The organism is Pseudomonas sp. Eth.TT006, assembly GCF_054456575.1.
Window position 1 is genome coordinate 562152 of sequence record NZ_JBTJEN010000001.1, and the last position, 56302, is coordinate 618453.

Below are 56302 nucleotides of genomic sequence, written 5' to 3' on the forward strand. Positions count from 1 at the left end.
CCCTTGGCTTCAAAGGTGGTCAGGCGTTCGTCATGGGTATAGAAGGGCACATTGAAGCGACCGTTGAGGCGGCGGGCGAATTTCTCTGCGCGCAGGCACATTTCGCTCGGCGTGCCGTCCATGTTCAGCGGCAGGCCGACCACCACAGCGTCGGGTTTCCATTCCTTGAACAGCGCATCGACCTGGTTCCAGTCCGGAACCCCGTTCTGCGCTTTCAGCGTGCACAGCTCGCGGGCCTGGCCGGTAATCACCTGGCCGACTGCAACGCCGATCTGTTTGGTGCCGTAGTCGAAGCCGAGAATCAGGCGCAGGGCCATCAGGCGTGCCCCGCCTGGCTGGTCAGCAGATTAAGGTTGATCCCCAGGTGCTTGGCCGCTGCTTCCAGACGCAGTTCGCTGCTGGTGTTGAACAGAATGTCAGCGTCGTACGGGCAGGTCAGCCAGGCATTGTCGGCCAGTTCGGCCTCCAGTTGCCCGGCTTCCCAGCCAGCGTAGCCGAGGGTGATCAGGCTTTTTGCCGGACCGACACCGTCGGCGATGGCGAACAGCACGTCCTGCGAGGTGGACAGCGCCAGCTCACCGTCGAGTTCGACGGTGGCCTGAAAGGTTTTGCCCGCCGGATGCAAGACGAAACCGCGATCGGTCTGCACCGGCCCGCCAATGAAGATCGGCACATGCTGGCACAGCGCTGGCGGATCGATGTCCGGGCGCAGTTGCTCAAGTATGTCAGCCAGATTCAGCTCCTGCGGTCGATTGACCACCAGTCCCATGGCGCCATTGGCCGAGTGCTCGACGATGTAGGTCAAGGTGTGGGCAAAGTTCGGGTCGGCCATGTGCGGCATGGCGATCAGGAAATGATGCTTGAGGTAGCTGGGGCTGAGGTTTTTCATGAGCGATAGTGTGGCGTTCAAGGGGCGAACTGACAAGCTGAGGCTTTAAAAGATCGCAGCCTTCGGCAGCTCCTACAGGGTGTAAGCAGGCCCAATGTAGGAGCTGCCGAAGGCTGCGATCTTTTGATCTGGCCCTTAATTACTGGACAGTTTGTCGCCCCGGGCGAATTTCCAGGTGCGGATGATTTCCAGTCGGTCGATATCCGACAGATCGCCGGTAAACGGTGCAAACGGTGCCGCCAGCCGCACAATGCGCTGCGCGGCCTGATCCAGCAGCGGCTGGCCGGAGGATTCGAGCACCAGCACTTCATACAGCGAGCCGTCGCGGTTGATCGAGACCATCAGCCGCAGGTTGCCGTAGATCTGCTTGCGCCGGGCTTCTTCCGGGTAATTGAGGTTGCCGATCCGTTCGACCTTCTTGCGCCACTCATCCTTGTACCAGGCGCCCTTGTCGCGCATGGTCGAGGCGGCGCTCAGGCGGTGAATACGCGGGCGCTTGGCGTACAGCTGTTGTTCGTTGGCCAGTTCCGCTTCGAGGCTGGCGATGTCGCTGGACAGCTGCGAGCTGTCGAACGTTGGCGCGTCGACGGCGGGTTTGGTCTCGGTCTTGGTTTCTTCTTTCCTGGTCGGCGCCTTTTGCTGTTTCGGCGCCACCGTGGTCACCGCAGCCTTGGGCGCGGCCTCGCGCACTTCCGGCTTGGCGGCCGGTGGCGGGGTGACCTTCTTCACCTGGTTGTCCTGGAACGGCGCGACCTCGGTGGTCTTGGGGATCGCTTTCTTATCCAGGGTGCCGCTGCCTTGCTGGTTTTCCTGAGCGAGGAAGTCAGCCTTTTTCGGCTTGGTTTCGCTCTTGAAGGTGGCGAGGGTGATTTCCAGGGTTTTGCTGATCTGCTTGGGCTCGACCATGCTGAAGCCGACGCCGAGCAGCAGCGCCAAATGAATCAGCGCCGCGAGAAACAGGGTAAATCCGAGGCGATCGGCCGGGCGCACGCCACGATGGGCGAGTTCTGCGGGCAGATCGGACGGGAGGGTCATGACAGAAAAACCAACATCGCGTTTTTAAAGGCTCGGCATGATAACGCAATGTTGGTTTTTAGCTGCAAGCGATAGAGGAGCAGCTGCAAGTTTCAAGCGACAAGCGGCAAGTTAAAAGCGCGTGGCTCAAAGTCTGTGGCTTGCAGCTTGCAGCTTGCAGCTTGCAGCTTGCAGCTTGCTGCGTGCCGTCAGGCTTGCAGCTTGCGGCTCGAAGCTTGCAGCTTGCTTTCGATCGCATCCATCAGCATTCCGCCGATATCGGTGCCGAACGCATTGTCGATTTCGCGAATGCAGGTCGGGCTGGTGACGTTGATTTCGGTGAGGTTTTCGCCGATCACGTCCAGACCCACGAACAGCAGGCCTTTCTCGCGCAGGGTCGGGCCGACCTGGGCGGCGATCCAGCGATCCTTTTCAGTCAGCGGACGCGCTTCACCACGACCACCGGCCGCGAGGTTGCCACGGGTTTCGCCCTGCGCCGGAATCCGCGCCAGGCAGTAATCCACCGGCTCGCCGTCGATCATCAGGATGCGTTTGTCGCCATCCTTGATCGCTGGCAGGTAGGCCTGGCCCATGATCTGCTGGCCACCGAGGGCGGTCAGGGTTTCCAGAATCACCGACAGGTTCGGATCGCCCGCACGGTGACGGAAGATCGAAGTGCCGCCCATGCCGTCCAGCGGCTTGAGGATCACGTCGCCATGTTTGGCGGCAAACTCACGCAGCACATCGGCGCGGCGGCTGACGATGGTCGGCGGCGTGCACTGCGGGAACAGCGTGGCGAACAGTTTTTCATTGCAGTCGCGTAGGCTCTGCGGTTTGTTGACCACCAGCACACCCGCGGTTTCAGCCTGTTCCAGCAGGTAGGTTGAGTAGACGAACTCCATGTCGAACGGCGGATCCTTGCGCATCAGGATCACGTCCAGATCGCTCAGCAGGTTGTCCTGCTCGGCGTCCAGTTCGAACCATTTTTCCGGGTTGGCGAAGACTTTCAGCGGCTTCATCCGCGCCCGGGCCTGACCTTCGGCCTGATACAGGTCGCGCTGTTCCATGTAGAACAGTTCCCAGCCCCGTTTCTGCGCGGCCAGCAGCATGGCCAGCGAGCTATCCTTTTTATAGGAAATGCTGGCGATAGGGTCCATGACAATCCCGACGCGAACGCTCATTGGGTTTTCCTCGAAAATTGGCTACCGGATCGGTATTGAAAAAGTGCCGCCAGAGTGGCGCTGGCAGGGTTTTCGGTCAAGGAAAAACCCGTCGATAGATTGCATCTGGAGACTGTGCTAAAAAGGCTGGCATAGCGCGCTGACCCTTGAGCATCAAGGGTTTGGCGCCATTACTCATCGCAAAACGGACAATTTGATTCGCAAAGGCGACGGTAGAACCCTCTTATGGAACAGCAGTCCAGCGCCTTGAAGGTCATGGTGATCGATGACTCGAAAACGATTCGTCGCACCGCCGAAACGCTGTTGAAGAATGTCGGCTGCGAAGTCATCACCGCCATCGACGGTTTCGACGCCCTGGCGAAGATCGCCGACCACCACCCCGGGATCATTTTTGTCGACATCATGATGCCGCGTCTGGATGGTTATCAGACCTGCGCTTTAATCAAGAACAACAGTGCGTTCAAGGCCACGCCGGTGATCATGCTGTCGTCGCGCGACGGGCTGTTCGACAAGGCCAAGGGACGGATTGTCGGTTCTGATCAATTTTTGACCAAGCCTTTCAGCAAGGAAGAACTGCTCAACGCGATTCAGGCCCACGTTCCGGGCTTCGCCGCCGTATTGCCGCAGTAATACACGTACAGTGACGCTCGGCCAGCGGGCCGGGATGTCGACAAGAAAATGGGGAAAACCATGGCACGTATCCTGATCGTCGATGATTCGCCGACTGAAATGTACAAACTCACCGGCATGCTGGAAAAGCATGGCCATGAAGTGCTCAAGGCCGAGAACGGCGCCGACGGCGTAGCCTTGGCCCGTCTGGAAAAACCCGACGCGGTGCTGATGGACATCGTCATGCCCGGCCTCAACGGCTTCCAGGCCACCCGTCAGTTGACCAAAGACCCGGAAACCGGCCACATCCCGGTGATCATCATCACCACCAAGGATCAGGAAACCGACAAGGTCTGGGGCACCCGTCAGGGCGCCAAGGATTACCTGACCAAACCGGTGGAAGAAGACATGCTGATCAAGACCCTGAACAACGTGCTCAAAGGCTGATCGCGCAATCATGAGCGAATCGCTGACCGCGTTCGAACTGCTGTGGCAGATCGACCAGCGCTGTCGCCTGCTGGCGGCGGACCTGCCGTCGCAGCCCGGGCGTCAGGATCGCTGGAGCGGCATCGGATTTCGCCTCGGCGAGCACTGGTACGTGGCGCCGATGGGCGAAGTCAGCGAAGTGCTGCACGAGCCACGCTTCACCCAGTTGCCCGGGGTCAAGCCGTGGGTCAAAGGCGTGGCTAACCTGCGCGGGCGTTTGCTGCCGATCATGGACCTGTGCGGGTTCTTCGGCCACGAACTGTCGCCGCTGCGCAAACAGCGGCGGGTGTTGGTGGTGGAACATCAGGAGGTGTTCGCCGGGCTGCTGGTGGATGAGGTGTTCGGTTTGCAGCATTTCGAGCAGGACAGTTTCGAGCCGATCTCGATCAGCAAACGCCAGGGCTCCAAGGCCGAGTTCGTCAAAGGCTATTTTCGGCGCGAGCAGAACTGGCGGGTGTTCAGCCTGTTTGCGCTGGCCAGATCGCCGGTGTTCATGAGCGTCGCGATATAGTCGAAACACCATAAACCCCATGTGGGGATGGGTCATGTGATGGTGAGATTGTGTGGTAAGGGAAACCTGTGGCGAGGGGATTTATCCCCGATGGGGCGCGCAGCGGCCCCAGGATTCGAGCTGTATCAAATACATTTCGAATGCAGGTTTTGGGTCGGCTTCGCCAACCATCGGGGATAAATCCCCTCGCCACAACATCTTCATCGCAAGGCGAGTTTTCACAGGTGCTTCGGTGAGCATCCAAACAGGCGAGGACCGATGACAAAAGCAAAAACAGGCAAGTCGGCCGAAGGGTCGCGCAGTCGCTCGCAGATCGTCGTGCTGTTCATCGCACTGATCGTGTTCATCATGCTGCTGTTCGCCAACTTCGCCTACCTCAACACCCAGGCCAACTACGACAAGCAGTACATCGGCCACGCCGGTGAGCTGCGCGTGCTGTCGCAACGCATCGCCAAGAACGCCACCGAAGCCGCTGCCGGCAAGGCCGCCGCGTTCAAGTTGCTGAGCGATGCGCGCAACGATTTTGCCCAGCGCTGGGGTTACCTGAAGAAGGGCGACCCGGCAACCGGTCTGCCCCCCGCGCCGGCCACCGTGCGCCCGGAAATGCGCGCCGTGCAGCTGGACTGGGAGCGCCTGCTGAAAAACACCGATGCAATTCTCTCCAGCGAACAGACCGTGCTGTCGCTGCATCAGGTTGCCGCAACCCTCGCCGAAACCGTGCCGCAGTTGCAGATCGAATACGAAAAAGTCGTCGAGATCCTCCTGCAACGCGGCGCGCCGGCGGCGCAAGTGGCCATGGCCCAGCGCCAATCGTTGCTCGCCGAACGTATCCTCGGCGCGGTCAACACCGTGCTCGCCGGCGACGAAAACTCGCAGCAGGCCGCCGACGCCTTTGGGCGCGACGCCACCCGTTTCGGCCAGGTGCTCAATGGCATGCTGCAAGGCAACCCGAGCCTGAGAATCAGCCAGGTCGAAGACCGCGACGCCCGCGCGCGGCTCAGTGAAATTTCCGAGCTGTTCCAGTTCGTCTCCGGCTCTGTCGACGAAATCCTCGAAACCTCACCGGAGCTGTTCAAGGTCCGGGAGTCGGCGAGCAATATCTTCAGCCTGTCGCAGACCCTGCTCGATGAAGCCTCGCACCTCGCCACCGGTTTCGAAAACCTTGCCGGCGGGCGCAGCACCGACACCATCGGTGGCTATGTGCTCGGTTTGCTGGCGCTGGCCTCGATCATCCTGATCGGCCTGGTCATGGTCCGCGAGACCAACCGCCAGTTGCGCGAGACCGCCGAGAAGAACGAGCGCAACCAGAATGCGATCATGCGCCTGCTCGACGAAATCGAAGACCTTGCCGACGGCGACCTCACCGTGACCGCCTCGGTCACCGAAGACTTCACCGGGACCATCGCCGATTCGATCAACTATTCGGTCGACCAACTGCGCGATCTGGTCGCCACCATCAACCTCACCGCCGGCCAGGTCGCCGCTGCCGTGCAGGAAACTCAGGCCACCGCGATGCATCTGGCCCAGGCCTCGGAACATCAGGCGCAGCAGATTTCCGAAGCCTCGACGGCGATCAGCGACATGGCCCAGTCCATCGACCAAGTGTCGGCCAACGCCGCTGAATCCTCGGCGGTGGCCGAGCGTTCGGTGGAAATCGCCAACAAGGGCAACGAGGTGGTGCACAACACCATCCACGGCATGGACAACATCCGTGAACAGATTCAGGACACCGCCAAGCGCATCAAACGCCTTGGTGAGTCGTCGCAGGAGATTGGCGACATCGTCAGCCTGATCGACGACATTGCCGACCAGACCAACATCCTCGCCCTCAACGCAGCGATTCAGGCATCGATGGCCGGGGATGCCGGGCGCGGTTTCGCGGTGGTTGCCGACGAAGTGCAGCGTCTGGCCGAGCGCTCGTCCGCCGCCACCCGGCAGATCGAAACCCTGGTGCGGGCGATCCAGACCGACACCAACGAAGCGGTGATTTCCATGGAGCAGACCACCACCGAGGTGGTGCGCGGCGCGCGACTGGCGCAGGATGCCGGTGTGGCTCTGGAAGAAATCGAAGGCGTGTCGAAAACTCTGGCGGCGCTGATTCAAAGCATTTCCAACGCGGCGCAGCAGCAGACGTCGTCGGCCGGGCAGATTTCCCTGACGATGAACGTGATCCAGCAGATCACCTCGCAGACCTCGTCCGGCTCCACTGCCACCGCCGAAAGCATCGGCAACCTGGCGAAAATGGCCAGTCAGCTGCGCCGTTCGGTGTCCGGGTTCACCTTGCCGTCGGCGTCCGCGACGGATAAGGCGTGAGTGGAGTGGTTATGGGTGACCGGCACGACTACGTGGCCCTTGAGTGGGTCAAGGGCGAAATTGCCGAAACGCTGAAGCTGGCGCATCAGGCGATCGAAGCCGTGCTCGATGACCCGCAGGCGTTTCCCGGGCTGGACCAGTGCCACGACTACATTCATCAGGTCCACGGCAGCCTGCAGATGGTCGAGTTCTACGGCGCGGCGTTGCTCGCCGAAGAAATGGAACATCTGGTCGAAGCGCTGCAGCATGAACGTGTCAGCCATCGCGATGAAGCCCTGCACCTGTTGCTGCAAGCCCTCGGCCAACTGCCGATCTACCTCGACCGGGTGCAGAGCGCGCGCCGCGACTTGCCGCTGGTGGTGCTGCCGCTGATCAACGACCTGCGCAGCGCCCGTGGCGAAAGCCTGCTTTCGGAAACCAGCCTGTTCAGCCCGCAACTGCCGGAGCTGCCGCCACTCGGCGAGCAAACGCTGGCGCAGCTGGAGCCGGCGGAACTGCCGAACGTGCTGCGCAAACTGCGGCAGATGCTGCAAATGGCCTTGGTCGGTTTGCTGCGCGAGCAGGATGATCAGACGCACCTGGAGTATCTGGCAAAAGTCTTCACGCGCCTTGAAGCGCTGAGCGCTGATGCGCCGCTGGGCCCGTTGTGGCAAGTCGCCTCGGCGCTGGTCGAAGGCATGCGCGAAGGCGTCATCGCCAACAGTCCGGCGCTGCGCAGCCTGTTCAAGGATGCTGACAAGGAGCTCAAGCGCCTGCTCGAACAGGGCATGGCCGGCCTCAATCAGCCGCCACCGCCAGAGCTGCTGAAAAGCCTGCTGTTCTATATTGCCAAAGCCGAACATCCCACCGGGCAGATGCTGACCATGAAAGATCGCTACTCGCTGGACGACGCGTTGCCCGACAGCGCGATGGTCGACGAAGAACGCACGCGCCTGGCCGGTCCTGACCGCGATGCGATGCGCTCGGTGCTGGCGGCGCTCTGCGAAGAACTGGTGCGGGTCAAGGAACGCCTTGACCTGTTCGTGCGCAGCGACCGCCAGCACACCGCCGATCTGGAAAGCCTGCTGGCGCCGCTGCGGCAAATCGCCGACACCCTCGCGGTGCTCGGTTTCGGCCAGCCGCGCAAGGTGATCATCGATCAACTGGCGGTGGTGCTCAGCCTCGTTCAGGGCCAACGTGAACCGAACGACGCCACGCTGATGGACGTCGCCGGCGCCTTGCTCTACGTCGAAGCGAATCTGGCCGGGATGGTCGGCACGGTCGAGCCGGAAAGCCCGGAAGACGCGCGTCTGCCGACCACCGACCTGACGCAGATTCATCAGATCGTGATCAAGGAAGCGCGCATCTGCCTGCAACAGGCCAAGGACATGATCGTCGACTACATCGACGCCGATTGGGATCGCCAGCAACTGCAAGCGTTGCCGGAGCTGCTGAACCAGGTGCGCGGCGCGCTGGCGATGATTCCACTGAGCCGCGCGGCGAGTCTGGTCGAAGCCTGCAAGCGCTTTATTCGCGAACACCTGCTGCTCGATCCGCACGAGCCGGGCTGGCAGCAACTGGATCATCTGGCCGATGTCATCAGCAGCCTCGAGTATTACCTCGAGCGCCTGAGTGACGATCCGCAAGTGCCGAATGAACACCTGCTCGACGTCGCGCAAAAAGGCCTCGCCAGCCTCGGCTTCTTTCCCGCCGAGCAGGCCGGCGAGCAGCCTGTGCCGCTGCTCGACGACGTGCTCAGCCCCGGCGAAGCGCAGGTGATGCAGGACCTGCAAGCGCTGGATGACCCCGAGACCGTGCAGTCGCTGGCCGCCGTGCTGGCCAGCCCGGTGTCGGCGCTCAACCCGCCGGCGCTGATCACGCCCGGCAGCCTGCTGCCGCCGCCCGCCGACGAAGAACCGGTGGACGATGAACTGCGCGAAGTGTTCCTCGAAGAGACCGACGAGGTCCTCGACGTCCTCCACGAATACCTGCCGCGCTGGACCGCCCATCCGCAGGACCGCGCCGCCCTGACCGAACTACGTCGAGCCTTCCATACGCTCAAGGGCAGCGGGCGCATGGTGCGCGCGTTGATCCTCGGCGAACTGGCCTGGGCCGTGGAAAACCTGCTCAATCGGGTGCTTGAGCAAAGCGTCGAACCGGGTTCGGCGGTGCCACAACTGCTCAGCGACACACTGCTGTTGCTGCCGGAGCTGATCAACGAATTCGCCACTCAACGCCAGCGTCAGCGCCGTGATGTCGATCAACTCGCGGCCCGCGCGCATGCCCTGGCCAAAGGCGCTGCGACACCGGCCGAGGAAGACCTCGCCGACGTGGCCGCGCTGGATCCGCTGCTGCTGGAGATCTTCCGCAACGAGGCCGAAACCCACCTCGCCAGCCTCAACCGTTTTCTCGATCAGGCCGCCGAGCATGTGCCGCTGCAGGCCAGCGACGAGTTGCAACGCGCCTTGCACACGCTCAAGGGCAGTGCGTCGATGGCCGGCGTGCTGCCGATTGCCGAACTGGCGGCGCCGCTGGATCAACTGGCCCGCGAGTTCAAGGCGCACCAGTTGCCACTCGACCTGGACGAAGTGGAATTGCTGCTCGAAGCCGAAGGCCTGTTCCGGGTCGGCCTGCGTCAGCTCAAGCACGATCCGCTGGCGCCGATTGTCGGTGCGCAGTCACTGATCAAACGCAGCGGCGAACTGCTCGCCGCACGGCTTGAAGCGATTCTCAGTGCGCCGAATACCGGGCTGCGGATCAAGCGCGATCCGCAACTGATCAACAACTTCCTCGCTCAGGGCATGGACATCCTGCTCGACGCCGAAAGCCTGTTGCAGCGTTGGCAGCAGCACCCCGGCGAGCGCCAGGAACTCAGTGCGCTGCTGGATGAACTGACCACCCTCGGCGAAGGCGCGCACCTCGCTGATCTGCTGCCAGTAGACGTGTTGTGCGAAGCCTTGCTCGATCTGTACGGCGCGGTAGAAGAAAGCAGTCTGGCGGTCAGTGAGCGGTTTTTCCAGGAAGCACAGAAGGCCCACGAAGCGCTGATCAACATGCTCGACGAACTGGCCGCGGGCCAGGAAGTCACCCCGCAACCGCAGCGCATTCGTGCCCTGCACGACTTGCTCGAAGAAAGCCTCGACCCGACATCCATGGGGCTGATCCGCAGCGATGGCAGCCGCACCCTGAGCATCCATGAACTGGGCGCCGCGACCGCCGAACTTGCCCAGACCAAGGCCGAGACTGCACCGGACGACGAGATCGTCGAGATCTTTATCGAAGAGGCGGTGGACATTCTCGACAGCGCCGGCCAGGCCTTGCAGCGCTGGCTGAATGATCCGGATAACGCTGCGCCGCTGTCGTCGCTGCAACGCGATCTGCACACGCTCAAGGGCGGCGCGCGAATGGCCGAAGTCGAGGCGATTGGCGATCTGGCCCACGAACTGGAAGTGCTTTACGCCGGGCTGGTGGATCGGCGCTACAGCCACAGCGAATCCCTGGGCCGCTTGCTGCAGCAGAGCCATGAGCGCCTGGCCTTGTTGCTGGAGCAGTTGCAGGCGCATCAACCGCTGCGCCCGGCGCAGGATCTGATCGAGACGATTCGCCAGTTCCGCCACAGCGGCGCATCCGGCACCGCGGAAACCGCGCCGCCGAGCGCCGATCACGACAGCGCCGCGCATGATCCGGAGTTGCTAGAGATCTTCCTCGAAGAAGGTTTCGACATCATCGAAAGCTCCGGCGCGGCCTTGCTGCGCTGGCAGGCCGAGCCGGGCAATCGCCAGGAAGTGGAAACCCTGCTGCGCGACCTGCACACCCTCAAGGGCGGCGCGCGGATGGTCGAAATCGGCCCGATCGGCGACCTCGCTCATGAGCTGGAATTTCTCTACGAAAGCCTCGCCGCTGGCGTGTTGCAACCGTCTACCGAACTGTTCGCGCTGGTGCAGCGCGGGCATGACCGCCTGGCGCAAATGCTCGATGGCGTACGCGCCGGGCAACCGTGCCCGCCGGCGGATCGGCTGATCAATGCGATTCAGAATTTCAGTCATCCGGTGACGGTAGAAACGCCGCCAGTGCTACCTGCCCCGGTCAAGACTGACGCGGCGCCACCGGCTGCCGATGCTGGTGCGGACATGGTCAAGGTCTCCGCCGAACTGCTCGATGAACTGGTCAATCTGGCCGGTGAAACCTCGATTTTCCGTGGCCGTATCGAACAGCAAGTCAACGATGCGCAAGTTGCCCTGAACGAGATGGAAACCACCATCGAGCGCATGCGCGATCAGTTGCGCCGGCTCGACACCGAAACCCAGGGGCGGATTCTCAGCCGTCAGCAGGCCGATGGCGAACGCCTCGGCTACGAAGAATTCGATCCGCTGGAAATGGACCGCCATTCGCAGTTGCAGCAACTGTCGCGGGCGCTGTTCGAATCCGCGTCCGACCTGCTCGACCTCAAAGAAACCCTCGACCGCCGCAACCACGACGCCGAGAACCTGTTGCAGCAGCAGGGACGGATCAACACCGAGCTGCAGGAAGGCTTGATGCGCACGCGCATGGTGCCGTTCGAACGCATGCTGCCACGGCTCAAACGCATCGTGCGGCAGGTTGCCGAGGAGCTGCACAAGGACGTCGCGTTCATCATCGACAACGCCGAAGGCGAGATGGATCGCAACGTGCTGGAGCGCATGGCCGCGCCGCTGGAACACATGCTGCGCAACGCCGTCGATCATGGTCTGGAATCTGCCGAAGTGCGGCTGGCGGCGGGCAAGCCGGCGCAAGGCACGATCAGCCTCGACCTGTCCCGTGAGGGCGGCGACATCGTGTTCGATATCCGCGACGATGGCGCCGGGGTGCCGCTGGAGGCAGTGCGGCGCAAGGCGATCAAGCGTGGCTTGCTCGCGCCAGACGCGGAGATCAGCGACCGCGACGTGCTGCAATTCATCCTGCAGCCGGGGTTCTCCACCGCCGAAAAAATCACCCAGATTTCCGGGCGCGGCGTTGGCATGGACGTGGTCCACGAAGAAGTACGCCAGCTCGGCGGCACCATGAGCATCGATTCGGTGCCGGGGCAGGGCGTGCATTTCCGCATTCGCCTGCCGTTCACCGTGTCGGTCAACCGCGCGCTGATGGTGCAGTGCGGCGAGGATCAGTACGCGATTCCGCTGAACACCATCGAAGGCATCGTCCGCGTGCTGCCGAATGATCTGGAAGGACACTTCCGCAACGATCCGCCGAGCTACCATTACGCCGGCCAGCGCTATGAGCTGTGCTACCTGGGCGAGCTGCTGAAAACTGCGCCACGTCCCAAATTGCTCGGACAGAGTCTGCCGTTGCCGGTGCTGCTGGTGCAGTGCAACGACCGGCACATCGCGGTGCAAGTGGACGCCATGGCCGGTACCCGCGAGATCGTGGTCAAGAGCCTCGGCCCGCAGTTCGCGTCAGTGCAGGGCGTTTCCGGGGCGACGATTCTCGGCGATGGCCGGGTGGTGCTGATTCTCGACCTGCTGGCGCCGATCCGCGCGATGCAGGCGCGGGTTGCGCAGCCTGCGGCGCATGCCGACATCGACAGCGAACCGCAAAAGCCACTGCTGGTGCTGGTGGTCGACGACTCGGTGACTGTGCGCAAGGTCACCAGCCGTTTGCTCGAACGCCACGGCATGAACGTGCTGACCGCCAAGGACGGGGTCGATGCGATGCTGCTGCTCGAAGAACATATGCCCGACCTGATGCTGCTCGACATCGAAATGCCGCGCATGGACGGCTTCGAAGTCGCCACTCAAGTGCGCCACGACGAACGTCTGCAACACCTGCCGATCATCATGATCACCTCGCGCACCGGGCAGAAACACCGCGACCGCGCGATGGCCATCGGCGTCAACGACTACCTCGGCAAGCCGTATCAGGAGTCGGTGTTGCTCGAAAGCATCGCCCACTGGAGCAAGAAACATGCATGAGCGCCGAAACAACGCGCGCACCAGCCTCACCGGTCTGCTGCTGCCGCTGGCCGACCGCAACCTGATCCTGCCCAACGTCGCCGTGGCCGAGCTGATCGACTACCAGGCCAGCACCTTCGACCTCGACACCCCGCCGTGGTACCTGGGGCGAGTGAGCTGGCGCGAACGGCAGATTCCGCTGCTGAGTTTCGAGTCGGCTTGCGGGCAGAAAATCGTCATCGGCGAACGCGCCCGCATCGTCATCCTCAACGCCCTCGGCGGCTTGCCGCAGCTCAAGTTCATTGCCCTGCTGGTGCAGGGGATACCGCGCTCGTACAAGCTCGACAGTCAGTTGAGTTATGTCGACGTGCCTTTATGTGCGCTGGAGCAGGCGGCGGTGCAGGTCGGGGAACAGGTGGCGAAGGTGCCGGATTTGTTGGGGTTGGAGCAGTTGTTGGTGGAGGCGGGGCTGTTGCACTGATCCAGGTTTTGTGTTGGTCAAAATGGCCCCATCGCTGGCAAGCCAGCTCCCACAGGATTTTGTGTGGTTCACAGAATTTGAATACAACTCCGGCACTGTGGGAGCTGGCTTGCCAGCGATGGGGCCAGTTGCATCACCAAATTCCGACAGGTGAATCCTCAACTCCCGCAGCCCAATAAACACCTTTCAGCCCAGCTGTTTAAAGACACTCAGTGTTACGCCTCTCTAGCCTACAAATCCTTGCGCCGCTGCCTACGCATGCACCAGAATCCGCCGGCTTGTGCGCCCTCGGCAGGCTGCGTAACTTAATCCCGTCACTGATTTCCAGTGATCGGGTTTAGCAGCCCATGGTTAATCTAAGGGTGCACATGCATCATCGTCAGGCTCAGTGCCTGCATTCGATGGCGGCTGTGCGCAGGGCGCTTCGGCGCGCCGGCTTCCTTAGGTTCCCCGGTCTGCTAACCTGCGTTCAGCTGCCACCCCTTCTTTTAGCAGAGAAGCGGTTCCAGCTTTATTTTGGAACCTGAGAATGATCAAAGAAACGCCAAACCCGCCGCCCACCGACGCGGCATCTCCCTACGAATCCCCCGATTCAAAGAAATTCCACGAAGCCGCCGAACGCGCCCTCGACCATTACCTCGGCCCGCCGTCCCCCGACCTGATGGCCGCGCCGTACACCCCCAACACCCTGTACATGGCCAACCCCGAAGCCAATTGTGAATCCCTGCTGGCCGACGCTGTTGAATCGCTCGGCTCGGCCACGGTCATGCTCAACAACCATGCGGCGCTGGTGCAAGGCACGCACCGCAAGACCCTGCAGGGGATTGCGCAGGTGGTGATGGTGGCGGAGATGGCGGTGAATCGGGTGTTGGATAAGTGGGTGCCCACAGACTGATCCAATCTTTGCGGTGTCTTGACTGGCCCTATCGCTGGCAAGCCAGCTCCCACAGTGTCCGATTTGTTTTCGAATTTTGTGAATCACTACAAATCCTGTGGGAGCTGGCTTGCCAGCGATGAGGCCAGTGAACGTTACGCTCACCGTAACGATTCACCACCGCGCTTGATTGATGCCCTCCACCCACACGCCTACCTTAGCGCCACGACAGCGAACCCCGTGGAGTGAGCATGACAACAATAAATTCCCCCGACTCGCGCTGGACGCGGCGGCGTGACGAGAAGCAGCGGCGGCTCGACAAGGTGCGCGGGCTGGCCGACGGTGTGGTGTTGCCCAGCGAAAAGATCGTCGCCGCACTCGAAGCGCTGATCCATCCCGGCGACCGTGTGGTGCTGGAAGGCAACAACCAGAAGCAGGCGGATTTCCTTTCGCGTTCGCTGGCCAAGGCTGATCCGCAAAAGCTCCACGACCTGCACATGATCATGCCCAGCGTCGGCCGCTCCGAACACCTCGACCTGTTCGAGCGCGGCATCGCTCGCAAACTCGATTTCTCCTTCGCCGGCACCCAGAGTCTGCGCATCAGCCAGTTGCTCGAAGACGGTCTGCTGGAAGTCGGCGCGATTCACACCTACATCGAACTCTACGCGCGGCTGGTGGTGGACCTGATCCCCAACGTCGTGCTCTCGGCCGGGTTCATGGCCGATCGCGCCGGCAACATTTACACCGGCCCCAGCACCGAAGACACCCCGGCACTGATCGAACCGGCGGCGTTCAGCGACGGCATCGTCATCGTTCAGGTCAACCAGTTGGTGGATGACGTCAGCGAACTGCCCCGCGTCGATATCCCGGCATCCTGGGTGGATTTCGTGGTGGTCGCCGACAAGCCGTTCTACATCGAACCGCTGTTCACCCGCGATCCACGCCACATCAAACCGGTGCACGTGTTGATGGCGATGATGGCGATTCGCGGGATCTACGAAAAACACAACGTGCAGTCGCTCAACCACGGCATCGGTTTCAACACCGCCGCCATCGAATTGATCCTGCCCACCTACGGCGAATCCCTCGGCCTCAAAGGCAAGATCTGCCGCAACTGGACACTCAACCCGCACCCGACGCTGATCCCGGCGATTGAAAGCGGTTGGGTCGAAAGCGTGCATTGCTTCGGCACCGAACTGGGCATGGAAAACTACATCGCCGCTCGCCCGGACGTGTTCTTCACCGGCCGCGACGGCTCGCTGCGTTCCAACCGCATGTTCAGCCAACTCGCCGGGCAATACGCGGTGGATCTGTTTATCGGCGCGACGTTGCAGGTCGATGGCGACGGCCATTCCTCCACCGTGACCCGTGGTCGTCTCGCCGGTTTCGGCGGTGCGCCGAACATGGGCCACGACCCACGCGGGCGGCGTCACGGCACTCCGGCGTGGCTCGATATGCGCCACAGCGATTCGCCGCAACCGATGCTCGAACGCGGCAAGAAACTCGTGGTGCAAATGGTCGAGACCTTTCAGGAGGGCGGCAAACCGACCTTCGTCGAAACCCTCGACGCGGTGGAGGTGGCGAAGAAAAGCGGCATGCCGCTGGCGCCAATCATGATTTACGGCGATGACGTCACCCACCTGCTCACCGAAGAGGGCATCGCCTACCTGTACAAGGCGCGCTCGCTGGAGGAACGCCAGGCGATGATCGCTGCGGTGGCCGGCGTCACCGCGATCGGCCTGCGGCACAACCCGAAAGACACCGAACGCATGCGCCGCGAAGGCCTGATTGCCTTGCCCGAAGACCTCGGCATCCGCCGCACCGACGCCACCCGCGAACTGCTGGCGGCGAAAAGCGTGGCCGATCTGGTCGAGTGGTCCGGCGGCCTGTACAACCCGCCCGCCAAATTCAGGAGCTGGTAATGCACGCATTTAACCTGCAAGCGAAACCGCTGTCCCTGGCTGATCAACTGGCCGATCTGGCAGTGGATGCGCTAATCGACGAAGCCGATCTGTCGCCGAAACCGGCGCTGGTCGACCGTCGTGGCAATGGCGCGCACACCGATCTGCACTTGGGGCTGATGCACGCTTCGGCATTGTCGTTGTGGCCGGCGTTCAAGGAAATGGCCGAAGCAGCGGTTGCAGTCGGCGAAGTCGATACAACCTTGCGCGAAGCGATTGGGCGGATCGGCCGTGAAGGCGAACAAGCCATGCTCGCGACCACCAACGGCGTGAACACCCATCGCGGCGCCATTTGGGCGCTGGGTTTGTTGGTGACCGCCGCTGCCCTGGAACCGCAATCCTCCAGCGCCAGTGCCGTGACCCTGCGCGCTGCACGTCTGGCCTTGCTCGATGATCGTCACGCCCCCAAACCTTTGAGCCACGGCGCGCAGGTCGCTCTGCGCTACGGCGCACGCGGTGCCCGGGAAGAAGCGCAGCTCGGCTTCCCCTCGGTGCTGCAACGCGGCCTTCCACAACTCAAACGCAGTCGCGCCAACGGCCACGGCGAACAGAATGCCCGGCTCGACGCCTTGCTCGCGATCATGACCGACCTCGCTGACACCTGCGTGCTCTATCGCGCCGGTGAACCGGGGCTGCATGCCATGCAGCAGGGCGCGCAAGCGGTGCTCGACGCCGGCGGCAGCGCCAGCCTCACCGGGCGTCGGCGTCTGCATGAACTGGATCAACAACTCATCGCATTGAATGCCTCACCCGGTGGCGCCGCCGACTTGCTCGCCGCCACGCTGCTGCTCGACCGAATCGAGCGCGACGGCATCCTTCAGGGAGCGTTTTGATGGAAACCTTATCCTTTGAATTCCCCGCCGGGCAGCCGCCACGCGGGCGCGCGCTGGTCGGTTGTGTCGGCTCGGGCGATCTGGAAGTGCTGATCGAACCGGGGCTGGCCGGCAAGCTGACGATCCATGTACAGACCTCGGTCAACGGTGCGCAGCAGCGCTGGCAGCACCTGTTTGCGCGTATGTTCGACGGCACCACGCCGCCGGCAATGGCCATCGATATCCACGATTTCGGCGCCACGCCGGGCGTGGTGCGTTTGCGTCTGGAACAAGGTTTCGAGGAGATCGGCCATGACTGACAGCGCAGCGCTTCTGCACAAACACAGCTTCGTCGAACTCGGCGCACGGCAACGGGCGAAAGCCTTGCTCGATGCGGGGACCTTTCGCGAATTGCTCGACCCGTTTCAACGGGTGATGTCGCCATGGCTTGAACGCCAGGGCGTGGTACCGCAAGCGGATGACGGCGTTGTGATCGCCAAGGGCAGCCTCGACGGGCTGCCGGTGGTGATCGCGGCGATTGAAGGTGCGTTTCAGGGCGGCAGCCTCGGCGAAGTTGGCGGGGCGAAGATTGCCGGCGCGCTGGAACTGGCCGCCGAGGACAACCGCAAAGGCATTCCCACCCGCGCCATCCTGCTGCTGGAAACCGGTGGTGTGCGCTTGCAGGAAGCCAACCTCGGGCTGGCGGCGATTGCTGATATTCATGCGGCAATTGTCGAGTTGCAGCAATACCAGCCGGTGGTCGGTGTGGTGGCGGGCAGCGTCGGCTGCTTCGGCGGCATGTCGATTGCCGCCGCGTTGTGCAGCTATTTGCTGGTGACCCAGGAAGCACGCCTCGGTTTGAACGGCCCGCAGGTGATCGAGCAGGAAGCCGGGATCGAAGAATACGACTCCCGCGACCGGCCGTTTATCTGGAGCCTGACCGGTGGCGAGCAGCGGTTTGCCAGTGGTCTGGTGGACCGCTATGTCGCCGATGATGTGGCGCAGATTCGTCAGCAGGTTGGCCAATTGCTGCAGCAGGGTTTGCCGACACAGCCGCGCAGTCAGCGCGCCGAGTGGTTCCTGCAACGCCTCGGCAGTCTGAACACTGAGCCGCAAATCGAACCGTCGGTGGTTCGCGATCTGTATCAAGGAGAGCGCTCATGAGCGGTTATCCCCTGCGTGGTTTGCACTGGTTCAACGCTTTGAGCGACGGGGCGAAAGCGGTTGAAGGTTTGCCGCCGTCGTTAAAGGTGGCGGATGGCGAGCTGGGGCGTTTTATCGCCGTGGTCGCTGACCCGGACAACCGTTTCCCCCGCGCGCGCAATGGCGAAGTGGGGCTGCTCGAAGGCTGGGGCCTGGCCAAGGCTGTGGATGACGCGATCAGTACCGATCGCGACAAAACGCTGAAACGGCCGATTATCGCCATCGTCGATGTGCCGAGCCAGGCTTACGGGCGCCGCGAAGAAGCGCTCGGCATTCATCAGGCGCTGGCCGGTGCGGCGGACGCTTATGCCCGCGCCCGATTGGCCGGGCATCCGGTGATTGCATTGCTGGTGGGCAAGGCGATGTCCGGGGCGTTTCTGGCCCACGGTTATCAGGCCAACCGCTTGATCGCGCTGCGCGATCCCGGGGTGATGGTGCATGCGATGGGCAAGGCGTCGGCGGCGCGGGTGACCTTGCGCAGTGTTGAAGAACTGGAAGCGCTGGCCGCCAGTGTGCCGCCGATGGCTTATGACATCGACAGCTATGCCAGCCTCGGATTGCTCTGGGAAACCCTGTCGGTGCAGCAGATTGAACAGCCGACGGCGGAGGATCTGGCGCGGGTGAGCGAATGCCTGAAGCAAGCCATCAGCGATATCGCCAGCACTGACTTGAGCAATCGTCTCGGCGCAAAAAATCGCCAAGCCTCCAGCCGCGTCCGCGAGCTGCTGAGGGCGCAGTGGTGAACACGCCTCTGGCCCACGACCTGCTGTGGGGCATGACCCCGGCGCAGTTGCCGGCGGATGCGCCGCAGTGGGCCGTCGAGTCGCTGGCTGCCGGGCAACCGGTGGTGGTGCGGCGGGCGTTGAGTGACGAGGGCTGCGTCGCGGTTGGCGTGCGCGGTGCATTGCGCGAGCAGCGGCTGGCGGCGTTTATGGCGCTTGATTCGATTACCTGTCGGGTCAGTCCCGAAGCGCTTTGTCATGTTGAGTGCGAGCGCGATCTGCCGGTGATGCAGGCGCTCAAGCAACTGCGGCCGATACTCGATGATTGCGGTTGGGTCTGGGGTGTCAGCGGCAGTGTCGGGTTTGAGCTGGCCAGTGGTTTTACCGCGATGCACACGGCCAGCGATCTCGATCTGATTCTACGTACACCGCAGCTGATCACGCGCAATCAGGCACGCAAATTGGTCGAGCTGTTCGATCAAGCCGTGTGCCGGGTCGATCTGCAATTGCAGACGCCCTTCGGTGCGGTGGCGTTGCGCGAATGGGCCGGCAGCTCTGCACGGGTGCTGCTGAAAAATCAGCATCAGGCCTGTCTGGTAACTGACCCGTGGAACCCGCAGGAGCAGGCAGCGTGAGCAGTCTGTTGGTGTTCCCCGGCCAGGGCGCGCAGCAACCGGGCATGCTTCAGCGTTTGCCGCGGGAAACCCTGGTCGAGGCCAGCGATGTGCTGGGTGAAGATGTGTTGTTGCTGGATTCCAGCGAAGCATTGCGCACGACGAGGGCGGTGCAGCTTTGTCTGCTGATCGCCGGAGTCGCAGCCACACGGCAATTGTTGCGCGATGAGTTAGACGTGGACTACGTCGCCGGCCTGTCCATCGGCGCGTACCCGGCTGCGGTGGTCGCCGGGGCCTTGAGCTTCAGCGATGCACTGCATCTGGTCAGCCTGCGCGGCGAGCTGATGCAGCAGGCTTATCCACAGGGCTACGGCATGACCGCGATCATCGGCCTGCAGTTATCCACCGTCGAAACGCTGCTGGCGCAGGTGCACCGCGAAGATTCGCCGGTGTATCTGGCCAATATCAACGCCGATAACCAGATGGTGATTGCCGGCAGCGACAAGGCCATGCACGCCGTGGCCGAGCTGGCGCGCAATCGGGGCGCCGGTCTGGCGAAACGTCTGGCGGTGAGCGTGCCGTCGCACTGTCCGTTGCTGGAAACTCCGGCGCAATCCTTGGCCGAGGCCTTCGCCCAGGTTGAATTGCAGACTCCGAAAATCGCCTACCTGAGCGGCAGTCGCGCGCGTCCGGTGATCAAGCCCGATGCCCTGCGCGACGACCTCGCTTTCAACATGTGCCGCGTGGTGGACTGGCGCGGCACCGTGCAAAGCGCCTACGAGCGCGGCGTGCGGCTACAGATCGAACTGCCGCCCGGTGCGGTGCTGACCGGGCTGGCGCGCCGGGTGTTCGAATCCGGCACTGTCACTGCCTTCGACAGTGCGCGGCTCGACACCTTGCAGGCGCTGTTGCGAGAGGAGGGTGGCCGCCGACCATAAACCGCCGCGACTCAGGCTTCGAACAACAAAAACAACATTCGACGATGCACTTTGAGGACTACAACAATGATTATTTACGGTGTGGCGCTGTTGGCGATCTGTACGCTGGCAGGGGTGATCATGGGTGACATGCTCGGCGTGTTGCTGGGCGTCAAATCCAACGTCGGCGGGGTCGGCATCGCCATGATCCTGTTGATCTGCGCGCGGTTGTGGATGCAGAAGCGCGGCGGCATGACCAAGGATTGCGAGATGGGCGTCGGCTTCTGGGGTGCAATGTACATCCCGGTGGTGGTGGCGATGGCCGCGCAACAGAACGTCGTCACCGCGCTGCACGGCGGCCCGGTGGCGGTGCTGGCGGCGATTGGTTCGGTGGTGGTTTGTGGTTGCACCATTGCCTTGATCAGTCGCACGCATAAAGGCGAACCGCTGCCCGACGAACCGGTGGAAGTCACGCCGGTCGGCACCCCGGTAGGAGGTCGCTGACATGTGGGCACTCATTGAAAACGGTCTGGAACACAACGGTCTGGTCACCGCGTTTGCCTTCGTCGGCGTGATCATGTGGGTCTCGGTGATTCTCTCCAAACGCCTGACTTTCGGGCGCATTCACGGCTCGGCGATTGCCATCGTCATCGGTCTGGTGCTGGCGTGGGTCGGCGGCACCATGACTGGCGGCCAGAAAGGCCTGGCGGATCTGTCGCTGTTCTCCGGTATCGGCCTGATGGGCGGGGCGATGCTGCGGGATTTCGCGATTGTCGCGACGGCGTTTGAAGTGCAAGCGACCGAAGCGAAAAAGGCCGGGATGATCGGCGTGATCGCGCTGCTGTTGGGCACGATCCTGCCGTTCATTGTTGGCGCGAGTATGGCGTGGGCCTTCGGTTATCGCGATGCGGTGAGCATGACTACCATCGGCGCCGGTGCGGTGACTTATATCGTCGGCCCGGTGACCGGTGCGGCGATTGGCGCGACCTCGGATGTGATGGCGCTGTCGATTGCCACCGGGTTGATCAAGGCGATTCTGGTGATGGTCGGCACGCCGGTCGCGGCACGCTGGATGGGCCTGGATAACCCGCGTTCGGCGATGGTGTTTGGTGGTTTGGCCGGTACCGTGAGTGGTGTGACCGCAGGGCTGGCGGCGACGGATCGGCGGTTGGTGCCTTATGGGGCGTTGACGGCGACGTTTCATACCGGGCTTGGGTGTCTGCTGGGGCCTTCGCTGTTGTTCTTCATTGTTCGCGGGATCGTGGGCTAGATCCGGAATTTCAGTTGTCTGAGCTGACGCTTTCGCGAGCAAGCCCGCTCCCACATTTGGAATGCGTTCCCCTGTGGGAGCGGGCTTGCTCGCGAAGGGCGCGACTCGGTATCAAGCCTGCCGATTGGCATACATCCGACACTCCGCCAACAACGCCAGCAAATTCGGATCCCTCTCCTTGGCCTTCAGAAACACCACACCAATGTGCTGCTGCAAGCGGTACTTCTCCTGCAGCGGAATCAGCTTCACCCGATTCTCGTACACTGCCGCAATCCGCCCCGGCAGCAACGCATAACCGACCCCCGAGCTGACCATGCTCAGCAGGGTGAAGATGTCGTTGACCTGCATCGCCACTTTCGGCTCGAACCCCGCCTGCCTGAACACCCGGATGCCGTCCTGATGGGTGGCAAAGCCCTGGGTCAAGGTGATAAAAGTTTCATCGCGCACTTCGGCCAAATCGACTTCACTGCGTTGCGCGAACTTTGAATCCGCCGGTGTGGCGAGGAAAATATCGTCGGAGAACAGCGGGATCTGTTCGCAGTCCGGGTCGCTGACGCTGTCGTCCAGCGACACCAGAATTGCGTCGACTTCCATGTTTTTCAGCTTGTACAGCAGATCGATGTTCGAACCGAGGATCAGGTCGATATTGAGTTCGCTGCGGCGCAGCTTCAGGCCCATGATCAGCTGCGGTACGGTCTTCACCGTCAGCGAATACAGGGAGCCGAGCTTGAAGCGCTCAGCGGAGAAGCCAGCGGCTTCGCGGGTCAGGCGCACGCTTTCGACCACGTCCTGGATAAGCTTTTGTGCGCGTTCTTCGAGCACGTAGGCGCTTTCCAGCGGGGTCAGGTTGCGCCCTTCGTGCTTGAACAACGGGCAGCGCAGGGCGCTTTCCAGCGAGTGGATCGCGCGGTGCACGCTGACATTGCTGGTCTGCAACTCGGCCGCGGCGCGCGCCAGATTGCCGGTGCGCATGAAGGCGAGGAACACCTCGAGTTTTTTCAGGGTCAATTCTTCGTCGATCAGCATGGCGCGGACTCTTTTTGGAATGCGTCGATTGTGCCTTGAAGAGCAAAAGATCGCAGCCTGCGGCAGCTCCTACCTTTGGAATGCGATCCCCTGTAGGAGCTGCCGAAGGCTGCGATCTTTTGATCCTGGTGTTGAACGGAAACATTGCGCTTTTACGCTCAAGGCCCGAGCCTTGCGCGCTGCGGTAACGAACATAGAGGTGAGCGATACATGTATCACGGGGAAAAACTCAATGCCTGGACGCATCTGGTCGGGGCTGTGGCAGCGTTTATCGGTGGCGTATGGATGCTGGTGATCGCCAGCCTCGACGGCAGTCCGTGGAAAATTGTCAGCGTGGCGATCTACGCATTCACCTTGCTGGTGCTCTACAGCGCCTCGACCGTGTACCACAGCGTGCGCGGGCGCAAGAAAGCGATCATGAAGAAGGTCGATCACTTTTCGATCTACCTGCTGATCGCCGGCAGTTACACGCCGTTTTGTCTGGTTACCCTGCGCGGGCCGTGGGGCTGGACGTTGTTCGGGATTGTCTGGGGGCTGGCGTTGATCGGCATCCTGCAAGAGATCAAGCCGCGCTCGGAGGCGCGGATCCTGTCGATTGTGATCTACGCGGTGATGGGCTGGATCGTGCTGGTGGCGGTCAAGCCGTTGATCGCGGCGTTGGGCACGGCCGGCTTTGCCTGGCTGGCGTCGGGCGGTGTGTTGTACACCGTGGGGATCATCTTTTTTGCCCTGGATCACCGGATGCGGCATGCGCACGGGATCTGGCATTTGTTCGTGATCGCCGGGAGTCTGCTGCACTTTGTGGCGATTCTGTTTTATGTCCTGTAATTGCAATCCCTGTGGGAGCGAGTTTGCTCGCGAAGGCGTCAGGTCAACCAACATTTTTGCTGAATGACACACCGCATTCGCGAGCAAGCCCGCTCCCACATTTGATCCAGGGTGCTCACAAAATCTGTGCTCGCTTGAGATCCACTGTGGGAGCGGGCTTGCTCGCGAAGAGGCCCTAGAAATCCCCCCAAAGCTGCTGGGCCACCGCCAGTGCAACCACCGGCGCAGTCTCGGTGCGCAACACGCGCGGGCCGAGGCGGGCGGCGTGGAAACCGTTGCCCTTGGCCTGCTCGACTTCGGCGTCAGTCAAACCACCCTCGGGGCCAATCAGGAACGCCAGCGTCGCCGGTTTCGCATGGCTCACCAACGGCTCCGCCACCGGGTGCAGCACCAGTTTCAGCTCGGCCTCGGTCTGCTTCAGCCAGTCCGCCAACAAAACCGGCGGATGAATCACCGGCACTCGCGAACGGCCGCACTGCTCACAGGCACTGATCGCTACTTGACGCCAGTGCAGCAGGCGTTTGTCGGCGCGCTCGTCCTTGAGGCGGACTTCGCAGCGATCACTGAAGATCGGGGTGATTTCAGTCACGCCCAGCTCGGTGGCTTTCTGGATCGCCCAGTCCATGCGCTCGCCTCGGGACAGGCCCTGACCGAGGTGGACCTGCAACGGCGATTCGATCTGGCCGGGCAGTTGTTCGTCGATCTGCACGGTCACGCGTTTCTTGCCCACTTCCAGCAGCGAACCCCGAAACTCATGGCCGGAGCCGTCGAACAACTGCACTGCATCGCCCTCGGCCATGCGCAGCACGCGGCTGATGTAATGCGCCTGGGCTTCCGGCAGTTCGTGTTCGCCGGTGCTCAGGGGGGCGTCGATAAAGAAGCGGGACAGTCTCATGGTGGGTCTCTAGAAAAATGGCTCAGAGTGACGGCTTACTGATGTCTTGCTTTTGTGGCGAGGGGATTTATCCCCGATCGGCTGCGCAGCAGTCGTCAAATCATGGAGTGCGGTAATTCTGGTTCACCGCGATAGCTGATTTTGGGGCGGCTTCGCCACCCATCGGGGATAAATCCCCTCACCACAGGGTTCTTCTCTAACCTTTAGTTGGAAATCAGCCTGGATCGCGGAACCCCGGGTGGAAATCCTTCGGCACCGCCACGCTGACGCTGTCACGCGTGGCAATGTCGATGCCTTCGCTAGCCACTTCAGCAAGAAAGTCGATCTGCTCCGGGGTGATCACGTAAGGCGGCAGGAAATACACCACGCTGCCCAGCGGCCGCAGCAACGCGCCGCGCTCCAGCGCATGCTGGAACACTTTCAAACCGCGGCGTTCCTGCCAAGGGTAGGCCTCTTTTGTGGCTTTATCCTTGACCATCTCGATCGCCAGCACCATGCCGGTCTGGCGCACTTCAGAAACGTTCGGGTGATCGGTCAGGTGCGCGGTGGCCGAGGCCATGCGCTGAGCCAAGGCCTTATTGTTCTCGATGACGTTGTCCTGCTCGAAAATATCCAGGGTCGCCAGCGCCGCCGCGCAGGCCAGCGGGTTGCCGGTGTAGCTGTGCGAATGCAGGAAGGCGCGCAAGGTCGGGTAGTCGTCGTAAAAGGCGCTGTAGACCTCGTCGGTGGTCAGGCACGCCGCCAGCGGCAGGTAGCCGCCGGTCAGGGCCTTGGACAGGCAGAGGAAGTCCGGGCGGATGCCGGCCTGCTGACAGGCAAACATCGTCCCGGTGCGACCGAAACCGACGGCGATTTCGTCGTGGATCAGGTGCACGCCATAGCGGTCGCAGGCCTCGCGCAGCAGCTTGAGGTACACCGGGTGGTACATGCGCATGCCGCCGGCGCCCTGAATCAACGGCTCGACGATCACTGCCGCGACGCTGTCATGATGCTCTGCCAGAGTCTGCTCCATGGCGGCGAACATGTTGCGCGAGTGCTCCTCCCAGCTCATGCCGTCGGGACGCAGGTAGCAATCCGGGCTCGGCACCTTGAGGGTGTCCATCAGCAGCGCTTTGTAGGTTTCGGTGAACAGTGGCACGTCGCCGACCGCCATCGCCGCCATGGTTTCGCCGTGGTAGCTGTTGGTCAGGGTGACGAAGCGTTTCTTGTTCGGCTGGCCGCGGTTGAGCCAGTAGTGAAAGCTCATTTTCAGCGCGACTTCGATGCACGACGAGCCGTTATCGGCGTAGAACACCCGGTTCAAGCCTTGCGGCGTCATCTTGACCAGACGCTCGGACAGCTCGATCACCGGTTGGTGGCTGAAACCGGCCAGAATCACGTGTTCCAGTTGATCGACCTGATCCTTGATGCGCTGGTTGATACGCGGGTTGGCGTGGCCGAACACGTTGACCCACCAGGAGCTGACCGCGTCGAGGTAGCGCTTGCCTTCGAAGTCTTCGAGCCACACGCCTTCACCACGTTTGATCGGGATCAGCGGCAGCTGTTCGTGGTCTTTCATCTGGGTGCAGGGATGCCACAGCACCGCGAGGTCGCGTTGCATCCACTGGTTATTCAGGCCCATTTACAGTCTCCTCGAGGCGGCTCGCGTCGGGCGCGGGCAAACAATCGCGCAAGCCTATGAGATGTGTCGTGCGGGGACAACCCATTGTGTCGATTGAGCTACTTTGTATGGGCCGATAGACGTCGCTGGCGGCGTTTTGATGGCTGACGTATTCTTCGCGGTTCTTTGGATCGACTGATCCGCAAAACTGCTTTTTCCTACGTGTATTTCCGGAGTTCGCTGAATGTCTGTCGGTTGGCTGCGCGCCTGTGCGCTGGTGATGTTGGGGCTGTTCAGCGTTACGGCGCTGGCCAAGGATAAAACCGCAATCGTGATCGGCGGCGGCCTGTCGGGCCTGACCGCGGCTTACGAGCTGCAGAACAAGGGCTGGCAGGTCACCCTGCTGGAAGCCAAACCAAGCCTGGGCGGTCGCTCGGGCATGGCCACCAGCGAGTGGATCGGCAACGACAAGACCCAGCCGGTGCTGAACAAGTACGTCTCGACCTTCAAGCTGAGCACCACGCCAGCGCCTGAATTCGTGCGTACTCCGGGTTATCTGATCGACGGCGAGTATTTCTCCGCCGCCGATCTGGCGACCAAGCAGCCGGCCACCGCCGACGCCCTGAAGCGCTACCAGAAAACCCTCGACGATCTGGCACGCTCGATCGACGATCCGCAGAACCCGGCGGCGACCAGCACCCTGCATGCGCTGGACCAGATCAACGTCTCGAGCTGGCTCGACAAGCAGAACCTGCCGGCCACCGCGCGTCAGCTGATCAACCAGGACATCCGTACTCACTACGACGAGCCGTCGCGTCTGTCGCTGCTGTATTTCGCCCAGCAGAACCGCGTGTATCGCGGCGTCTCTGACCGTGACCTGCGCGCCTCGCGTCTGGTCGGCGGCAGCCAGGTACTGGCGCAGGCCTTCGTCAAGCAGATCAAGACCATCAAGACCAACTCGCCGGTATCGGCGATCACTCAGGACAAGGACGGCGTGACCGTCAAGGTCGGCAGCGTTGGCTACCAAGCCGACTACGTGGTGCTGGCCGTGCCACTGCGCGCGCTGAACAAGATTGCCCTGACCCCGGCACTGGACGCTCAGCACCAGGCCGCGATCAAGGGCACCAACTACGGCTGGCGCGACCAGATCATGCTCAAGTTCAAGACGCCGGTATGGGAAAGCAAGGCGCGCATGTCCGGCGAGATCTACAGCAACACCGGCCTCGGCATGCTCTGGATCGAGCCGGCGCTGAAGGGCGGGGCCAACGTGGTGATCAACCTGTCCGGCGACAACGCCCGGGTGATGCAGGCGTTCGGCGACAAGCAGATGGTCGATCAGGTGCTGATCCGTCTGCACGCGTTTTATCCACAGGCCCGTGGCTCGTTCACCGGTTATGAAATCCGTCGTTACAGCACCGACCCGTCGATGGGCGGCGCTTACCTGGCTTACGGTCCGGGCCAGATCAGCAAGTTCTGGCGCCTGTGGGAGCGTCCGCTGCAACGTGTGACGTTCGCCGGCGAACACACCGACACCCTGTACCCGGGCACTCTGGAAGGCGCACTGCGCACCGGTCAGCGTGCGGCCAGTCAGGTGGAAGACCTGGCGGCTGGCAAGTCGTTTGAACCGGTCAAAGTGCTGCCGGCTGCAGCAGCGGCAGGCGCGGCGGGTGCCGTGGCGGCGAAGAAGGGCAACTTCTTCACCAACCTGTTCGGTGGCTCGGATGACGAGAAGAAACCAGAGCCTGCGAAGGCGCCAGAGCCGGCACCTGCTCCGGTCGCTCCAGCCCCTGCACCGACCCCGGCACCTGCGCCAGCTCCGGTAGAAGCGCCGAAGCCTGCGGCTCCGGTGAAGGCTGAGCCGGCGAAGAAAGCAGCGGCCAAGCCTGCGGCGAAGAAGCCAGCGGCCAAAACCGACGCGAAGAAAGCGGCGGCCAAGCCTGCAGCGAAAAAGGCTGAACCGGCGAAGAAGCCAGCGGCGAAACCGGCAGCCACTCCTGCTCCGGCGGCGAGCGGCGATAGCAAGGCGCAGTAAGTCTTGCGGTGAATGAAAAAGCGCGGCTCTTATGCCGCGCTTTTTTTTGCCTGCAAGGGCCTCTTCGCGGGCAAGCCCGCTCCCACAGGGTTTGGCGGTGAACGCAAAACTTGCGAACGCCACCGACCACTGTGGGAGCGGGCTTGCCCGCGAAGAGGTCCGTCCAGACAGCGCATCATCAGGATCTAACCACCTGACATCCCGCCACACTTTCCCGTTAATCTTTCCTTAACCACCACCCCCAAGACTCTTGATCGTATTTCTCGATATTTCAAAGCAAAATTTTCCGCTTTAATTCGATAGATAACTCGCTAGTCTTGGTTCGCAGTTCTCACAGGATTTGGGCAATGCAGCTACGTAACTCTGCTTCACGCTATGGTTGGGTCAGCATCTTCATGCACTGGGGCGTGGCGCTGGCGGTCTTCGGGCTGTTTGCGCTGGGTCTGTGGATGGTGGGGCTGGATTACTACAGCAGCTGGCGCAAAGACGCGCCGGATCTGCACAAGAGCATCGGTCTGGTGTTGTTGGGTGTGATGGTGTTGCGGGTGCTCTGGCGCTTTATCAGCCCACCGCCGCCGACACTGCAAAGCTACAGCCGCATGACCCGCATTGGCGCCAAATTCGGCCACGGGTTTCTGTATCTGGCGCTGTTCGCTGTGATGATTGCCGGTTACCTGATTTCCACCGCAGACGGTGTCGGGATTCCGGTGTTTGGCCTGTTTGACGTTCCTGCATTGATTTCCGGGCTACCGGATCAGGCAGATACCGCTGGGGTGATTCATCTCTGGCTGGCGTGGACGCTGGTAATTTTTTCCGGCCTCCATGCGTTGGCAGCATTGAAGCACCACTTTATCGATCGTGATGTGACCCTGACGCGAATGCTCGGTCGCAAAGCCTGAAATTCAACCTCGACTCAAAGGAAAAGAAAGCATGTTGAAAAAGACTCTGGCCGCTCTGGCAATCGGTTCGGCCGTACTGTCGGCGAACGTGATGGCTGCTGATTATGTTGTCGACAAGGAAGGCCAGCACGCCTTCGTTGACTTCAAGATCAGCCACCTGGGCTACAGCTACATCACCGGTACCTTCAAGGACATCGACGGCAAGTTCAGCTTTGACGCCGCCAAGCCTGAAGACAGCAAAATCGAATTCAACGTGAAAACCGCCAGCGTGTTCACCAACCACGCCGAGCGCGACAAGCACATCTCCAGCAAAGACTTCCTGGACGTGGGCAAATACGCTGACGCCAAGTTCGTCTCCACCAGCGTCAAATCCACCGGCAAGAACGCCGCTGGCAAAGACACTGCCGACGTGACCGGCGACCTGACCCTGCACGGCGTGACCAAGCCGATCGTGGTCAAGGCCGTGTTCCTGGGTGAAGGCAAGGATCCATGGGGCGGCTACCGTGCCGGCTTCGAAGGCACCACCAGCATCAAGCGCTCTGATTTCGGCAAGATGATGGACCTGGGTCCACAGTCCGACAACGTCGACCTGTACATCTCGTTCGAAGGTGTGAAAGCGAAATAAATTTCGCCGCCACAAAAAACGCCCCCGGTCGCAAGGCCGGGGGCGTTTTTTATTGCCCGTCACATGACTTGAGACCCACGCATATCCACTGTGGGAGCGGGCTTGCTCGCGAATGCGGTGTGCCATTCACCTGGTTTTCGACTGATCCGACGCATTCGCGAGCAAGCCCGCTCCCACAGGGGGATTGTGGTGATGCAGGAATTCGGGCGAAAAAAATGCCCCGGCTCTCGCGAGTCGGGGCATTTTTCATTGCCGCGGCAAATCAGCGATTGCGGGTCAGCAAGGCTGGTTTTTCGCCACGCGGGCGGGTTGGCAGTTGATCGAGCTGCTCTGGCGTCGGGAAGCGGTCGGCTTTCGATTCCTTGTGCATGATCTTCGGCCCGGTGCTGCGTGGGTTCTGTACAGCCGGTTCGCTGCGTGGCTGGTCGTCACGGGCTGGACGACGGTTGCGCGAGGACGAAGCGGAGTCGTCGCGACGACCCGACTGACCATCACGCGGTGCACCGTTGCGCGGGCCGTTGCGTTTGGCTGGCGGGGTGCCGGTGCTCGAACCGTTGCTGTTGCGCGGACCGTTCTGGCGACCCTGCGACTGACCGCCACGAGGAGTGCCCGAACCTGCGCCTTGCGCTGGCGCGCCCGGACGGCGACCACGGCCACCGGCCGGAGCGGCTTTCGGCACGTAGTCAACGCGGTTACCGAAGTTATCGATATCGTCGTCGAGGAACTCGTCCGGTGCACGATCAGCGGCGGCACGCGGTGGCTGGCTCGGGCGCTGTTCGCGGGCCGGGGTGCCTTCCCGTGGTTTCTGCTGACGGGCAGGGCGCTCGCCGCGTTCACCGGCGGGCTTTTCCTTGCCCTTGTCCTTGCCTTTGTCTTTACGACCGCCGCCACCGCCGCCATTCGGACCGTCACCACGCGGACCACGGGAATTGCGCGGGTTGCGCATGTCCGGACGTTCACGCACTTCAGGCTTCTCGGCCTCAATGGTGCTGGCATCGAAGCCCATCAGGTCGCCGTCGGCGATTTTCTGCTTGGTCATGCGCTCGATGCTTTTCAGCAGTTTTTCTTCGTCCGGGGCGACCAGCGAGATCGCCTCGCCCGAACGACCGGCGCGGCCAGTACGGCCGATACGGTGCACGTAGTCTTCATCGACATTCGGCAATTCGAAGTTCACCACGTGTGGCAACTGGTCGATGTCCAGGCCGCGTGCGGCGATGTCGGTGGCGACCAGGATGCGTACTTCACCGGCCTTGAAGTCGGCCAGCGCTTTGGTGCGGGCGTTCTGGCTCTTGTTGCCGTGGATCGCCACAGCCGGCAGGCCGTGCTTGTCCAGGTACTCGGCCAGACGGTTGGCGCCGTGCTTGGTGCGGGTAAACACCAGCACCTGTTCCCAGGCACCGGCGGTGATCAGGTGCGCCAGCAGGGCACGTTTGTGGCTGGCCGGCAGGCGGAACACGCGCTGCTCGATGCGTTCGACCGTGGTGTTCGGCGGCGTGACTTCGATGCGTTCCGGGTTGTGCAGCAACTTGCCCGCAAGGTCGGTAATGTCCTTGGAGAAGGTCGCCGAGAACAACAGGTTCTGACGCTTGGCCGGCAGACGCGCGAGGACTTTCTTCACGTCGTGCACAAAACCCATGTCGAGCATGCGGTCGGCTTCGTCGAGGACGAGGATTTCAACGTGAGACAGGTCAATGCTGCCCTGACCGCAGAGGTCGAGTAGGCGACCCGGGCAGGCGACGAGCACGTCGACGCCACGGGACATGGCCTGAACCTGCGGGTTCATGCCGACGCCGCCGAAGATGCAGGCGCTGACGAATTTCAGGTCACGGGCGTAGATCTTGAAGCTCTCGTGCACCTGGGCCGCGAGTTCGCGGGTCGGGGTCAGGACCAGTACACGCGGTTGGCGCGGGCCATGACGCTGGGATTTGTCCGGATGACCGTTGGGGAACAACCGCTCCAGGATCGGAAGGGCGAAACCGCCGGTTTTACCGGTACCTGTCTGTGCCGCAACCATCAGGTCGCGACCTTGCAACACGGCGGGAATGGCCCGCTGTTGCACCGGAGTAGGCTCGGTATAGCCCGCATCTTCGATGGCACGGACTAAAGCCTCGGAGAGACCGAGGGAAGCAAAGGACATGAGTAATCCTGTTTTAGTTAGGGCTTGGCCCAATGGGAGTCTTGCCTGGCGCGAATCGCGTTTAAGAGGACGCGATCCCGTCCGGTCCTGCTGCGGTTGCGAAGGCTCGTCTGGAGCGCTCGCGCGGGCTGCAAAGCTGCGCTGTAGCGGGTCGAGAGGCCTGTCACGGTTCCGGGCGTCCGGGCGTGAGCCTGGCGGGAACGCCGGAGTATAACAGAGCATTCACTGCGCGCTGCTTTCCTGCTGCTCAACGGTTTTGCCGTTGGCCGTGGCGGAGTTCATTGAGGGGCGGCCAGCGGGGGCGGCTCCGTAGCGCGCGCTGAGCTCGGCGTAGGCCGGTTCACGCTTGAATCGTTTGAGTTCGGCGCCGAAGCGCTGCACCAGCAGGTCCATGCCGGCATTGCGCCGAACCGCCAGATATTGGCTCTGGCGACTGATGACGACGGGGTTTTCGCTGATCTGATCGCGAATATTCAACTCATCGAGCAAATGCTGACCTACGCGTCGATCAGTGATCAGCAAGTCGATGCGCCCGCGCAGCAGTTTGCCGAAGTTGGCTTCGTGGGTGGGCGCCGGCTCGCGAATGAATAGCGTCGACTCGCTGAAGTCCGGACTGTACAGATAACCCGGCGAGGTGCCGATGGTCAGACCTTTGAGGTCTTCAAGTGTATGAAACGGATGTGGCCGGTCGTTGGCGTAGAACATCACGAATTCGACGTCCGACAGCGGTTCAATCGGGTAAAGCAGGGTGGCGTCGCGTTCAGCGCTGTGAAAGATGTCCAGCGCGCCGTCGGCCTGGCCGGTTTCGAGCATCGACAGGCAACGCTTCCACGGCAGGAACTGCCACTCGACCTCAATGCCCAGCCGTTTGAAGACGATGGCGGTGGTTTCGAAGTCCAGTCCGAGTTTCCTGTCGCCGTCTTCGTAGACATACGGCGCCCAGGGTTCGGTGACGATACGCAACTTCTCGCCTCGAGCGGCAAAGCTCAGGCAAGCAAAAACCAGCACGGCGAATAACTGCGTGATCAAAGGCATGGCTTGAGATTACGACGAGAAACGCGAAAGAGCCAGAAAGTCCCTGCACAAGCTCTAATACGGGCATTTAAAAGCAAAAGATCGCAGCTGCGACATCCCCTGTAGGAGCTGCCGAAGGCTGCGATCTTTTGATTTGGCTTGTAGCTTTCAGCTTGAAGCTTGCAGCTGCTTCAACGCGGCAACTTCAGGTTATTCCAGATCGCCAGACTAGGCTCAGCCTGGTTCATGGAATAGAAGTGCAGCCCCGGCGCGCCGCCCTGCAACAGGCGTTCGCACATTTCGCTGACAACCTGCTCGCCGAAGCGCTGAATGCTCTGGCTGTCATCGCCGTAGGCTTCCAGTTGCTTGCGGATCCAGCGCGGGATTTCCGCACCGCAGGCATCTGAGAAGCGCGCCAGCTTGCTGTAGTTGGTAATCGGCATGATTCCCGGCACCACCGGAATATCCACGCCCAGCGCCTGCAAACGGTCGACAAAGTAGAAGTAGCTGTCGGCGTTGAAGAAATACTGGGTGATCGCGCTGTCGGCGCCGGCTTTGGCCTTGCGCACGAAATTGGCGAGATCGTCTTCGTAGTTGCGTGCTTGCGGATGCATCTCCGGGTAGGCGGCGACTTCGATGTGGAAGTGATCACCGGTTTCTTCACGAATGAATTCCACCAGTTCGTTGGCGTGACGCAGCTCACCGCTGGTCATGCCCATGCCGGACGGCAGGTCGCCACGCAGCGCAACGATGCGCTTGATGCCGGCCGCCTTGTACTCGTTCAGCAGGCCGCGCAGGTCGTCCTTGCTGTCGCCGACGCACGACAGGTGCGGTGCGGCCGGTACTTTGACTTCGTTTTCCAGCTGCAACACGGTGTTGAGGGTGCGATCACGGGTCGAACCACCAGCGCCATAGGTGCAGGAAAAGAAGTCGGGGTTGTAAGTAGCCAGCTGACGGGCAGTGGCGAGCAGTTTTTCTTGCCCGGCATCGGTCTTGGTCGGGAAGAACTCGAAGCTGTAGCGACGGTCTTGAGACATCGGAGGGGACCTCCAGCCACAAGCTGCAAGCTTCAAGCTGCAAGAGCCGCGGAGGTGCGCGGGTCTCTTGCGCCTGAAGCTTGTGGCCTGAAACTGTTTTGAAATAGGGGCAGAGCTTCCGGCTTCGTGCAGCAAGTTCGGCTTTTGACTTTACTTGCCGCTTGAAGCTGAAAGCTCTCAGCTGCTTTTTTCTTAGTAGCGGTAAGCGTGCGGCTTGAACGGGCCTTCGACGGTGACGCCGATGTAGTCAGCCTGTTGCTTGGTCAGTTGGGTGACCACGCCGCCGAAGCCGCGAACCATTTCCAGGGCCACTTCTTCGTCGAGTTTCTTCGGCAGTACTTCAACGGTCAGACGCTTGGCTTTCTCGGCCGGCGACAGGTCGGCGTACTTCTGGCCGAACAGGAAGATCTGCGCCAATACCTGGTTGGCGAACGAACCGTCCATGATGCGGCTCGGGTGACCGGTGGCGTTGCCCAGGTTCACCAGACGGCCTTCGGCCAGCAGGATCAGGTAGTCGTCGTTCTGTGCGTCGAAAGCGCCCGGGCCGGTACGGTGGATCTTGTGTACCTGTGGCTTCACCTCTTCCCATGCCCAGTTCTTGCGCATGAAAGCGGTGTCGATTTCGTTGTCGAAGTGACCGATGTTGCAGACAACAGCACGCTTCTTCAGGGCTTTGAGCATGTTGGCGTCGCACACGTTGACGTTACCGGTGGTGGTCACGATCAGGTCGATCTTGCCCAGCAGCGCTTTGTCGATGCTCGCTTCGGTGCCGTCGTTGATGCCGTCGATGAACGGCGAAACCAGTTCGAAACCGTCCATGCAGGCCTGCATGGCGCAGATCGGGTCAACTTCGGAGACTTTGACGATCATGCCTTCCTGACGCAGGGACTGGGCCGAACCTTTACCCACGTCACCGTAACCGATGACCAGCGCTTGCTTGCCGGACAGCAGGTGGTCGGTACCGCGCTTGATCGCGTCGTTCAGGCTGTGACGGCAGCCGTACTTGTTATCGTTCTTGGACTTGGTTACCGAGTCGTTGACGTTGATCGCAGGGATCTTCAGCTCGCCCTTGGCCAGCATGTCCAGCAGGCGGTGTACGCCGGTGGTGGTTTCTTCGGTCACGCCGTGAACGCGGTCCAGCACCTGTGGGTACTTGTCGTGCAGCAGCTGAGTCAGGTCGCCGCCGTCGTCGAGGATCATGTTGGCGTCCCATGGCTGGCCATCCTTGAGGATGGTCTGCTCCAGGCACCACTCGTACTCTTCTTCAGTCTCGCCTTTCCAGGCGAAAACCGGGATGCCGGCAGCAGCGATGGACGCAGCAGCCTGATCCTGAGTCGAGAAGATGTTGCAGGACGACCAGCGTACTTCGGCACCCAGGGCCACCAGGGTTTCGATCAGCACGGCAGTCTGAATAGTCATGTGGATGCAGCCGAGGATTTTCGCGCCCTTGAGCGGCTGCTCGGAGGCGTACTTGCGGCGCAGACCCATCAGGGCAGGCATTTCCGATTCGGCGATGATGGTTTCGCGACGGCCCCAGGCAGCCAGGGACATGTCGGCAACTTTGTAATCGGTAAAATCGGCAGGCGTGATAACAGCGCTCATGAAGAGCCTCCATTCGTAATGTATGCGAATGGGCGCCGTTGTGCGTTTAGTGTCCGGCCGTGGCCAGTCAACGCCCCATCCGAGCCTGACAGGTTGATCCTGCTGCAGCGCCCCTCGGACAGGTGGCGGGAAAACGGCAGTAGCCGTTCTGAATCGGGGGCGATTATAGCTTTCTTTATCCGGCTAGTGGCAAGCGGCAAGCTACAAGCGGCAAGTAACAGCGGCTCGGTTTTTAACTTGCAGCTTGCCGCTTGAAACTTGAAGCTGGGGGCGTAAACCTAATGCCCAAACACCTCGGAGTCCGTCCCCCATGAATTTCCACACCCGCAAATGGGTAAAACCCGAAGACCTCAACCCCAACGGCACCCTGTTCGGTGGCAGCCTGCTGCGCTGGATCGACGAAGAAGCGGCGATTTACGCCATCGTGCAGCTGGGCAACCAACGCGTGGTGACCAAGTACATCTCCGAGATCAACTTCGTCAGCGCCTCGCGCCAGGGCGACATCATCGAACTGGGCATCACCGCCACCGAGTTCGGCCGCACCTCGATCACCCTGACCTGCGAAGTGCGTAACAAGATCACCCGCAAGAGCATTCTCACGGTCGAGAAGATGGTCTTCGTCAACCTCGGCGAAGACGGCCTGCCGGCGCCGCACGGGCGGACCGAGATCAAGTACGTCAAGGATCAGTTCAAGGAAGATGAGCTGGTTACCAAGTGACATCGGCGGTGCGCCCTTCGCGAGCAAGCCCGCTCCCACAAGAATCACGCTGTACCTGTGGGAGCGGGCTTGCTCGCGAATGCGGTTGCGCAGTCACCGAAGATTTATCTGGCTACTGAACAGCCATGAACCGCAGCGGTCGTAGCTGAAAGCCCCCACCCGGTTCTCACGCCATGACCACGCCAACCGACGGCAAGACCCCCGAACTCTCGACCGATGAGCAACAGGAAGTCGAGAAAAACCAGCCGCCCCGCGCGGCGGTTCTGCATGAAATTATCCGTACCCAGGGCGACCAGGAACTGGAGCGCAGCATCGCCGCCTTGTGGTGGTCGGCGCTTGCCGCCGGGCTGACCATGGGCCTGTCGCTGATGGGCATGGGCTTGCTCAATTCACGCCTGCCCGAGGGCGACGAATTCAAGGTGATCGCCAGTTTCGGCTACTGCGCGGGTTTCCTCGCAGTGATCCTCGCCCGCCAGCAACTGTTCACCGAAAACACCCTGACTGCGGTCCTGCCGGTGATGTCCAAACCGACGTTGGCAAATGTTGGCCGCTTGATCCGCCTATGGGGCGTGGTGCTGTTCGGCAACTTGTGCGGCACGATACTGGTGGCGTACGTGATGCTCGAGCTGCCGATCTTCGACACCAAGACCGATCACGCCTTCCTCGAAATCGGCCGCAAGGTCATGGAAAACCACGCCAGCCAGATGTTCGCCAAGGGCATCGTCTCCGGCTGGATGATCGCCACCATGGTCTGGATGATCCCGTCCATGGAGAGCGCGAAGATGTGGATCATCATCCTCATCACCTACTTGATGGCGCTCGGCGATTTCACCCACATCGTGGTCGGTTCGGCGGAAGTGTCGTATCTGGTGTTTGCCGGCGAGCTGCCGTGGAGTGATTTCTGGGCGGTGTTCGCCGGGCCGACGCTGGCGGGGAATATCATCGGCGGCAGTTGCATCTTCGCCTTGATCAGCCATGCGCAGATCCGCAGCGAGATCGGCGTGCCCAAGGAGACAGGCAAGGCGAAACAGTCTGCGGCTCAGGCCGGGAAGCCTGAGCCGCAGCAGATCGAGAAATGATCAGTGGTGGGCGGGCTCGGCCACAGTGCCCGGCTCGTCACGGGTGGCGTGCTTGACCAGTCTGCCGATGGTCAGGCCCTGCAACAGGATCGACGACAGCACCACGATGTAAGTGATGCTCAGCAGCAGGTCTCGCTCCGGTCCCAGCGGCAGGGCCAGCGCCAGTGCCACCGAGACACCGCCGCGCAAACCACCCCAGGTCAGGATCCGGATAGTGCCGCGCGGCACCGTGCGCCAGCGGCGCAGCAGGACGATGGCCGGGGCCACGGTGAGCAGGCGCGAGAGCAGAATCGCCAGCGCCAGCAAACTGGCCGCCGCCACGTGCGCCCAGTTGAACGGCAGCAGCAACAGCTCCATGCCGATCAACGCGAACAGCAGGGCGTTGAGCATGTCATCGAGCAGCTCCCAGAAGCCGTCGAGGTACTTGCGGGTCATGTCGTTCATCGCCAGGTTGCGCCCCAGGTTGCCGATGATCAGACCGGCGACCACCATCGCAATCGGCGCCGAGACATGTAGCTCAGTCGCCATCGCCGAACCGCCGATCACCAGCGCGAGGGTCAGCATCACCGTGATCTGATGCTGCTGCACGCTTTTGATCATGCGGTACACCAGATAACCGATCAGCCCGCCGAACAGCACGCCGCCAATCGCTTCGTGAACAAACAGCATGGCCGTGGCGCTGAGGGTCGGCGTTTCGCCCAGTTGCGCGATGCCCAGCAACACGGTGAACACCACCACCGCCGTACCGTCGTTGAACAGCGATTCGCCGACGATCGTGGTTTTCAGCGGCTTGGACGCATTGGCCGTGCGCAACACGCCGAGCACCGCGATCGGGTCGGTCGGCGAAATCAGTGCGCCGAACAGCAGGCAGTACAGGAAACTCACGTGCCAGCCGAACAGGGCAAAAATGTAATAGGCGAGGCTGCCGATTACCGCGGTGGCAATCAGTACGCCGAAGGTCGCCAGCAGGCCGATCGGCCAGCGATAACTGCGCAGGTCATTCAAGTTGACGTGCAATGCGCCAGCGAACAGCAGGAACGACAGCATCCAGTTCATCAGCAGATCGCCAAAATCGATCTGGCCGATCAACTGCTGTACGCGCTCTTCGAGGCCGGGATAGCCGAGCACGCTCAAGCCTTGCAGCAACAGCGAGAACATCAGCGCGGTGACCATCACGCCGATGGTCGGCGGCAGGCCGATGAAGCGGTAATTGACGAAGGTGAGGAGGGTGGTGAGGCAGATAAAAGCGGCTACAAGCTCAAGCATCCGGGCTCCTTTGGATGGGGGGTGAGAAAACTGCGCCCCGATTCTTCGGCGCAAGGGTTGGATGGGCTGATGCCGGCCGGGGACACAATGATCGCCCCCGCGGTTGGTCAGTCGCTGAGATTGGTGTAGGTTCAAGCGCAAACAACAGGGAGTAAAACGGGTGGCGACAGCATTGGTGTTAATGGCGGCGCTGTTGCATGCGACGTGGAATACCCTGATCAAGTTCAGTGCCGAACGGTTGCTGGTGGTGGCGTGCATGGACACGGTGGCGCTGCTGGTCGTGGCGCTGGCGTTGCCCTTCATCAGCCTGCCGCCGCTGGACATCTGGCCGTGGATTGTCGCTTCGGCAGCGCTCGAATTGCTGTATCGCTATCTGCTGATTCAGGCCTATCGGGTTGGCGACCTCGGGCTGGTCTACCCGCTGATGCGCGGCCTGTCGCCACTGGTGGTGCTGGCGCTGACCCTGATCTTCGCCGGCGAAGTGCTCACCCCGCAGCAAATCTTCGGGATCATGCTGATCCCGCTGGGCATGGCCTGCCTGCTCTGGCAAGGCGGCGGTGGCAGGCATCTGCCGTGGTCGATGCTGCCGGTGGTGGCGCTGATCGGCCTGTGCATCGGCTGCTACACCTACATCGATGGCCAGGCGTTGCGCCGCTGGTCGCATCCGCTGGATTACCTGGTCTGGGTCACGCTGCTCAGCGCCTGGCCGTTTCCGTTGTTGGCGTGGGTGGCCCGGCGCCCGGCGTTTCTGCTGTTCTGGCGCGAGCAGTGGAAGCTGGGGCTGGCGGTCGGGTTCTGTGTGTTGTTCAGCTACGCTCTGGTGCTGTGGGCGATGCAGTTGGGCTCGATTGCCGAGGCGGCGGCCTTGCGCGAGATCAGCGTGATCCTGGTGGTGCTGTTCGGCATGCGCTACCTGAAAGAACCTTTTGGCAGGTCGCGGCTCTTAGCCTGTGGGTTGGTGCTGATCGGCATGCTGGTGATGAAGTTCTGACCGCCCGCCATTTCCTACAACTCGAAGAAGGACGGCGTTATGACGGTAGCTTTGTGGTGCGTGTTGATCGCGATTTTCCTGCCCTATATCTGCACCGGTGTGGCCAAGGCCGTGGGCGGCTACCGACTGAGCGACAACCATGATCCCCGGGACTTTCTGGAGAGTCTGAACGGCGTGGCGCGCCGGGCGCATGCGGCGCAACTCAACAGCTTTGAAGTGACCCCGGCCTTTGCCGCGGCAGTGATCGTCGCGCACCTGGTGGGTACCGCGCAGCTGGTGACGGTGAATGTGCTGGCGGTGATGTTTATCACCAGTCGCTTGCTGTACATCATTTGCTATCTGGCGGACTGGGCGATTCTGCGGTCGCTGGTGTGGTTTGTCGGGATGGGGTTGATTGCGGCGTTCTTCTTTGTGTCTGTTTGATTGTCGGTGTTGCTGACGGCCTCATCGCGGGCAAGCCCGCTCCCACAGGGTTTTTTGGTGTACACAAAATGTGTGGTCACCATCAATTACTGTGGGAGCGGGCTTGCCCGCGATGGCGATTGATCAGGCAACAAATCTCTCAGGATTTGTCTTTGGGGGCGTCCGCTACTTGGGGCACTTGCGGCAGCGCCGCACCTTTCGGCCAGAGCATCCAGATCTGCCCTTGCTGTTTCATGTCCCCGGCCAGTTGCCCGGCCGCATCGCCGGTGCCCCAGAACAGATCCGCCCGCACCTCGCCGGCAATCGCGCCACCGGTGTCCTGCGCCGCCACCGGGCGCACCAGCGGGGTGCCGTCCGGGCGGGTGGTCGACAGCCACAATAGGCTGCCCAACGGAATCACCTTGCGATCCACTGCCGCGCTGTAGCCCGCGGTCAGCGGCACGTTCAGCGAACCGCGCGGGCCTTCGTTGCTGTCCGGGTTGCGGGTGAAGAACACATAACTCGGGTTGCTGCCCAGCAGTTCCGGAATCCGCGACGGATTGGCCTTGGCCCAGTTGCTGATGGCATTCATGGTCACGTCTTCTTTCTTCAGCTCGCCTTGCTCGACCAGCCAGCGGCCGATCGGGCGATACGGATGGCCGTTCTGGTCGGCGTAGGCGATACGCAGCTGTTTGCCGTCGGCTGTCTGAATCCGCCCGGAGCCTTGAATCTGCAGGAATTGCAGGTTCATCGGATCGGTCAGGTAGGCCACCACCGGGGCTTTGACGCCTTTGGATTCGATGGTGGCGGCGTCGTCATACGGCTTGAGCACCCGCCCTTCGAGGCGCCCGCGCAGGCGCTTGCCCTTGAGCTCGGGATAAATGCTCTCCAGCGATACGATGATCATGTCCTCGGGTACGCCGTACACCGGCACATTGGCGGTGTCGGTGGGCGTCAGGCTGCCGGGGTAGACCGGTTCGTAGTAGCCGGTGATCAGGCCGTTGGGATTGTCATGCTCGGCGCGCAGGCCGAACACGTCGAGGTTCTGCTTGAGGAACGTGCGAATCTCGTTGGCGCTCTGCGGCACACTGGCCGCGGCGGCGCAGGTGCCGCCCCAGACCGGATCGGCCTTGAGTCGGGTGCAGGCGCTACGCCATGAACCGAAACCGGCCAGCAGATCGCTGTCGGACACCGCCGGCAAGGCTTCCCAGCTGGCACTGGAGTAAGTGGCCAGGGCATGGGTTTTCGGTTTGGCCGTGTCGCCGCCGGTGCAGCCGGCAAGGATTGCCAGCAGCGGCAAGGTTGCGATCAGTGGGTGACGCCAGGCCTTGAAACGGCTGTTCATGGAGTGATTCCTGTGCCGGTTGCCGAAGTGCTCCATGCGCTGCGGCAACCCGTATTTTTAATAGGGCTATTGGTGTTTGTCGGTGACGCGGGGATACTGGCCGCCGAATTCCGTGACCTGAAGCCACCATGACTCTTGAACGAATTGCTGTTGTATTGCTGGCCTGTCTGACCCTGTCCGCCTGTGGCGGGGTCGATCCGAATTCTCCGCTGGGTCAACGCAAGGCGATCTTCAAGCAGATGCTCAAGACCGGCGAAGACCTGGGTGGCATGTTGCGTGGACGCATTCCATTCGACGGACCGAAATTCGCCGACGGCGCGGTGAAACTCGATGCGTTGTCCCATGAACCGTGGAAGCATTTTCCGCAGGTGCGCGAAGAAGATCACACCAGTGCCAAGGACGACGTCTGGCTGCGACAGGCGCGCTTTCAGGAACTGGCCCGCAACCTTGAAGCGGCCACCGGTGAATTGGTAGTCGCCAGCAAGGTTCAGCCGTACAAGGCCAGTAACCTGGGGCCGGCGGTGCAGAAAGTTGAAGATGCCTGCAGCGCTTGCCATAAAGAGTTTCGGGATCATTGATTGTCTGAGATTGGCAGGCAACTGAACCACTGTGGCGAGGGGAGCTTGCTCCCGCTCGACGGCGTAGCCGTCGTGAACCCATTCAATCGCGTTGAGTCTGGTACAGCGCGGTTGAATGGAGAGGGTCCGCTTCGCGGCCCAGCGGGAGCAAGCTCCCTCGCCACAGGAAATCTCCTTCGACATGGGTTACTTGTCGATTTCGTCCAGCGCGTCCTGCAGTTCTTTACGTGACTCGGCGAGCTTGTTCTTGCGCTTGTCGATCTTCTCCGGATCGCCTTTTTTCATCGCCTTGTCCAGATCTGCCTGACGCTTGCTGACTTCGTGCTTGGCTTCCAGCACCTTGTTCTCGCGTTCTTTCTTCAGGCCGGCATCGGTGCAGTTCTTCGACACTTCATCCAGCGCGGTTTGCAGACCGGCCTGCTGATCGGTGTTGCCACGGGACCTGGCCTGTTCGATCTGGTTGATGATGCCCTGCTTCTTGGCGGCGCAACCGGTCAGGCCCGGTGCATCTTCATCAGCCATCGCCGGAGCGGCCAGAACGCCACAGAGAGTCAGCAAGGCGAGCGGTGCGAGAAATTTCATAAAAGCTCCATGTGCAAAGGCAGTCGGGTCGGGGGCACTGCGCTGTTTGAGCGTCTGAAGACCCTTGGGTTCCCGGCTGCCGGGGGAATGCGTAATCAGAAACCGTCGATTCCGGCGGCGCGTAATGTTTCGCTCAAGGCCAGCACCTGCGGGTCGCGGAAGAAAGCGCTCAACTGCGCCGCGCGGCCCGGGCCGATACCGGCGTGTGCCTGCCATTGTTCGGTGTCGCGTTGTGCCAGCGCCTGCCATGAGTCCTCGAGTCGGGCGCCACCGGTCGGCGGCAGGCCCAACGCCTTCAGCCACTGGGTGAACGGCTTTTGGCGGGCGCTGTGAAAACTGTGTATCAGGCGCGCACTGCTGCGTTCGCCGAAGCCGGCAATGTTAGCAAGCTCTGGCTCATCGAGGGTCAACCAATCCAGCAGGTTGTTCAGGCGACCTGTTTCCACAAGTTTCTCCCAGGTGCCTGTGCCGACATGGGGCAGCGCCAACCCTTGCTTGCCACTGAGCCAGCTCAGGCGCGCGAGAAACTGGCTTTCGCAGCCGGGTGTCGGTTGCCAGCAACTCAAGGCATGGAAATCGCTGGCCTGGGGGATGTCGATGTCGGCCCGTTCGGCTGTGCGCAGGACCACGCTGTCGAGCCTGGGGATCGTCAGCCCGGCCAGGCTGATTGCCACTTGATCACCGGGGCGGATGTCCAGCGTCTGCCAGCGTTTGAGTGAGCCGGCGCTGACCCGTTTGATCTCGCGGTCATCGAGCTTTACTGGCACCAACTCCAGCACCGGCGTGATGCGGCCGGTGCGGCCGACCTTGAAGTTGACTTTGCGCACCTCGGCCAGCGCCCGGGCAAACGGGTATTTCCAGGCTACCGCCCAATACGGCGCAGTCGCCTGCCAGCGCTCGGCCGGTGGACGCTGGCTCTGGCGCAGGACAATGCCGTCGCTGGCGAACGGCAAAGGTGATCGATACCAGTGCTCACGCCACTTTTGCGCGTCCTCGAAGTGGTTGATTGACTGAGTGAACGCTGCGGTCGTGGCGAACCCCAATCTCGCCAGCGTCGCTGTTCTTTCCGGCAGGCTCGCCGTTCCCTGCGGCCAGTCCCAGACGAACAGGCCGATCCCCGCCGCCTGCTCCGCGCTCAAGGTTTTACGACTCATCAGCCCGGCCACCGTGGCGCGGGCGTTGACGCTGCCGGAGCGGGCCTGCACATGCTCGGTCAGGCGCCAGTAGAGTTCGCCCTGCACCAGCAAATCCAGGGGCTGCGTCAGGTGTTGAGGTATGGCCGCGACCTTTTGCGCCGATGCCGTCCAGTCCTGACCGCTGATGCCATCGCCGCGGCTGATTGCTTGTTGCAACAGGCCGCGCCGATAGATCAGCGTCACTGCCACGCCATCCACTTTGGGTTGGACCCAGACATCGCGGCGGTCCTGCAGCCACGCTTGTACGGCCGCCGCTTCGTGCAGTTTATCCAGGCCGGTGTGGGCGACTGGATGCATGACTGAGCCAGAGGCGCTGCGCACCGGGTCGGGCGCGGGTGGCTGCTGGAAGCACTGTCGCCACTCGGTGAGCCGCATGCGCGCCTGATCGTAGAGGTCGTCGGCAATCAGCGAGCGGCCTTCGCGGTGATAGGCGTCGTCCCATTGGTTGATCTGGGTTTGCAGGGTGGTGATCCGGTTGTGTGCGGTGGCGGCGGGCCAGTCGGGGCAGGTGGCGTGAGTGGTCAGGGGGATGAGGCTCAGCAGAAGCATTGAAAGCCGGCGCAGCGTGACAAGCATGGTGAGCGTCCTTGCTCAGGGGGAATGTTTTAAGGCTAGGAGAGGATTGGAAGGTGGGTTGTCTGGGTGTTTTGCGGGGTGTTGCTGATGGTTAAAGTCAAGAGATCGCAGCCTGCGGCAGCTCCTACAGGGGGACGTATTCATTTGTAGGAGCTGCCGAAGGCTGCGATCTTTTGATCTTCAAGGCATGAAAAAGCCCCGCACGGCGCGAACCGTGCGGGGCTTTTTGTGCGGCCGGGGAGTCTTACAGGCCAGCAGCGGAACGCAGAGCGTCGGCGCGGTCGGTTTTTTCCCAGGTGAAGGTGGTGAAGGTGTCTTCGCCAACCGTCTTGGTCTGCGGTGCACGACCGAAGTGGCCGTAGGCTGCAGTTTCCTGATACATCGGATGCAGCAGATCGAGCATGGTGGTGATTGCGTATGGACGCAGGTCGAACACTTCGCGGACCAGTTTGATGATCTTGTCATCGCTGATCTTGCCGGTGCCGAAGGTGTTCAGCGAGATCGATGTCGGCTGAGCGACGCCGATGGCGTAGGACACCTGGATCTCGCAGCGCTCAGCCAGGCCGGCAGCGACGATGTTCTTGGCCACATAACGACCAGCGTAGGCTGCCGAACGGTCAACCTTCGATGGATCCTTGCCGGAGAACGCGCCGCCGCCGTGACGGGCCATGCCGCCGTAGCTGTCGACGATGATCTTGCGACCGGTCAGACCGCAGTCACCTACCGGGCCGCCAATGATGAACTGGCCGGTCGGGTTGATGTGGAACTGGGTGTCCTTGCTCAGCAGTTCGGCAGGCAGCACGTGCTTGACGATCAGCTCCATCACGCCTTCGCGCAGGTCTTTGTACGACACTTCCGGGTTGTGCTGGGTCGACAGAACAACCGCGTCGATACCGACAACCTTGCCGCCTTCGTAACGGCAAGTCACTTGCGACTTGGCGTCCGGGCGCAGCCAAGGCAGCAGACCGGATTTACGGGCTTCGGCCTGACGCTGCACCAGTTGGTGCGAGAAGGTGATCGGTGCTGGCATCAACACGTCGGTTTCGTTGCTGGCGTAGCCGAACATCAGGCCCTGGTCACCGGCGCCCTGATCTTCAGGCTTGGCACGGTCAACACCCTGGTTGATGTCCGGGGACTGCTTGCCGATGATGTTCATCACGCCGCAGGTCGCGCCGTCGAAGCCGACTTCGGAGCTGGTGTAGCCGATGTCGCAGATCACGTCACGAACGATCTGCTCCAGGTCGACCCAGGCGCTGGTGGTCACTTCACCGGCAACGATGGCCACGCCGGTCTTGACCAGGGTTTCCACTGCCACGCGTGCGTGTTTGTCCTGGGCAATAATGGCGTCCAGCACCGCATCGGAAATCTGGTCGGCGATTTTGTCCGGATGTCCTTCAGACACGGACTCGGAGGTGAAGAGGGAGTATTCGCTCATCTCGATGTTTTCCTGAATTTACCGATGGTGAGTGTCGCCAGCCGGTCGCTGAAAGTGGCGAACCTGGATCTGGAAACCATTACGTAAGCCTACATAGAGGCTTTCCCCGGGAACGAGTCCCGCAGCGGTGGCCCAACGGGCCAGATCGTCCTGTTCAAACCCCAACCACAGATCACCGCAGGCCTCCCTGGCCCAACTCTGGTTGTGGCTACATAACTCTGTCACGAGCAGGCTACCGCCCGGTTGCAGCAGGCCGGCCATGTGCTTGAGCGCTTCGGCCGGCGCGGCGAAATGGTGCAGCACCATGTTCAGTACCACGCAATCGGCCTGAAGGCTTGTGCCATTCAATGCATCGGCCAGTTGCAGGCTGACGTTAGCCAGCTGTTCACGTTCACATACCTGACGCGCCAGTTCGAGCATCGCCGGGCTGTTGTCCAGCGCGGTGACGGTGTCGAAGCGGCGGGCCAGTTCCGGCAGGAAAGCACCATCGCCGGGGCCGACTTCAATGGCCGTGGCAGCACCATTGAAGTTCAGTTTGTCGAGCAGGGCCAGCACGCTGTCACGGTACTGCGGCAAGCCTGCGATCAAATCCTGCTGGGCGCGAAATTTCTCCGCCACCCGCGAGAAAAAGTCCTGACTGGCCGCTTCACGCTGTCCGTGGACCTGGGTGATGCGTGCCTGCACATCGTCCGGCAGTGCCAGATTGTCGACTTCTTCTAACAGTGCCGCGTGCAACTTGCCGCCCAACAGCTCGGTGTGGGGCAGGGCGCGACGATAGAAAATCGCGTTGCCTTCGCGCCGCGTCGCCACCAGATCGGCCTGGGCCAGCACCTTGAGATGGTGGCTCATGCCGGATTGACCGATGCCGAAAATCTGCGCCAGCTCCAGCACGCCGAACGAATCGTTGGCCAGCGCGCGCAAGACATTCAGCCGCAGCGGATCGCCACCGGCCTTGCACAGGGCCGCCAGCTCGTCGCAGTCGTCATGGCGAATGGAAGGCACGCGTAAGTTCATGGGGCAGCAGTCTAGTGATGGGGGTAGTTCCTCGCAAGGGCAATATCAAAAAGTTTTGATATTGCTCGATAGATGGCACTTCCCACTGACTGGTTAACTCTACAAACCAGCAGCGGAAAGGTTTCACCTGCAGAATCCACTGTTAACCACGGGAAAAACGCCTCCGGATGACTATCTGTCATTGCCCCGAAGCGCTCCGGTGAGGGAAAATGCCCTCCTTTTTTCCGTTTCAATTATTCACACCCAGGAGATCAGCGATGCCTAGCCGTCGTGAGCGTGCCAACGCCATTCGTGCCCTCAGCATGGATGCCGTGCAAAAAGCCAACAGCGGCCATCCCGGTGCCCCCATGGGTATGGCAGATATCGCCGAAGTGCTTTGGCGCGACTACCTCAAGCACAACCCGAGCAATCCATCGTTCGCCGACCGCGACCGCTTCGTGCTGTCCAACGGCCACGGCTCGATGTTGATCTACTCGCTGCTGCACCTGACCGGTTACGACCTGTCGATCGACGACCTCAAGCAGTTCCGTCAACTGCACAGCCGCACCCCGGGCCACCCGGAATTCGGCTACACCCCGGGCGTCGAGACCACCACCGGCCCGTTGGGTCAGGGCCTGGCCAACGCCGTCGGCTTCGCGCTGGCAGAGAAAGTCCTGGGTGCGCAGTTCAACCGTCCTGGGCACAACATCGTCGATCACCACACCTACGTGTTCCTGGGTGATGGCTGCATGATGGAAGGCATTTCCCACGAAGTCGCTTCCCTGGCCGGCACCCTGGGTCTGGGCAAGCTGATCGCTTTCTACGATGACAACGGCATTTCCATCGACGGTGAAGTCGAAGGCTGGTTCACCGATGACACGCCGAAGCGTTTCGAATCCTACAACTGGCAGGTGATCCGCAACGTCGACGGTCACGATCCGGAAGAGATCAAGACCGCCATCGAGACCGCGCGCAAGAGCCCGCTGCCGACCCTGATCTGCTGCAAGACCACCATCGGCTTCGGTTCGCCGAACAAGCAGGGCAAAGAAGACTGCCACGGCGCCCCGCTGGGTGACGCGGAAATCGCCCTGACCCGTCAGGCGCTGAACTGGAACTACGGCCCGTTCGAAATCCCGGCCGACATTTATGCCGAGTGGGATGCCAAGGAAAAAGGTCGCGCGGCCGAAGCCGAGTGGGATCAGCGTTTCGCCGCCTACTCCGCAGCGTTCCCGAGCGAAGCCAACGAACTGATCCGTCGTCTGAGCGGCGAACTGCCGGCTGACTTCTCCGAAAAAGCCTCGGCGTACATTGCTGAAGTCGCGGCCAAAGGTGAAACCATCGCCAGCCGTAAAGCCAGCCAGAACACCCTGAACGCTTTTGGCCCGCTGCTGCCGGAAGTGCTCGGCGGTTCGGCTGACCTGGCCGGTTCCAACCTGACCCTGTGGAAAGGTTGCAAAGGCGTCAGCGCTGAAGACGCCAGCGGCAACTACATGTACTACGGCGTGCGCGAGTTCGGCATGACCGCGATCATGAACGGCGTGGCCCTGCACGGCGGTCTGGTGCCTTACGGCGCGACCTTCCTGATGTTCATGGAGTACGCGCGCAACGCGGTGCGCATGTCGGCGCTGATGAAGAAGCGCGTGATCCACGTCTACACCCACGACTCCATCGGTCTTGGCGAAGACGGCCCGACGCACCAGCCGATCGAGCAACTGACCAGCCTGCGCACCACGCCGAACCTCGACACCTGGCGTCCAGCCGATGCCGTCGAATCGGCAGTGGCCTGGAAAAACGCGCTGGAGCGTAAAGACGGTCCGTCGGCGCTGATCTTCTCCCGTCAGAACCTGCAGCACCAGGAACGCGATGCCGGCCAGATCGCTGATATCAGCCGCGGTGGCTACGTGCTGAAGGACTGCGCAGGCGAGCCTGAGCTGATCCTGATTTCCACCGGCTCGGAAGTCGGCCTGGCCGTTCAGGCCTACGAAAAACTGACCGGGCAGGGCCGCAAGGTGCGCGTGGTTTCCATGCCGTGCACCAGCGTGTTCGACGCTCAGGACGCTGGCTACAAGCAATCGGTTCTGCCGTTGCAGGTCAGCGCACGTATCGCGATCGAAGCGGCACACGCCGACTTCTGGTTCAAGTACGTGGGTCTTGAAGGTCGCGTGATCGGCATGACCACCTACGGTGAGTCGGCGCCGGCTTCGGCACTGTTCGAAGAATTCGGCTTCACCCTGGAAAACATCCTGGGTCAGGCTGAAGAGCTGCTGGAAGACTGATCCAGGAGTCGCGTCGTCTGGACGGACGCCTTCGCGAGCAAGCCCGCTCCCACAGGGGGATTTGTTGTGTGACACAAACAGTGTTCACAACCCTGATCCAATGTGGGAGCGGGCTTGCTCGCGAAATCGGTGGCTCAGACACCACTGCAATAACGGATTCAAACGGTAATCGAGAACCCCATGCCTCAACCGCGTCCCTACAAAGTTGCACTCAACGGCTATGGCCGGATTGGTCGTTGCGTCTTGCGTGCGTTGTTCGAGCGTGGCGAGAAGGCCGGGTTTGAAATTGTCGCGATCAACGATCTGGCCGACATGGCCAGCATCGAATACCTGACACGCTTTGACTCCACCCACGGCCGCTTTCCCGGCGAAGTGCGAGTCGACGGCGACTGTCTGCATATTAAGGGCGACTGCGTGAAGGTCCTGCGCAGTGCCACCCCCGAAGGCATCGATTGGGCGTCGCTGGGCGTCGATCTGGTGCTCGAATGCTCCGGTGCTTACAACACTCGTGAAGACGGTCAGCGCTTTCTCGACGCCGGCGCGCCGCGGGTGCTGTTCTCGCAGCCGATGGCTAGCGAGGCGGATGTCGACGCGACCATCGTCTACGGCGTCAATCAGGACTGCCTGACCGGCGACGAGTTGCTGGTGTCCAACGCCTCCTGCACCACCAACTGCGGCGTGCCGCTGTTGCGCTTGCTCGACAAGGCGATCGGTCTGGATTACGTGTCGATCACCACGATTCACTCGGCGATGAACGATCAGCCGGTGATCGACGCTTACCACCACGAAGACCTGCGCCGCACCCGTTCGGCGTTCCAGTCGGTGATTCCGGTGTCCACTGGTCTGGCGCGCGGCATCGAGCGCCTGCTGCCGGAACTTGCCGGGCGAATTCAGGCCAAAGCCGTACGCGTGCCGACGGTCAACGTGTCCTGCCTCGACATCACGATGCAGACCGCTACCGCGACGGATGCTAATGAGGTCAACCGGATTCTGCGTGAGGCCGCCACCAGCGGCCCGCTCAAAGGCCTGTTGGCTTACACCGAATTGCCGCATGCCAGCTGTGATTTCAACCATGACCCACATTCGGCCATCGTCGATGCCAGTCAGACCCGTGTTTCCGGCCCCAAACTGGTGAACATCCTGGCCTGGTTCGACAACGAATGGGGGTTTGCCAACCGAATGCTCGACGTTGCAGACCACTATCTGCAGACGGCTATTTCAAAAAAACCTGCTCTCTAAGAACAGTTACTCAGGAAGTGCGACCCATGACCGTGTTGAAGATGTCCGACCTCGATCTGCAAGGTAAGCGCGTATTGATCCGCGAAGACCTCAACGTCCCAGTCAAGGACGGTGTTGTCACCAGCGATGCGCGTATCCTGGCTTCGCTGCCGACCATCAAGCTGGCCCTGGAAAAAGGTGCGGCGGTGATGGTGTGCTCGCACCTGGGGCGTCCGACCGAAGGCGAGTTCTCCGCCGAGAACAGCCTCAAGCCAGTCGCCGACTACCTGAGCAAGGCCCTGGGCCGCGAAGTGCCGCTGGTGGCCGATTACCTGGGCGGTGTTGACGTCAAGGCCGGCGACATCGTGCTGTTCGAAAACGTGCGTTTCAACAAGGGCGAGAAAAAGAACGCCGACGACCTGGCCCAGCAATACGCCGCGCTGTGCGACGTGTTCGTGATGGATGCCTTCGGCACTGCGCACCGCGCCGAAGGTTCGACCCACGGCGTGGCCAAGTTCGCCAAAGTCGCCGCTGCCGGCCCGTTGCTCGCCGCTGAGCTGGACGCACTGGGCAAGGCACTGGGCGCCCCGGCCAAGCCAATGGCGGCCATCGTCGCCGGTTCCAAGGTCTCGACCAAACTCGACGTGCTCAACAGCCTGAGCCAGATCTGCGATCAACTGATCGTCGGTGGCGGCATCGCCAACACCTTCCTCGCGGCTGCCGGTCACCCGGTTGGCAAGTCGCTGTACGAACCGGACCTGCTGGACACCGCGCGCGCCATCGCCGCCAAAGTCAGCGTGCCGCTGCCGGTCGACGTAGTGGTTGCCAAAGAATTCGCCGAAAGCGCTGAAGCCACCGTCAAGCTGATCGCTGACGTCGCGGCTGACGACATGATTCTGGACATCGGTCCACAAACCGCAGCCAACTTCGCCGAACTGCTGAAGTCGTCGAAAACCATTCTGTGGAACGGCCCGGTCGGCGTGTTCGAATTCGACCAGTTCGGCAACGGCACCAAAGTGCTGGCCCAGGCCATCGCCGAAAGCGCGGCGTTCTCCATCGCTGGCGGTGGCGACACGCTGGCGGCCATCGATAAATATGGCGTGGCCGAGCAAATCTCCTACATTTCCACCGGTGGTGGCGCGTTCCTCGAATTCGTCGAAGGCAAGGTGCTGCCGGCCGTTGAGGTCTTGGAAAGCCGGGCCAAGGCCTGAGGCCGCCCGTTTGGCCAGGCAAAGGAGTGTTCACATGGTCAAGTCGTTAGCGCTGTTGCTGCTGACCGCTACGCTGGCAGCCTGCGGGAGTAATCCGAAGGCCGAGGCGACGCCTGCACCCGGTGCGGTGCAGAAAGGCTGCTACCAGGCGGACTGGCAGGCCGAGACCAACCCGGTGCTGAACAAGCGTTCGGGGCCGGACGGTCTGGACAAATACGAGACGCAAACCCCGGCCAAGGAACATGGTTGCCCTTGACCGGTCTGACTCTTTAACTCAGGGCTGGCGCCGTTGGCGGTCAGTCGAGGAACACGGATGAAAGGCTTGATCGCCATCGCGGCGTTGGCATTGTTGGGCGGTTGCGCGCAGTTGAACCTGTTCCAGTCGTCTGCCCCGGCGGATAACTGGACCACCTGGACCTGCGACAGCCAGGCCAAAGTGCTGTGGCGCTACGCCGATGCCGGCCAGCAGGAAGTCGATGTTCGACTCGGCGGCGGTGATCAGGTCTATCGCCTGAAAGAAGAGCCGGGCGCCTCGGGCACGCTGTACAGCGACGGCATGCTGGCATTTCACGTCAAGGGTGACGAAGGCCTGGTGTACTGGGTCGCCACCAATGACCTGATCGGGCGGGGCTGCAAGGCGCAGTAACACGATTGAATTGGTGTACAGAGGTCCAAATGTAGGAGTGAGCCTGCTCGCGATAGCCATTTTGCAGTCAACACTGCAGTGACTGTCAGACTGCTATCGCGAGCAAGCCCGCTCCCACAGGGGTGTCTGTGTAGTTCTTGAGAATCTGCTTTATCGAATCACCAGGCCGGGCCTCAACCCCCGATCTGCAATCACTTGAATAGCCGCCGCCGCTCCGGCAGGCTGGCACGATTAACGACCCTCAACCGGGAGAGACACACACAATGGCACTTATCAGCATGCGCCAGATGCTGGACCACGCAGCCGAGTTCGGCTACGGCGTTCCAGCCTTCAACGTCAACAACCTTGAGCAGATGCGCGCCATCATGGAAGCCGCTGACAAGACTGACTCCCCGGTGATCGTCCAGGCTTCGGCCGGCGCCCGTAAATACGCTGGCGCCCCGTTCCTGCGTCACCTGATCCTGGCCGCGATCGAAGAATTCCCGCACATCCCGGTGTGCATGCACCAGGACCACGGCACCAGCCCTGACGTCTGCCAGCGCTCCATTCAACTGGGCTTCAGCTCGGTAATGATGGACGGCTCCCTCGGCGAAGACGGCAAGACCCCGACCGATTACGAATACAACGTCCGCGTTACCCAGCAAACTGTAGCTATGGCGCACGCCTGCGGCGTTTCGGTTGAAGGCGAGCTGGGCTGCCTGGGTTCGCTGGAAACCGGTATGGCCGGCGAAGAAGACGGCATCGGCGCCGAAGGCGTTCTGGATCACAGCCAGATGCTGACCGACCCGGAAGAAGCCGCCGACTTCGTCAAGAAGACTCAGGTCGATGCCCTGGCCATCGCCATCGGCACCAGCCACGGCGCCTACAAATTCACCAAGCCACCTACCGGCGACGTGCTGGCGATCGACCGCATCAAGGAAATCCACAAGCGCATCCCGAACACCCACCTGGTCATGCACGGTTCCTCGTCCGTGCCACAAGAGTGGCTGGCGATCATCAACCAGTACGGCGGCGACATCAAAGAAACCTACGGCGTACCGGTTGAAGAAATCGTCGAAGGCATCAAGCACGGCGTGCGCAAGGTCAACATCGACACGGACCTGCGCCTGGCATCCACCGGTGCCATGCGTCGCCTGATGGCCACCAACCCGAGCGAGTTCGACCCACGCAAATTCTTCGGCGAAACCGTGAAGGCCATGCGTGACGTGTGCATCGCGCGTTACGAAGCGTTCGGTACTGCCGGCAATGCTTCGAAGATCAAGCCGATCTCGCTGGAAGCGATGTATCAGCGTTATCTGAAGGGTGAGTTGAACGCCAAGGTCAACTAAGCCTGAGTGTTGGACTGTTTCAAAAGAAACCCGCCGTGAGGCGGGTTTTTTGTGGGTGGTTATTCCTTCAAGTCCACATGATCCAGCGCCTGGTTCACCGCCAGTTCACCGAGCATGACCACCTGCGCGATACCCAGCGCGGTCTTACGGTGTGAGGTGTCGAGCATGGCGGCGAAGTTGTTGAGCATTTCGCTGGCTGAACCCAGGGTTTCGCTGGCGTTGGCCAGCAGGGACTCGGTGTTGTACTTCGGGTTGGCGAGGTACATGGGCTCGGGTTTGTGCGTACTGGCCATGATGAAAGCGGACGGTTTGAGGTAATGGTCGAGGGCGCGCTCGGCGGCGTCGTTGAGCTTTTTTGAATCGAGGGATTCGTAGGGGGAGGCCGGGTCGGTGACCGGCGGGTGAGGCGTTGATTTTGTCATTTGCTCGAAACCTGATTGGAGTGCCCCCCTCTGGCTACTAAATCAAAGTGGAGGCAACTGTACGCAGGTTAGTAGACCGGGGTTTCGAGCAAGCCGGCGCACCCGAAGGTGCCCTGCGCACAGTTACCATCAAGCGCAGGTAGCGAAATACCTGACTGACAGCTGCTTGTGCACAAAGCTTGAAACCAACGGGCTACTAAACCCGACCACTGGAAATCAGTGACGCGAACCAAGTTACCGATGGCCCGCCAGGCGCACAAGCCGGCGGATTCTGGCGTAACCGTAGGCTACGGCGCAAGCTGTTGTAGGCATCCGGAAGTTACCGCCAACCAATCTAAACGACATCGTTTAATGTAGGAGCTGCCGCAGGCTGCGATCTTTTGATCTGGCTTTGATACTGAAAAAACGGGATCAGAAGATCGTCCGATCGCGGCCCGAGCCACTGGCAGCTTCTACAGGAAAGAGAGGTGGATTTATCGCCGGGGTCAAAAATCTGTGATTCAGAGTTATTCGCTGGCGGCAAAAAGTTACAGGAAATCTGCTGAAGTTCTGTAGGTCTTTGTACTTGTTGGTGAAGCCACTTTCCGTATTTTCTCTCTCGTCTTGACAGGTGGTTGCTCCCTCTAATCCAATGATTTTGTTTGTTAAGCGGTTTCTAATCATGGATGAAGGAAAGTACCAATGGCTTATAGGAAAAACACACTGATCAACCTCGCTGCTGCCAGTTTACTAATGCTGAATAACCAGGCTTCAGCTGATACGCCGAAAGTCATGTATACCGCTATGATCACCAGCCAGGGCAAGGTTTTGAAACAATCGCCCGTCTGGATCTCTCATGTAGAGCACAATCCACGAGACGGGTATTTCTCGGATTATAAAATCGTATTCAAAGATGGCGCATTTAAAGGCTCGCCTGGTTTTTGTGCTGTTTCTGTGGTTGATAAGGATACGCTGGATGATATTTTTTATGCCCAGGCAAAATTATCGGGGACACCCACACGCAATAATGTGAAAGTCATTACGCATCAGGTTGGCAGCGCTGATGCGCAAACGAGCGCTTCCAAAAGTTTTATGTTGATGTGTGCGAGTTGAAGTGGGAGAAAAAGAACATCGATTTATTAATTGCTCTTGCGATCGGAGATGGCCATTAACGCAAATGCCGCGGACTGCTTGGGGCGTTTTTTGAAGTCGTCATCAATGAGTTTTAACACACAGTACGGCGGGGCTATTCAGTTTCAATGCGGTGGCGCACCTGTTAAAAGCTGACGGTCTGCAATGACGCCCAAAATGAACTTTTGTAGGAGTGAGCCTGCTCGCGATTGCGGTCTGACATTTCAGCCTGTTTGGCGACTGACATTCCGCTATCGCGAGCGGGCTCGCTCCTACAGTTTGATGGCTAGCAGTCTGCGAGATATGCGGCGGCTTTCCGTGCGCTATCGTTGGCAAGCCAACTCCCACAGGGTTCATGGGTGGTTTGGCAATCTCGGTAAAGTTACTTGTCGTGATCGATGTCGAGCTTGGAAAAGGTCACCTGCCCACCCTCACTCGTATACCCGCTGTTGTCCTGCACATATACCCCGGCCTTGAAGTACAGCGGCTTGTCGCGCCAGGTTGCGCTGATCTGTGAATCCCACTGATAGCCCGCCGCGCTGACACCGAGCGCGCCGCCGGGGCTGAGGTGGATGAGGTAGTTGAATTCGTTGTCCAGTTTGATCCCGCTGGCGAGGGTGATGACGCGGCTTTCTTCGTCATCCGGGTGCATGCGGACTTTGATCACCAGATTGCCGCTCTGGGTTTTTTCCTTGTACTGGTATTCGAGCTTGACCATCGGGCGCTGGCTTTCATATGCGTGTATCTGGCCAATGACGATCTTGCCGGAGCTGGGCACCTTGTTTACCGCGAGGGTCGCGCGCAGGGTGTTGTCGGCGTCCGGGTAGTACCAGTTGCGCAACGTGCCGTTGCTGTAGGTTTCGCGCAGTTCGGTGCGCGGGTAGATGGCGTTTTCGGTTTTCGAGCCGGTCACCGGTGACCAGAAGAACAGGGTGCCGGTGTCGGAATGGAAGTATTGATCCTTGAAGCCGTTCACCAGTTTGGAGGTTTCGACGGTGTATGGCGGACTGCCAACGGGAACGCTGAGGTTCCAGGTTGCGAGATCGATCATGTCGGTGCTTCCACTCAATTCATCCTGAACGCGAGTGCCAGATGCTCTAGCCTGCGCTTTTCGGGGCGCATTTATAAGCGTAGAGGAAGTATTTGTTAATGCCCGTTTGGCAGATGATTGACGTCAACATCCTGTCGAAATGCCACCTTTCCCGGATTCCGGGGGCTACAGGCTTGACCGTTAGTCGGCTAGACCTCGCTTTGATTAGATGATGGCGCGATGACAGCTACTGCTTTCAGCGATCCGCGACTAGAGTGAAGGCTCAATACCTGTACGGTTTTTAGTTTTGCAACCGGCCTGAAGTCCCGATAAGAGAAGCAGCATGGAATGCGCGCAACCCCTGCCAGATGAAGGCAACTCTGTCCTTTTGATCGTTGATGATTACCCTGAAAATCTGATCAGCATGCGCGCGTTGCTGCAG

General features: G+C 61.2%; 52 protein-coding genes, 1 pseudogene and 1 riboswitch (2 of these 54 only partly in view). Of the genes and pseudogenes, 34 read left to right on the top strand and 19 right to left on the bottom strand.

Features of this window, described 5'->3' with window-relative positions; genetic code table 11:
* The 4 genes from ruvX to gshB all read right to left on the bottom strand — a co-directional run.
* A protein-coding gene (gene ruvX, locus ACXR0M_RS02660; protein ID WP_458829644.1) for a Holliday junction resolvase RuvX crosses the window boundary here: on the bottom strand, window positions 1-317 show its 5' portion. The gene continues 121 nt to the left of window position 1, outside the view; 317 of the gene's 438 nt are visible here — the first part of the coding sequence; it begins with the start codon at window positions 315-317; its stop codon lies beyond the left edge, outside the window.
* Entirely contained in the window at window positions 317-889 is a 573-nt protein-coding gene (locus ACXR0M_RS02665; RefSeq protein ID WP_458829646.1) for a YqgE/AlgH family protein, read from the bottom strand. Before ACXR0M_RS02665 ends, ruvX begins: the two co-directional genes overlap by 1 nt.
* Before the next feature lie 135 nt (window positions 890-1024).
* A complete protein-coding gene (locus ACXR0M_RS02670; RefSeq protein WP_458829648.1) occupies window positions 1025-1924 on the bottom strand; it encodes a TonB family protein in 900 nt (299 codons plus the stop codon).
* A 188-nt stretch (window positions 1925-2112) separates the two neighbouring features.
* Complete coding sequence (gene gshB, locus ACXR0M_RS02675) at window positions 2113-3084, bottom strand: glutathione synthase (protein WP_458829650.1); 972 nt, start codon at window positions 3082-3084, stop codon at window positions 2113-2115.
* A 225-nt stretch (window positions 3085-3309) separates the two neighbouring features.
* On the opposite strand from gshB, the gene pilG reads away from it, so the two are divergent.
* The 16 genes from pilG to madM all read left to right on the top strand — a co-directional run bounded on the left by pilG (window position 3310) and on the right by madM (window position 21763).
* On the top strand, window positions 3310-3714 hold the full coding sequence (gene pilG / locus ACXR0M_RS02680) for a twitching motility response regulator PilG (RefSeq protein ID WP_016772743.1): 405 nt from the start codon (window positions 3310-3312) through the stop codon (window positions 3712-3714).
* Window positions 3715-3774: 60 nt separating this feature from the next.
* Complete coding sequence (gene pilH, locus ACXR0M_RS02685; RefSeq protein ID WP_458829653.1) at window positions 3775-4140, top strand: twitching motility response regulator PilH; 366 nt, start codon at window positions 3775-3777, stop codon at window positions 4138-4140.
* A 10-nt stretch (window positions 4141-4150) separates the two neighbouring features.
* Window positions 4151-4690, top strand: a complete 540-nt coding sequence (locus tag ACXR0M_RS02690) for a chemotaxis protein CheW (protein ID WP_458829657.1) — start codon at window positions 4151-4153, stop codon at window positions 4688-4690.
* Between the two features lie 258 nt (window positions 4691-4948).
* Window positions 4949-7003, top strand: a complete 2055-nt coding sequence (locus tag ACXR0M_RS02695; RefSeq protein ID WP_458829659.1) for a methyl-accepting chemotaxis protein — start codon at window positions 4949-4951, stop codon at window positions 7001-7003.
* Window positions 7004-7014: 11 nt separating this feature from the next.
* Window positions 7015-12930: a hybrid sensor histidine kinase/response regulator gene (locus tag ACXR0M_RS02700; protein ID WP_458829854.1), complete on the top strand. Its 5916-nt coding sequence runs from the start codon at window positions 7015-7017 to the stop codon at window positions 12928-12930.
* On the top strand, window positions 12923-13390 hold the full coding sequence (locus tag ACXR0M_RS02705) for a chemotaxis protein CheW (protein WP_458829661.1): 468 nt from the start codon (window positions 12923-12925) through the stop codon (window positions 13388-13390). The genes ACXR0M_RS02700 and ACXR0M_RS02705 overlap by 8 nt, the downstream gene beginning before the upstream one ends.
* A 529-nt stretch (window positions 13391-13919) precedes the next feature.
* On the top strand, window positions 13920-14285 hold the full coding sequence (locus tag ACXR0M_RS02710) for a DUF6124 family protein (RefSeq protein WP_458829663.1): 366 nt from the start codon (window positions 13920-13922) through the stop codon (window positions 14283-14285).
* A gap of 230 nt (window positions 14286-14515) precedes the next feature.
* A complete protein-coding gene (gene mdcA, locus ACXR0M_RS02715; RefSeq protein ID WP_458829665.1) occupies window positions 14516-16186 on the top strand; it encodes a malonate decarboxylase subunit alpha in 1671 nt (556 codons plus the stop codon).
* The gene (locus tag ACXR0M_RS02720; protein WP_458829667.1) at window positions 16186-17058 is read left to right on the top strand and encodes a triphosphoribosyl-dephospho-CoA synthase; all 873 of its coding nucleotides are present in this window, start codon (window positions 16186-16188) and stop codon (window positions 17056-17058) included. The genes mdcA and ACXR0M_RS02720 overlap by 1 nt, the downstream gene beginning before the upstream one ends.
* Entirely contained in the window at window positions 17058-17357 is a 300-nt protein-coding gene (locus tag ACXR0M_RS02725; RefSeq protein ID WP_458829669.1) for a malonate decarboxylase subunit delta, read from the top strand. Before ACXR0M_RS02720 ends, ACXR0M_RS02725 begins: the two co-directional genes overlap by 1 nt.
* The gene (locus tag ACXR0M_RS02730) at window positions 17350-18201 is read left to right on the top strand and encodes a biotin-independent malonate decarboxylase subunit beta (RefSeq protein ID WP_458829671.1); all 852 of its coding nucleotides are present in this window, start codon (window positions 17350-17352) and stop codon (window positions 18199-18201) included. The genes ACXR0M_RS02725 and ACXR0M_RS02730 overlap by 8 nt, the downstream gene beginning before the upstream one ends.
* Window positions 18198-18983, top strand: coding sequence for a biotin-independent malonate decarboxylase subunit gamma (gene mdcE, locus ACXR0M_RS02735; protein ID WP_458829673.1), 786 nt, complete (start codon window positions 18198-18200; stop codon window positions 18981-18983). Before ACXR0M_RS02730 ends, mdcE begins: the two co-directional genes overlap by 4 nt.
* On the top strand, window positions 18977-19597 hold the full coding sequence (locus ACXR0M_RS02740) for a malonate decarboxylase holo-ACP synthase (RefSeq protein ID WP_458829675.1): 621 nt from the start codon (window positions 18977-18979) through the stop codon (window positions 19595-19597). Before mdcE ends, ACXR0M_RS02740 begins: the two co-directional genes overlap by 7 nt.
* Complete coding sequence (gene mdcH / locus ACXR0M_RS02745; protein WP_458829677.1) at window positions 19594-20514, top strand: malonate decarboxylase subunit epsilon; 921 nt, start codon at window positions 19594-19596, stop codon at window positions 20512-20514. The genes ACXR0M_RS02740 and mdcH overlap by 4 nt, the downstream gene beginning before the upstream one ends.
* A 66-nt stretch (window positions 20515-20580) precedes the next feature.
* Window positions 20581-20997, top strand: a complete 417-nt coding sequence (gene madL / locus ACXR0M_RS02750; protein ID WP_003229065.1) for a malonate transporter subunit MadL — start codon at window positions 20581-20583, stop codon at window positions 20995-20997.
* Between the two features lies 1 nt (window position 20998).
* Window positions 20999-21763, top strand: coding sequence for a malonate transporter subunit MadM (madM, locus tag ACXR0M_RS02755; RefSeq protein ID WP_458829679.1), 765 nt, complete (start codon window positions 20999-21001; stop codon window positions 21761-21763).
* A 111-nt stretch (window positions 21764-21874) separates the two neighbouring features.
* On the opposite strand, the gene ACXR0M_RS02760 is transcribed toward madM, so the two are convergent.
* Complete coding sequence (locus tag ACXR0M_RS02760) at window positions 21875-22789, bottom strand: LysR family transcriptional regulator (RefSeq protein WP_458829681.1); 915 nt, start codon at window positions 22787-22789, stop codon at window positions 21875-21877.
* A gap of 210 nt (window positions 22790-22999) precedes the next feature.
* Between ACXR0M_RS02760 and trhA the strand changes: the two genes are divergently transcribed.
* A complete protein-coding gene (gene trhA, locus ACXR0M_RS02765) occupies window positions 23000-23617 on the top strand; it encodes a PAQR family membrane homeostasis protein TrhA (protein WP_458829683.1) in 618 nt (205 codons plus the stop codon).
* Window positions 23617-23721: pseudogene (locus tag ACXR0M_RS02770) on the top strand (metal ABC transporter ATP-binding protein); the annotation flags it as partial. The gene trhA and the pseudogene ACXR0M_RS02770, both read left to right, overlap by 1 nt.
* 71 nt (window positions 23722-23792) lie before the next feature.
* Here ACXR0M_RS02770 and ACXR0M_RS02775 read toward each other — a convergent pair.
* Both ACXR0M_RS02775 and ACXR0M_RS02780 read right to left on the bottom strand, forming a co-directional pair.
* The gene (locus ACXR0M_RS02775) at window positions 23793-24512 is read right to left on the bottom strand and encodes a 16S rRNA (uracil(1498)-N(3))-methyltransferase (protein ID WP_458829685.1); all 720 of its coding nucleotides are present in this window, start codon (window positions 24510-24512) and stop codon (window positions 23793-23795) included.
* Between the two features lie 214 nt (window positions 24513-24726).
* Complete coding sequence (locus ACXR0M_RS02780) at window positions 24727-26133, bottom strand: adenosylmethionine--8-amino-7-oxononanoate transaminase (RefSeq protein WP_458829687.1); 1407 nt, start codon at window positions 26131-26133, stop codon at window positions 24727-24729.
* A gap of 223 nt (window positions 26134-26356) precedes the next feature.
* Between ACXR0M_RS02780 and ACXR0M_RS02785 the strand changes: the two genes are divergently transcribed.
* From ACXR0M_RS02785 to ACXR0M_RS02795, 3 genes are all read left to right on the top strand, one after another.
* Entirely contained in the window at window positions 26357-28144 is a 1788-nt protein-coding gene (locus tag ACXR0M_RS02785) for a flavin monoamine oxidase family protein (protein WP_458829689.1), read from the top strand.
* 347 nt (window positions 28145-28491) lie between these two features.
* Entirely contained in the window at window positions 28492-29043 is a 552-nt protein-coding gene (locus tag ACXR0M_RS02790) for a cytochrome b (RefSeq protein WP_458829691.1), read from the top strand.
* A gap of 31 nt (window positions 29044-29074) precedes the next feature.
* Window positions 29075-29668, top strand: a complete 594-nt coding sequence (locus tag ACXR0M_RS02795) for a YceI family protein (protein WP_458829693.1) — start codon at window positions 29075-29077, stop codon at window positions 29666-29668.
* 262 nt (window positions 29669-29930) lie between these two features.
* Here ACXR0M_RS02795 and ACXR0M_RS02800 read toward each other — a convergent pair whose 3' ends face one another.
* The 4 genes from ACXR0M_RS02800 to ahcY form a co-directional block, all read right to left on the bottom strand.
* Window positions 29931-31805 (bottom strand): DEAD/DEAH box helicase, encoded by a 1875-nt coding sequence (locus ACXR0M_RS02800; RefSeq protein WP_458829695.1) that lies wholly within the window; start codon window positions 31803-31805, stop codon window positions 29931-29933.
* A gap of 222 nt (window positions 31806-32027) precedes the next feature.
* Window positions 32028-32840, bottom strand: coding sequence for a substrate-binding periplasmic protein (locus tag ACXR0M_RS02805; protein WP_458829697.1), 813 nt, complete (start codon window positions 32838-32840; stop codon window positions 32028-32030).
* Window positions 32841-33010: 170 nt separating this feature from the next.
* The gene (metF, locus tag ACXR0M_RS02810; protein ID WP_458829699.1) at window positions 33011-33856 is read right to left on the bottom strand and encodes a methylenetetrahydrofolate reductase [NAD(P)H]; all 846 of its coding nucleotides are present in this window, start codon (window positions 33854-33856) and stop codon (window positions 33011-33013) included.
* A gap of 192 nt (window positions 33857-34048) precedes the next feature.
* Window positions 34049-35458: an adenosylhomocysteinase gene (ahcY, locus tag ACXR0M_RS02815; RefSeq protein ID WP_458829701.1), complete on the bottom strand. Its 1410-nt coding sequence runs from the start codon at window positions 35456-35458 to the stop codon at window positions 34049-34051.
* A 23-nt stretch (window positions 35459-35481) separates the two neighbouring features.
* A riboswitch (S-adenosyl-L-homocysteine riboswitch) is annotated at window positions 35482-35580 on the bottom strand.
* Window positions 35581-35768: 188 nt separating this feature from the next.
* Between ahcY and ACXR0M_RS02820 the strand changes: the two genes are divergently transcribed.
* Window positions 35769-36176: an acyl-CoA thioesterase gene (locus ACXR0M_RS02820; RefSeq protein WP_003229043.1), complete on the top strand. Its 408-nt coding sequence runs from the start codon at window positions 35769-35771 to the stop codon at window positions 36174-36176.
* Between the two features lie 173 nt (window positions 36177-36349).
* On the top strand, window positions 36350-37255 hold the full coding sequence (locus tag ACXR0M_RS02825) for a formate/nitrite transporter family protein (RefSeq protein ID WP_458829703.1): 906 nt from the start codon (window positions 36350-36352) through the stop codon (window positions 37253-37255).
* Here ACXR0M_RS02825 and ACXR0M_RS02830 read toward each other — a convergent pair whose 3' ends face one another.
* Window positions 37256-38521: a cation:proton antiporter gene (locus ACXR0M_RS02830; protein ID WP_458829705.1), complete on the bottom strand. Its 1266-nt coding sequence runs from the start codon at window positions 38519-38521 to the stop codon at window positions 37256-37258.
* A gap of 181 nt (window positions 38522-38702) precedes the next feature.
* Here ACXR0M_RS02830 and ACXR0M_RS02835 point away from each other — a divergent pair, with 181 nt between their 5' ends.
* Entirely contained in the window at window positions 38703-39512 is an 810-nt protein-coding gene (locus ACXR0M_RS02835) for an EamA family transporter (protein ID WP_458829856.1), read from the top strand.
* Window positions 39513-39551: 39 nt separating this feature from the next.
* Window positions 39552-39935 (top strand): MAPEG family protein, encoded by a 384-nt coding sequence (locus tag ACXR0M_RS02840; RefSeq protein WP_007961888.1) that lies wholly within the window; start codon window positions 39552-39554, stop codon window positions 39933-39935.
* 139 nt (window positions 39936-40074) lie between these two features.
* Here the strand turns inward: ACXR0M_RS02840 and mltA are convergent, their stop codons facing one another.
* A complete protein-coding gene (mltA, locus tag ACXR0M_RS02845; RefSeq protein ID WP_458829707.1) occupies window positions 40075-41259 on the bottom strand; it encodes a murein transglycosylase A in 1185 nt (394 codons plus the stop codon).
* A 128-nt stretch (window positions 41260-41387) separates the two neighbouring features.
* Here mltA and ACXR0M_RS02850 point away from each other — a divergent pair, with 128 nt between their 5' ends.
* The gene (locus ACXR0M_RS02850) at window positions 41388-41837 is read left to right on the top strand and encodes a c-type cytochrome (RefSeq protein ID WP_458829709.1); all 450 of its coding nucleotides are present in this window, start codon (window positions 41388-41390) and stop codon (window positions 41835-41837) included.
* A 186-nt stretch (window positions 41838-42023) separates the two neighbouring features.
* Here ACXR0M_RS02850 and ACXR0M_RS02855 read toward each other — a convergent pair whose 3' ends face one another.
* The 4 genes from ACXR0M_RS02855 to ACXR0M_RS02870 all read right to left on the bottom strand — a co-directional run bounded on the left by ACXR0M_RS02855 (window position 42024) and on the right by ACXR0M_RS02870 (window position 46640).
* A complete protein-coding gene (locus ACXR0M_RS02855) occupies window positions 42024-42419 on the bottom strand; it encodes a DUF1090 domain-containing protein (protein ID WP_458829711.1) in 396 nt (131 codons plus the stop codon).
* A 95-nt stretch (window positions 42420-42514) separates the two neighbouring features.
* Window positions 42515-44191: an NAD-dependent DNA ligase LigB gene (gene ligB / locus ACXR0M_RS02860; protein WP_458829713.1), complete on the bottom strand. Its 1677-nt coding sequence runs from the start codon at window positions 44189-44191 to the stop codon at window positions 42515-42517.
* A gap of 244 nt (window positions 44192-44435) precedes the next feature.
* Window positions 44436-45626: a methionine adenosyltransferase gene (gene metK, locus ACXR0M_RS02865; protein ID WP_003229025.1), complete on the bottom strand. Its 1191-nt coding sequence runs from the start codon at window positions 45624-45626 to the stop codon at window positions 44436-44438.
* Between the two features lie 18 nt (window positions 45627-45644).
* Complete coding sequence (locus ACXR0M_RS02870; protein ID WP_458829715.1) at window positions 45645-46640, bottom strand: ArsR/SmtB family transcription factor; 996 nt, start codon at window positions 46638-46640, stop codon at window positions 45645-45647.
* Window positions 46641-46897: 257 nt separating this feature from the next.
* Between ACXR0M_RS02870 and tkt the strand changes: the two genes are divergently transcribed.
* The 6 genes from tkt to fba all read left to right on the top strand — a co-directional run bounded on the left by tkt (window position 46898) and on the right by fba (window position 53298).
* Entirely contained in the window at window positions 46898-48895 is a 1998-nt protein-coding gene (tkt, locus tag ACXR0M_RS02875; RefSeq protein WP_458829717.1) for a transketolase, read from the top strand.
* Between the two features lie 180 nt (window positions 48896-49075).
* Entirely contained in the window at window positions 49076-50134 is a 1059-nt protein-coding gene (gene epd / locus ACXR0M_RS02880) for an erythrose-4-phosphate dehydrogenase (RefSeq protein WP_458829719.1), read from the top strand.
* A gap of 26 nt (window positions 50135-50160) precedes the next feature.
* Complete coding sequence (locus ACXR0M_RS02885) at window positions 50161-51324, top strand: phosphoglycerate kinase (RefSeq protein WP_458829721.1); 1164 nt, start codon at window positions 50161-50163, stop codon at window positions 51322-51324.
* 34 nt (window positions 51325-51358) lie between these two features.
* Complete coding sequence (locus ACXR0M_RS02890; protein WP_458829723.1) at window positions 51359-51580, top strand: hypothetical protein; 222 nt, start codon at window positions 51359-51361, stop codon at window positions 51578-51580.
* 57 nt (window positions 51581-51637) lie between these two features.
* A complete protein-coding gene (locus tag ACXR0M_RS02895; RefSeq protein WP_458829725.1) occupies window positions 51638-51970 on the top strand; it encodes an MliC family protein in 333 nt (110 codons plus the stop codon).
* Window positions 51971-52233: 263 nt separating this feature from the next.
* Window positions 52234-53298 (top strand): class II fructose-bisphosphate aldolase, encoded by a 1065-nt coding sequence (gene fba, locus ACXR0M_RS02900; protein ID WP_085646941.1) that lies wholly within the window; start codon window positions 52234-52236, stop codon window positions 53296-53298.
* Window positions 53299-53357: 59 nt separating this feature from the next.
* Here fba and ACXR0M_RS02905 read toward each other — a convergent pair whose 3' ends face one another.
* Window positions 53358-53720 (bottom strand): DUF6124 family protein, encoded by a 363-nt coding sequence (locus ACXR0M_RS02905; protein WP_458829727.1) that lies wholly within the window; start codon window positions 53718-53720, stop codon window positions 53358-53360.
* 681 nt (window positions 53721-54401) lie between these two features.
* Here ACXR0M_RS02905 and ACXR0M_RS02910 point away from each other — a divergent pair.
* Complete coding sequence (locus tag ACXR0M_RS02910) at window positions 54402-54812, top strand: hypothetical protein (protein ID WP_458829729.1); 411 nt, start codon at window positions 54402-54404, stop codon at window positions 54810-54812.
* A gap of 400 nt (window positions 54813-55212) precedes the next feature.
* Here the strand turns inward: ACXR0M_RS02910 and ACXR0M_RS02915 are convergent, their stop codons facing one another.
* Window positions 55213-55881: a polysaccharide lyase family 7 protein gene (locus ACXR0M_RS02915; RefSeq protein ID WP_458829731.1), complete on the bottom strand. Its 669-nt coding sequence runs from the start codon at window positions 55879-55881 to the stop codon at window positions 55213-55215.
* Window positions 55882-56203: 322 nt separating this feature from the next.
* On the opposite strand from ACXR0M_RS02915, the gene ACXR0M_RS02920 reads away from it, so the two are divergent.
* Window positions 56204-56302, top strand: partial view of a putative bifunctional diguanylate cyclase/phosphodiesterase gene (locus tag ACXR0M_RS02920; RefSeq protein ID WP_458829733.1) — the beginning only. It continues 2025 nt past the right edge of the window; only the first 99 of its 2124 coding nucleotides appear in the window; the start codon lies at window positions 56204-56206; its stop codon lies beyond the right edge, outside the window.

What these genes read in the sequence shown, in the direction of transcription:
- mltA (WP_458829707.1), bottom strand. Translation starts at nt 41,259, where the DNA reads ATGAACAGCCGTTTCAAGGCCTGGCGTCACCCACTGATCGCAACCTTG.
- madM (WP_458829679.1), top strand. Translation starts at nt 20,999, where the DNA reads ATGTGGGCACTCATTGAAAACGGTCTGGAACACAACGGTCTGGTCACC.
- ACXR0M_RS02890 (WP_458829723.1), top strand. Translation starts at nt 51,359, where the DNA reads ATGGTCAAGTCGTTAGCGCTGTTGCTGCTGACCGCTACGCTGGCAGCC.
- ACXR0M_RS02730 (WP_458829671.1), top strand. Translation starts at nt 17,350, where the DNA reads ATGACTGACAGCGCAGCGCTTCTGCACAAACACAGCTTCGTCGAACTC.
- ACXR0M_RS02710 (WP_458829663.1), top strand. Translation starts at nt 13,920, where the DNA reads ATGATCAAAGAAACGCCAAACCCGCCGCCCACCGACGCGGCATCTCCC.
- ACXR0M_RS02775 (WP_458829685.1), bottom strand. Translation starts at nt 24,512, where the DNA reads ATGAGACTGTCCCGCTTCTTTATCGACGCCCCCCTGAGCACCGGCGAA.
- ACXR0M_RS02795 (WP_458829693.1), top strand. Translation starts at nt 29,075, where the DNA reads ATGTTGAAAAAGACTCTGGCCGCTCTGGCAATCGGTTCGGCCGTACTG.
- ACXR0M_RS02695 (WP_458829659.1), top strand. Translation starts at nt 4,949, where the DNA reads ATGACAAAAGCAAAAACAGGCAAGTCGGCCGAAGGGTCGCGCAGTCGC.
- metK (WP_003229025.1), bottom strand. Translation starts at nt 45,626, where the DNA reads ATGAGCGAATACTCCCTCTTCACCTCCGAGTCCGTGTCTGAAGGACAT.
- ACXR0M_RS02780 (WP_458829687.1), bottom strand. Translation starts at nt 26,133, where the DNA reads ATGGGCCTGAATAACCAGTGGATGCAACGCGACCTCGCGGTGCTGTGG.
- pilG (WP_016772743.1), top strand. Translation starts at nt 3,310, where the DNA reads ATGGAACAGCAGTCCAGCGCCTTGAAGGTCATGGTGATCGATGACTCG.
- ACXR0M_RS02690 (WP_458829657.1), top strand. Translation starts at nt 4,151, where the DNA reads ATGAGCGAATCGCTGACCGCGTTCGAACTGCTGTGGCAGATCGACCAG.
- ACXR0M_RS02760 (WP_458829681.1), bottom strand. Translation starts at nt 22,789, where the DNA reads ATGCTGATCGACGAAGAATTGACCCTGAAAAAACTCGAGGTGTTCCTC.
- tkt (WP_458829717.1), top strand. Translation starts at nt 46,898, where the DNA reads ATGCCTAGCCGTCGTGAGCGTGCCAACGCCATTCGTGCCCTCAGCATG.
- mdcA (WP_458829665.1), top strand. Translation starts at nt 14,516, where the DNA reads ATGACAACAATAAATTCCCCCGACTCGCGCTGGACGCGGCGGCGTGAC.
- trhA (WP_458829683.1), top strand. Translation starts at nt 23,000, where the DNA reads ATGTATCACGGGGAAAAACTCAATGCCTGGACGCATCTGGTCGGGGCT.
- ACXR0M_RS02830 (WP_458829705.1), bottom strand. Translation starts at nt 38,521, where the DNA reads ATGCTTGAGCTTGTAGCCGCTTTTATCTGCCTCACCACCCTCCTCACC.
- ACXR0M_RS02700 (WP_458829854.1), top strand. Translation starts at nt 7,015, where the DNA reads ATGGGTGACCGGCACGACTACGTGGCCCTTGAGTGGGTCAAGGGCGAA.
- ACXR0M_RS02790 (WP_458829691.1), top strand. Translation starts at nt 28,492, where the DNA reads ATGCAGCTACGTAACTCTGCTTCACGCTATGGTTGGGTCAGCATCTTC.
- madL (WP_003229065.1), top strand. Translation starts at nt 20,581, where the DNA reads ATGATTATTTACGGTGTGGCGCTGTTGGCGATCTGTACGCTGGCAGGG.
- epd (WP_458829719.1), top strand. Translation starts at nt 49,076, where the DNA reads ATGCCTCAACCGCGTCCCTACAAAGTTGCACTCAACGGCTATGGCCGG.
- ACXR0M_RS02840 (WP_007961888.1), top strand. Translation starts at nt 39,552, where the DNA reads ATGACGGTAGCTTTGTGGTGCGTGTTGATCGCGATTTTCCTGCCCTAT.
- ACXR0M_RS02835 (WP_458829856.1), top strand. Translation starts at nt 38,703, where the DNA reads ATGGCGGCGCTGTTGCATGCGACGTGGAATACCCTGATCAAGTTCAGT.
- ACXR0M_RS02800 (WP_458829695.1), bottom strand. Translation starts at nt 31,805, where the DNA reads ATGTCCTTTGCTTCCCTCGGTCTCTCCGAGGCTTTAGTCCGTGCCATC.
- metF (WP_458829699.1), bottom strand. Translation starts at nt 33,856, where the DNA reads ATGTCTCAAGACCGTCGCTACAGCTTCGAGTTCTTCCCGACCAAGACC.
- ACXR0M_RS02720 (WP_458829667.1), top strand. Translation starts at nt 16,186, where the DNA reads ATGCACGCATTTAACCTGCAAGCGAAACCGCTGTCCCTGGCTGATCAA.
- ACXR0M_RS02885 (WP_458829721.1), top strand. Translation starts at nt 50,161, where the DNA reads ATGACCGTGTTGAAGATGTCCGACCTCGATCTGCAAGGTAAGCGCGTA.
- ACXR0M_RS02705 (WP_458829661.1), top strand. Translation starts at nt 12,923, where the DNA reads ATGCATGAGCGCCGAAACAACGCGCGCACCAGCCTCACCGGTCTGCTG.
- ACXR0M_RS02870 (WP_458829715.1), bottom strand. Translation starts at nt 46,640, where the DNA reads ATGAACTTACGCGTGCCTTCCATTCGCCATGACGACTGCGACGAGCTG.
- ACXR0M_RS02665 (WP_458829646.1), bottom strand. Translation starts at nt 889, where the DNA reads ATGAAAAACCTCAGCCCCAGCTACCTCAAGCATCATTTCCTGATCGCC.
- ACXR0M_RS02820 (WP_003229043.1), top strand. Translation starts at nt 35,769, where the DNA reads ATGAATTTCCACACCCGCAAATGGGTAAAACCCGAAGACCTCAACCCC.
- ahcY (WP_458829701.1), bottom strand. Translation starts at nt 35,458, where the DNA reads ATGAGCGCTGTTATCACGCCTGCCGATTTTACCGATTACAAAGTTGCC.
- ACXR0M_RS02785 (WP_458829689.1), top strand. Translation starts at nt 26,357, where the DNA reads ATGTCTGTCGGTTGGCTGCGCGCCTGTGCGCTGGTGATGTTGGGGCTG.
- ACXR0M_RS02850 (WP_458829709.1), top strand. Translation starts at nt 41,388, where the DNA reads ATGACTCTTGAACGAATTGCTGTTGTATTGCTGGCCTGTCTGACCCTG.
- ACXR0M_RS02910 (WP_458829729.1), top strand. Translation starts at nt 54,402, where the DNA reads ATGGCTTATAGGAAAAACACACTGATCAACCTCGCTGCTGCCAGTTTA.
- ligB (WP_458829713.1), bottom strand. Translation starts at nt 44,191, where the DNA reads ATGCTTGTCACGCTGCGCCGGCTTTCAATGCTTCTGCTGAGCCTCATC.
- ACXR0M_RS02805 (WP_458829697.1), bottom strand. Translation starts at nt 32,840, where the DNA reads ATGCCTTTGATCACGCAGTTATTCGCCGTGCTGGTTTTTGCTTGCCTG.
- ACXR0M_RS02905 (WP_458829727.1), bottom strand. Translation starts at nt 53,720, where the DNA reads ATGACAAAATCAACGCCTCACCCGCCGGTCACCGACCCGGCCTCCCCC.
- fba (WP_085646941.1), top strand. Translation starts at nt 52,234, where the DNA reads ATGGCACTTATCAGCATGCGCCAGATGCTGGACCACGCAGCCGAGTTC.
- ACXR0M_RS02825 (WP_458829703.1), top strand. Translation starts at nt 36,350, where the DNA reads ATGACCACGCCAACCGACGGCAAGACCCCCGAACTCTCGACCGATGAG.
- mdcE (WP_458829673.1), top strand. Translation starts at nt 18,198, where the DNA reads ATGAGCGGTTATCCCCTGCGTGGTTTGCACTGGTTCAACGCTTTGAGC.
- pilH (WP_458829653.1), top strand. Translation starts at nt 3,775, where the DNA reads ATGGCACGTATCCTGATCGTCGATGATTCGCCGACTGAAATGTACAAA.
- ACXR0M_RS02725 (WP_458829669.1), top strand. Translation starts at nt 17,058, where the DNA reads ATGGAAACCTTATCCTTTGAATTCCCCGCCGGGCAGCCGCCACGCGGG.
- ACXR0M_RS02915 (WP_458829731.1), bottom strand. Translation starts at nt 55,881, where the DNA reads ATGATCGATCTCGCAACCTGGAACCTCAGCGTTCCCGTTGGCAGTCCG.
- ACXR0M_RS02895 (WP_458829725.1), top strand. Translation starts at nt 51,638, where the DNA reads ATGAAAGGCTTGATCGCCATCGCGGCGTTGGCATTGTTGGGCGGTTGC.
- ACXR0M_RS02670 (WP_458829648.1), bottom strand. Translation starts at nt 1,924, where the DNA reads ATGACCCTCCCGTCCGATCTGCCCGCAGAACTCGCCCATCGTGGCGTG.
- gshB (WP_458829650.1), bottom strand. Translation starts at nt 3,084, where the DNA reads ATGAGCGTTCGCGTCGGGATTGTCATGGACCCTATCGCCAGCATTTCC.
- ACXR0M_RS02855 (WP_458829711.1), bottom strand. Translation starts at nt 42,419, where the DNA reads ATGAAATTTCTCGCACCGCTCGCCTTGCTGACTCTCTGTGGCGTTCTG.